Annotated in this window: 57 protein-coding genes (2 of these 57 only partly in view); 20 read left to right on the forward strand and 37 right to left on the reverse strand. The window is 53.4% G+C overall.

The annotated features are described in order from the left end of the window. From tssC to ACOTX4_RS12015, 3 genes are all read right to left on the reverse strand, one after another. Positions 1 to 123 carry the 5' portion of a type VI secretion system contractile sheath large subunit gene (gene tssC, locus ACOTX4_RS12005; protein WP_045333152.1) on the reverse strand. Its footprint begins 1413 nt before the window's first position, so only the first 123 of its 1536 coding nucleotides appear in the window; it begins with the start codon at positions 121 to 123; its stop codon lies off the left edge, out of view. Between the two features lie 40 nt (positions 124 to 163). Then, positions 164 to 655 carry a type VI secretion system contractile sheath small subunit gene (gene tssB, locus ACOTX4_RS12010; RefSeq protein WP_003856899.1) on the reverse strand — a complete coding sequence of 164 codons (492 nt, stop codon included), beginning with the start codon at positions 653 to 655 and terminating at the stop codon, positions 164 to 166. A 614-nt stretch (positions 656 to 1269) separates the two neighbouring features. Next, positions 1270 to 2886, reverse strand: a complete 1617-nt coding sequence (locus ACOTX4_RS12015) for a peptide ABC transporter substrate-binding protein (RefSeq protein WP_022651337.1) — start codon at positions 2884 to 2886, stop codon at positions 1270 to 1272. Between the two features lie 183 nt (positions 2887 to 3069). Between ACOTX4_RS12015 and mpaA the strand changes: the two genes are divergently transcribed. Next, complete coding sequence (gene mpaA / locus ACOTX4_RS12020; RefSeq protein ID WP_022651338.1) at positions 3070 to 3783, forward strand: murein tripeptide amidase MpaA; 714 nt, start codon at positions 3070 to 3072, stop codon at positions 3781 to 3783. Here the strand turns inward: mpaA and ycjG are convergent. Continuing rightward, positions 3774 to 4739 carry an L-Ala-D/L-Glu epimerase gene (ycjG, locus tag ACOTX4_RS12025; RefSeq protein WP_022651339.1) on the reverse strand — a complete coding sequence of 322 codons (966 nt, stop codon included), beginning with the start codon at positions 4737 to 4739 and terminating at the stop codon, positions 3774 to 3776. The two genes, mpaA and ycjG, sit on opposite strands and share 10 nt — an antisense overlap. A 106-nt stretch (positions 4740 to 4845) precedes the next feature. On the opposite strand from ycjG, the gene tpx reads away from it, so the two are divergent. Next, positions 4846 to 5352 carry a thiol peroxidase gene (gene tpx / locus ACOTX4_RS12030; protein WP_003856889.1) on the forward strand — a complete coding sequence of 169 codons (507 nt, stop codon included), beginning with the start codon at positions 4846 to 4848 and terminating at the stop codon, positions 5350 to 5352. Positions 5353 to 5386: 34 nt separating this feature from the next. Here tpx and tyrR read toward each other — a convergent pair whose 3' ends face one another. The 3 genes from tyrR to ACOTX4_RS12045 form a co-directional block, all read right to left on the reverse strand. After that, complete coding sequence (tyrR, locus tag ACOTX4_RS12035) at positions 5387 to 6928, reverse strand: transcriptional regulator TyrR (RefSeq protein ID WP_003856887.1); 1542 nt, start codon at positions 6926 to 6928, stop codon at positions 5387 to 5389. A gap of 111 nt (positions 6929 to 7039) precedes the next feature. Then, a complete protein-coding gene (locus ACOTX4_RS12040; protein ID WP_022651340.1) occupies positions 7040 to 8092 on the reverse strand; it encodes a YcjF family protein in 1053 nt (350 codons plus the stop codon). Then, positions 8089 to 9486, reverse strand: coding sequence for a YcjX family protein (locus ACOTX4_RS12045; RefSeq protein WP_003856882.1), 1398 nt, complete (start codon positions 9484 to 9486; stop codon positions 8089 to 8091). Before ACOTX4_RS12045 ends, ACOTX4_RS12040 begins: the two co-directional genes overlap by 4 nt. Positions 9487 to 9641: 155 nt before the next feature. Here ACOTX4_RS12045 and ACOTX4_RS12050 point away from each other — a divergent pair, with 155 nt between their 5' ends. Then, on the forward strand, positions 9642 to 10652 hold the full coding sequence (locus ACOTX4_RS12050; RefSeq protein ID WP_003856881.1) for a LacI family DNA-binding transcriptional regulator: 1011 nt from the start codon (positions 9642 to 9644) through the stop codon (positions 10650 to 10652). 33 nt (positions 10653 to 10685) lie between these two features. Here ACOTX4_RS12050 and ACOTX4_RS12055 read toward each other — a convergent pair whose 3' ends face one another. From ACOTX4_RS12055 to pspA, 15 genes are all read right to left on the reverse strand, one after another. Beyond that, on the reverse strand, positions 10686 to 11600 hold the full coding sequence (locus ACOTX4_RS12055; RefSeq protein ID WP_023314240.1) for an OmpG family monomeric porin: 915 nt from the start codon (positions 11598 to 11600) through the stop codon (positions 10686 to 10688). A gap of 63 nt (positions 11601 to 11663) precedes the next feature. After that, positions 11664 to 12746, reverse strand: a complete 1083-nt coding sequence (locus tag ACOTX4_RS12060) for an ABC transporter ATP-binding protein (RefSeq protein ID WP_003856876.1) — start codon at positions 12744 to 12746, stop codon at positions 11664 to 11666. Positions 12747 to 12759: 13 nt separating this feature from the next. Beyond that, positions 12760 to 13425 (reverse strand): beta-phosphoglucomutase, encoded by a 666-nt coding sequence (pgmB, locus tag ACOTX4_RS12065; RefSeq protein ID WP_023314241.1) that lies wholly within the window; start codon positions 13423 to 13425, stop codon positions 12760 to 12762. Further along, the gene (locus tag ACOTX4_RS12070) at positions 13415 to 15694 is read right to left on the reverse strand and encodes a glycoside hydrolase family 65 protein (protein ID WP_063937625.1); all 2280 of its coding nucleotides are present in this window, start codon (positions 15692 to 15694) and stop codon (positions 13415 to 13417) included. Before ACOTX4_RS12070 ends, pgmB begins: the two co-directional genes overlap by 11 nt. Beyond that, on the reverse strand, positions 15688 to 16746 hold the full coding sequence (locus ACOTX4_RS12075) for a Gfo/Idh/MocA family protein (protein ID WP_086581367.1): 1059 nt from the start codon (positions 16744 to 16746) through the stop codon (positions 15688 to 15690). The genes ACOTX4_RS12070 and ACOTX4_RS12075 overlap by 7 nt, the downstream gene beginning before the upstream one ends. An 11-nt stretch (positions 16747 to 16757) precedes the next feature. Then, positions 16758 to 17546, reverse strand: coding sequence for a sugar phosphate isomerase/epimerase family protein (locus ACOTX4_RS12080; RefSeq protein WP_003856868.1), 789 nt, complete (start codon positions 17544 to 17546; stop codon positions 16758 to 16760). Between the two features lie 16 nt (positions 17547 to 17562). After that, a complete protein-coding gene (locus tag ACOTX4_RS12085; RefSeq protein WP_045333117.1) occupies positions 17563 to 18615 on the reverse strand; it encodes a zinc-dependent alcohol dehydrogenase in 1053 nt (350 codons plus the stop codon). A 28-nt stretch (positions 18616 to 18643) separates the two neighbouring features. Next, on the reverse strand, positions 18644 to 19486 hold the full coding sequence (locus tag ACOTX4_RS12090; protein WP_003856865.1) for a carbohydrate ABC transporter permease: 843 nt from the start codon (positions 19484 to 19486) through the stop codon (positions 18644 to 18646). Then, positions 19473 to 20354: a carbohydrate ABC transporter permease gene (locus ACOTX4_RS12095; RefSeq protein ID WP_063937627.1), complete on the reverse strand. Its 882-nt coding sequence runs from the start codon at positions 20352 to 20354 to the stop codon at positions 19473 to 19475. The genes ACOTX4_RS12090 and ACOTX4_RS12095 overlap by 14 nt, the downstream gene beginning before the upstream one ends. A 21-nt stretch (positions 20355 to 20375) precedes the next feature. Next, positions 20376 to 21668, reverse strand: a complete 1293-nt coding sequence (locus tag ACOTX4_RS12100; protein ID WP_045333119.1) for an ABC transporter substrate-binding protein — start codon at positions 21666 to 21668, stop codon at positions 20376 to 20378. Between the two features lie 13 nt (positions 21669 to 21681). After that, positions 21682 to 23379, reverse strand: coding sequence for a sugar phosphorylase (locus tag ACOTX4_RS12105; RefSeq protein WP_045333120.1), 1698 nt, complete (start codon positions 23377 to 23379; stop codon positions 21682 to 21684). A gap of 195 nt (positions 23380 to 23574) precedes the next feature. Next, on the reverse strand, positions 23575 to 23799 hold the full coding sequence (gene pspD, locus ACOTX4_RS12110; RefSeq protein WP_003856857.1) for a phage shock protein PspD: 225 nt from the start codon (positions 23797 to 23799) through the stop codon (positions 23575 to 23577). 12 nt (positions 23800 to 23811) lie between these two features. Then, positions 23812 to 24171, reverse strand: a complete 360-nt coding sequence (pspC, locus tag ACOTX4_RS12115; protein WP_045333121.1) for an envelope stress response membrane protein PspC — start codon at positions 24169 to 24171, stop codon at positions 23812 to 23814. Next, positions 24171 to 24395, reverse strand: a complete 225-nt coding sequence (gene pspB, locus ACOTX4_RS12120; protein ID WP_003856853.1) for an envelope stress response membrane protein PspB — start codon at positions 24393 to 24395, stop codon at positions 24171 to 24173. The genes pspC and pspB overlap by 1 nt, the downstream gene beginning before the upstream one ends. A 49-nt stretch (positions 24396 to 24444) precedes the next feature. Further along, entirely contained in the window at positions 24445 to 25113 is a 669-nt protein-coding gene (gene pspA / locus ACOTX4_RS12125) for a phage shock protein PspA (RefSeq protein ID WP_421635387.1), read from the reverse strand. Positions 25114 to 25264: 151 nt separating this feature from the next. On the opposite strand from pspA, the gene pspF reads away from it, so the two are divergent. The 6 genes from pspF (at position 25265) to sapF (ending at position 31625) form a co-directional block, all read left to right on the forward strand. Further along, complete coding sequence (gene pspF / locus ACOTX4_RS12130; RefSeq protein ID WP_346399535.1) at positions 25265 to 26257, forward strand: phage shock protein operon transcriptional activator; 993 nt, start codon at positions 25265 to 25267, stop codon at positions 26255 to 26257. Positions 26258 to 26345: 88 nt separating this feature from the next. Next, positions 26346 to 27986: an ABC transporter substrate-binding protein SapA gene (sapA, locus tag ACOTX4_RS12135; RefSeq protein ID WP_003856847.1), complete on the forward strand. Its 1641-nt coding sequence runs from the start codon at positions 26346 to 26348 to the stop codon at positions 27984 to 27986. Continuing rightward, positions 27983 to 28948, forward strand: coding sequence for a putrescine export ABC transporter permease SapB (gene sapB, locus ACOTX4_RS12140; protein WP_003856845.1), 966 nt, complete (start codon positions 27983 to 27985; stop codon positions 28946 to 28948). Before sapA ends, sapB begins: the two co-directional genes overlap by 4 nt. Continuing rightward, positions 28935 to 29825 carry a putrescine export ABC transporter permease SapC gene (gene sapC / locus ACOTX4_RS12145; protein ID WP_003856843.1) on the forward strand — a complete coding sequence of 297 codons (891 nt, stop codon included), beginning with the start codon at positions 28935 to 28937 and terminating at the stop codon, positions 29823 to 29825. Before sapB ends, sapC begins: the two co-directional genes overlap by 14 nt. Beyond that, on the forward strand, positions 29825 to 30817 hold the full coding sequence (sapD, locus tag ACOTX4_RS12150) for a putrescine export ABC transporter ATP-binding protein SapD (protein ID WP_003856840.1): 993 nt from the start codon (positions 29825 to 29827) through the stop codon (positions 30815 to 30817). Before sapC ends, sapD begins: the two co-directional genes overlap by 1 nt. Position 30818: 1 nt before the next feature. Then, positions 30819 to 31625 (forward strand): putrescine export ABC transporter ATP-binding protein SapF, encoded by an 807-nt coding sequence (sapF, locus tag ACOTX4_RS12155; protein WP_003856838.1) that lies wholly within the window; start codon positions 30819 to 30821, stop codon positions 31623 to 31625. On the opposite strand, the gene ACOTX4_RS12160 is transcribed toward sapF, so the two are convergent. After that, positions 31622 to 32212: a TetR/AcrR family transcriptional regulator gene (locus ACOTX4_RS12160; RefSeq protein WP_003856836.1), complete on the reverse strand. Its 591-nt coding sequence runs from the start codon at positions 32210 to 32212 to the stop codon at positions 31622 to 31624. The two genes, sapF and ACOTX4_RS12160, sit on opposite strands and share 4 nt — an antisense overlap. Before the next feature lie 132 nt (positions 32213 to 32344). Between ACOTX4_RS12160 and ACOTX4_RS12165 the strand changes: the two genes are divergently transcribed. Together ACOTX4_RS12165 and ACOTX4_RS12170 are read left to right on the forward strand one after the other, a co-directional pair. After that, positions 32345 to 32746, forward strand: coding sequence for a RidA family protein (locus tag ACOTX4_RS12165; protein ID WP_032609346.1), 402 nt, complete (start codon positions 32345 to 32347; stop codon positions 32744 to 32746). Positions 32747 to 32793: 47 nt separating this feature from the next. Continuing rightward, entirely contained in the window at positions 32794 to 33615 is an 822-nt protein-coding gene (locus ACOTX4_RS12170) for a helix-turn-helix transcriptional regulator (RefSeq protein WP_032609347.1), read from the forward strand. Between the two features lie 8 nt (positions 33616 to 33623). On the opposite strand, the gene ACOTX4_RS12175 is transcribed toward ACOTX4_RS12170, so the two are convergent. Further along, positions 33624 to 34964 carry a sensor domain-containing diguanylate cyclase gene (locus ACOTX4_RS12175; protein WP_032609348.1) on the reverse strand — a complete coding sequence of 447 codons (1341 nt, stop codon included), beginning with the start codon at positions 34962 to 34964 and terminating at the stop codon, positions 33624 to 33626. Positions 34965 to 35357: 393 nt separating this feature from the next. On the opposite strand from ACOTX4_RS12175, the gene fabI reads away from it, so the two are divergent. From fabI to pdeR, 4 genes are all read left to right on the forward strand, one after another. Then, positions 35358 to 36146 carry an enoyl-ACP reductase FabI gene (gene fabI / locus ACOTX4_RS12180; protein ID WP_003856831.1) on the forward strand — a complete coding sequence of 263 codons (789 nt, stop codon included), beginning with the start codon at positions 35358 to 35360 and terminating at the stop codon, positions 36144 to 36146. A gap of 152 nt (positions 36147 to 36298) precedes the next feature. After that, positions 36299 to 37285: a CMD domain-containing protein gene (locus ACOTX4_RS12185; protein WP_045333123.1), complete on the forward strand. Its 987-nt coding sequence runs from the start codon at positions 36299 to 36301 to the stop codon at positions 37283 to 37285. A gap of 88 nt (positions 37286 to 37373) precedes the next feature. Beyond that, positions 37374 to 39308, forward strand: coding sequence for an exoribonuclease II (locus ACOTX4_RS12190; RefSeq protein ID WP_045333124.1), 1935 nt, complete (start codon positions 37374 to 37376; stop codon positions 39306 to 39308). A 204-nt stretch (positions 39309 to 39512) separates the two neighbouring features. Continuing rightward, entirely contained in the window at positions 39513 to 41504 is a 1992-nt protein-coding gene (gene pdeR / locus ACOTX4_RS12195; RefSeq protein WP_003856827.1) for a cyclic di-GMP phosphodiesterase, read from the forward strand. Here pdeR and ACOTX4_RS12200 read toward each other — a convergent pair. Beyond that, positions 41501 to 42370 (reverse strand): crotonase/enoyl-CoA hydratase family protein, encoded by an 870-nt coding sequence (locus tag ACOTX4_RS12200; RefSeq protein WP_045333125.1) that lies wholly within the window; start codon positions 42368 to 42370, stop codon positions 41501 to 41503. The two genes, pdeR and ACOTX4_RS12200, sit on opposite strands and share 4 nt — an antisense overlap. A gap of 191 nt (positions 42371 to 42561) precedes the next feature. On the opposite strand from ACOTX4_RS12200, the gene ACOTX4_RS12205 reads away from it, so the two are divergent. From ACOTX4_RS12205 to osmB, 3 genes are all read left to right on the forward strand, one after another. Further along, a complete protein-coding gene (locus ACOTX4_RS12205; protein ID WP_003856825.1) occupies positions 42562 to 42744 on the forward strand; it encodes a hypothetical protein in 183 nt (60 codons plus the stop codon). A gap of 37 nt (positions 42745 to 42781) precedes the next feature. Then, entirely contained in the window at positions 42782 to 43534 is a 753-nt protein-coding gene (locus ACOTX4_RS12210; RefSeq protein ID WP_003856824.1) for a DNA-binding transcriptional regulator YciT, read from the forward strand. A gap of 262 nt (positions 43535 to 43796) precedes the next feature. Then, positions 43797 to 44015, forward strand: coding sequence for an osmotically-inducible lipoprotein OsmB (gene osmB, locus ACOTX4_RS12215; protein WP_003856823.1), 219 nt, complete (start codon positions 43797 to 43799; stop codon positions 44013 to 44015). 104 nt (positions 44016 to 44119) lie between these two features. On the opposite strand, the gene yciH is transcribed toward osmB, so the two are convergent. The 5 genes from yciH to pgpB all read right to left on the reverse strand — a co-directional run bounded on the left by yciH (position 44120) and on the right by pgpB (position 47768). Beyond that, positions 44120 to 44446, reverse strand: coding sequence for a stress response translation initiation inhibitor YciH (gene yciH / locus ACOTX4_RS12220; protein ID WP_003856822.1), 327 nt, complete (start codon positions 44444 to 44446; stop codon positions 44120 to 44122). Next, entirely contained in the window at positions 44446 to 45183 is a 738-nt protein-coding gene (gene pyrF / locus ACOTX4_RS12225) for an orotidine-5'-phosphate decarboxylase (RefSeq protein ID WP_003856820.1), read from the reverse strand. Before pyrF ends, yciH begins: the two co-directional genes overlap by 1 nt. A gap of 184 nt (positions 45184 to 45367) precedes the next feature. Then, positions 45368 to 46537, reverse strand: coding sequence for a lipopolysaccharide assembly protein LapB (gene lapB, locus ACOTX4_RS12230; protein ID WP_003856819.1), 1170 nt, complete (start codon positions 46535 to 46537; stop codon positions 45368 to 45370). A 6-nt stretch (positions 46538 to 46543) separates the two neighbouring features. Beyond that, the gene (locus tag ACOTX4_RS12235; protein WP_003856817.1) at positions 46544 to 46852 is read right to left on the reverse strand and encodes a LapA family protein; all 309 of its coding nucleotides are present in this window, start codon (positions 46850 to 46852) and stop codon (positions 46544 to 46546) included. Positions 46853 to 47000: 148 nt separating this feature from the next. Beyond that, positions 47001 to 47768, reverse strand: a complete 768-nt coding sequence (gene pgpB, locus ACOTX4_RS12240) for a phosphatidylglycerophosphatase B (RefSeq protein WP_003856815.1) — start codon at positions 47766 to 47768, stop codon at positions 47001 to 47003. Between the two features lie 197 nt (positions 47769 to 47965). Here pgpB and ribA point away from each other — a divergent pair, with 197 nt between their 5' ends. Further along, positions 47966 to 48556: a GTP cyclohydrolase II gene (ribA, locus tag ACOTX4_RS12245; RefSeq protein WP_003856813.1), complete on the forward strand. Its 591-nt coding sequence runs from the start codon at positions 47966 to 47968 to the stop codon at positions 48554 to 48556. Positions 48557 to 48592: 36 nt separating this feature from the next. On the opposite strand, the gene acnA is transcribed toward ribA, so the two are convergent. The 6 genes from acnA to topA all read right to left on the reverse strand — a co-directional run bounded on the left by acnA (position 48593) and on the right by topA (position 56078). Beyond that, on the reverse strand, positions 48593 to 51268 hold the full coding sequence (acnA, locus tag ACOTX4_RS12250; RefSeq protein WP_045333126.1) for an aconitate hydratase AcnA: 2676 nt from the start codon (positions 51266 to 51268) through the stop codon (positions 48593 to 48595). Between the two features lie 165 nt (positions 51269 to 51433). Continuing rightward, positions 51434 to 51532 (reverse strand): small membrane protein YmiC, encoded by a 99-nt coding sequence (gene ymiC, locus ACOTX4_RS12255; RefSeq protein ID WP_032103392.1) that lies wholly within the window; start codon positions 51530 to 51532, stop codon positions 51434 to 51436. Between the two features lie 137 nt (positions 51533 to 51669). Beyond that, a complete protein-coding gene (locus ACOTX4_RS12260) occupies positions 51670 to 51834 on the reverse strand; it encodes a hypothetical protein (protein WP_162183706.1) in 165 nt (54 codons plus the stop codon). 8 nt (positions 51835 to 51842) lie between these two features. Beyond that, a complete protein-coding gene (locus ACOTX4_RS12265) occupies positions 51843 to 51983 on the reverse strand; it encodes a YmiA family putative membrane protein (protein ID WP_213083754.1) in 141 nt (46 codons plus the stop codon). A gap of 336 nt (positions 51984 to 52319) precedes the next feature. Then, the gene (gene cysB, locus ACOTX4_RS12270) at positions 52320 to 53294 is read right to left on the reverse strand and encodes an HTH-type transcriptional regulator CysB (RefSeq protein WP_006810844.1); all 975 of its coding nucleotides are present in this window, start codon (positions 53292 to 53294) and stop codon (positions 52320 to 52322) included. A gap of 186 nt (positions 53295 to 53480) precedes the next feature. Then, a complete protein-coding gene (gene topA, locus ACOTX4_RS12275; RefSeq protein WP_045333127.1) occupies positions 53481 to 56078 on the reverse strand; it encodes a type I DNA topoisomerase in 2598 nt (865 codons plus the stop codon). 398 nt (positions 56079 to 56476) lie between these two features. Here topA and ACOTX4_RS12280 point away from each other — a divergent pair, with 398 nt between their 5' ends. Further along, positions 56477 to 56728: a YciN family protein gene (locus ACOTX4_RS12280; protein ID WP_003856804.1), complete on the forward strand. Its 252-nt coding sequence runs from the start codon at positions 56477 to 56479 to the stop codon at positions 56726 to 56728. 35 nt (positions 56729 to 56763) lie between these two features. Here the strand turns inward: ACOTX4_RS12280 and sohB are convergent, their stop codons facing one another. Continuing rightward, positions 56764 to 56908, reverse strand: partial view of a protease SohB gene (sohB, locus tag ACOTX4_RS12285; RefSeq protein WP_421635388.1) — the final stretch only. Its footprint extends 902 nt past the window's final position; the window shows 145 of its 1047 coding nt (coding positions 903–1047); its start codon lies off the right edge, out of view; the stop codon is at positions 56764 to 56766.

The raw sequence follows: 56908 nt of genomic DNA on the forward strand, positions 1-56908 counted from the left end.
GATATCCCCCAGGCTGGAGGCCGGGGTCAGGTTGATTTTTTCAAACAGGGAGGCGTAAACGCCCTCTTTTTCCAGTACGGTGGTCTGCCCCTGCGCGGAGGCGGTTTCAGTATTTACAGACATCAGCATATTCCCGGTTAATCCATTAAATTACACATGCCGCTTATTTCGGGGCCAGTGCACTCATTTCGTCGCGTAATTCCTGAGACAGCGCCGGGTCTTTAAGAATTTTCTCGAGTTCTTTTCTGAAAGTGGCGTTATCAAGGAGATTGGATTTGAGGTCGCGTAATAAATTACGCATGGCCAGCATGGCGCGGAGCTGGGGGATCTGGCGGGCAACCTGTTCAGGTTCGAAATCCTTAATATCGGAGAAATTCAGTTTTATGCTTTCTTCCGAACCATCCCCGGCCATTGTGTTAGGAACCGTCAGATTCACTTCCGGGTTAAATTCCGAAAGTACGCTGTTGAAGTTATTTTTATTGACGTTAATTTTCTCCCTTTCCGATAATGGGCGATTCTCTTTTCCATTACTGAAATCACCGACGGTGAGGAGTTTAAGCGGCAGTTCGATTTTCTTCTGCGCGCCACCTGTATGCAGAGCCAGCTTTAAGTTTATGCGTGCCTTGGGCACCTCATTCTGGAATGAATCGGCCATAGCAGTCCCTTTCTTTAAAAGAAATAAATGTTAAGTGAGTGACGTTTCTTTACAAAACCATATTAGAGCAAAAGCCCATTTAAAATCAACTTCTCAGATCAAAGATCTACCATTGGACTTTTCTTAAGAATATTCCACTAAATTATTGTACTCATAAATGCCATAGATACATGACATACAGTAAAAATTAACTATTTATTCACATTAATTTGGCAGGAATGACTGCTTAGTTTGGAAATATTGAACTTATTATTCCATGAGGTTGAATAATTGATTTACATCAATGCATTTATTAACACAACTCGTAACAGCGCAGAGAAATAAGGTTTTAATTCAATAAATAGCCTGAATATGAAAAAATCCTGTATCGGACAAATTTAATCTTAAAAACAGTAATGACTATACTGCTACAGGAATGGCGAATAAATGACTACGCGTTTTTCGATAAACGGGAGAAAGAATCTCTCTGAAGATATTCATCATGACAATGAGTGATGGGCTGATATGAAGGGGATATTCGGTAATAACCAGGCTGTAAAATCATGCCCCCTGAGAGCGGGCGCTTATGCAGTTAATGGATGTTTACCATAATCACGTAGCGCCCTGACCTCTTTTTAATGCTTTTCAATATACATTGTACGGCTGTACGCAACATCCTCTGGGTTATTTATCGGATAACCTTTAACCCATGGCTTGATGAGACGTCCATTGGTGTACTGATAAATAGGGGCAATCGGTGCTTTCTCGGTAAGGATCTTCTCGGCCATGTTGTAGTCGGCATTACGCGCTTTTTCAGTGGTTTCGAGCGTCGCCTGATGAATAATCTTATCGTAAGCAGGATCGTTGAATCGTGAGATATTCCCGCTATGGGAGGAGGTCAGCAGCGACAGGAATGTCGACGGCTCGTTGTAGTCCCCTACCCACGATGCACGGATGACGTCAAAATTCCCGGTATTGCGGCTGTCGATGTAGGTTTTCCACTCCTGATTCTGCAACTTAACGTCAACACCCAGATTTTTCTTCCACATGGATGCGACGGCAATCGCGATTTTCTGGTGGTTTTCAGACGTGTTATACAGCAGCGTTAATTTTAGCGGACGCTGAGGGCCATAGCCTGCCGCCTGCAACAATGTTTTCGCCTGCGCATTCAGCTCTTGCTGCGACATCTGCTCAAATGGCGAGGTTTCCGGCGTAAAGCCCGCAGTGACATCGGGAGTAAAATGCCAGGCCGGTTTCTCACCGGTCCCCAGGACTTTTTCCGCCATAATACGTCTGTCTATAGTCATGCTGAGCGCGAGACGTACGCGGGCATCCGCGGTTGGGCCTTTTTGCGTGTTAAACGCGTAGTAATAGGTCCCAAGCTGTGGCGGTGTATAAACTTGTCCCGGAATATCTTTAAGCAGCTTCTGGTACATGTTTTTCGGAAACGATTCTGTGATATCGATATCGCCCGCCAGATAGCGTTTGGTCGCCGAGGACTCCTGGTTGATCGGCACAAAGGTGACTTTTTTAAGCACCGTCCTGGCGTTATCCCAGTAATATGAATTCGGCTCAACCACCAGTTTTTCATTCACCACGCGATCTTTCAGCACATAAGCACCGTTGCCAATGAGCGCGCCAGGGCGCGTCCATTCCTTACCGCTCTCCACATTGGCCTTTTGAACAGGATAAAACGCGAAGTTAGCCGTCAGATTACTGAACCAGGGTAGCGGTTTGTCCAGCTGCACGCGCAGCGTTTTAGCATCGACCGCCGTCACGCCGAGCGTATCCGGAGCAGCTTTGCCGTCGATGATGGACTGGGCATTGTTAATGCCCGCCAGCGCCGCAAACCAGGCGAAAGGTGACGTTGTTTTAGGATCAACCAGACGACGCCAGCTATAGACAAAATCTTGTGCCGTCACTGGGGTACCGTCAGACCACTTAGCGTTATCCCGCAGCGTGAACGTCCAGACGCGGTTGTCATTGCTCTGCCAGCGCGTCGCCACGCCGGGAACTAACTCCCCTTTTTCGTTCTGATTTACCAGCCCTTCATAGAGGTCGCGAATCACCTGTATCTCGGGCAATCCCACCGCTTTTGCCGGATCGAGCGAAGCGGGCTCATCTTTGATATGTCGAACCAGCTCCTGCTTTTGCGCCAGAACCGTTCCTTCGGGAACCTCCGCGGCATATGAAAGTGAAGAAAGCCCGCACAGCCACAGCGCAGTACAAAGAAGCGAAACAGGATGCTTCATACGATCCCCTTAATGATGTCAGGTAACAGGCAGATGCGTAATTATTTGTTTCGAAACGGAGAAATGCAAATGCTTCCTCTGGAAAGTTGATGTCAGGCAATTTTCCACACACACGGAAACTATTTGATTAAGCGCGGCTTTTGCACAACACTGCCAGAAGTGACTTTATCATCAGGGTTTACTATGGCAACTACCCGACCAAGAACGGAACGCGGTGCCTTCCCGCCAGGAACTGAACATTATGGACGCTCATTTTTAGGCGCGCCGCTGATCTGGTTTCCGGCCCCCAAGGCCGATCGCAATAGCGGCTTAATCATTGCAGGCACGCATGGCGATGAAAACTCGTCTGTCGTGACGCTCTCGTGCGCGCTACGTACGCTGGCCCCCGATTTACGACGTCATCATGTGATTTTGTCCGTCAACCCGGACGGTTGTCAGCTTGGATTACGGGCGAATGCACGCGGCGTTGACCTGAACAGGAACTTCCCGGCGGCAAACTGGCGCGCCGGTGAAACGGTGTATCGCTGGAACAGTTCGGCGCAGGAGCGAGATGTGGTCCTGCTCACAGGAGACAAACCCGGTTCCGAACCGGAGACTCAGGCGCTGTGCCAGCTTATTCATAAGATCCACCCGGCCTGGGTTGTCTCTTTCCACGATCCCCTCGCCTGTATTGAAGATCCTCGTCATACGGCGCTCGGGCAGTGGCTGGCGGATGCGTTTGCTCTACCTCTGGTGAGCAGCGTTGGCTATGAAACACCCGGGTCGTTTGGCAGCTGGTGCGCAGACCTCAGCCTTCACTGTATCACCGCAGAGTTTCCGCCCATCTCCTCGGATGAAGCGAGCGAAAAATACCTGCGGGCGATGACAGATCTCCTGCGCTGGCAGCCTCAAAGATGAAGTACGCCGGAGGTAAAATTCAGCGCGGGTGAGACGTCAACCGCCAGCCAGGTTGGGCCGTCCAGATCGGCAAAGCGCACGCTGTTCACCAGCGGGAGCGCAGCGCCGATCGCTCTGGACGTACACAACATACAGCCCAGCATCAGAGCAAAGCCTTGCGCCTGCGCATCTTGTGCCAGAGCCAGAGCCTCGGTTAATCCACCTGTTTTATCCAGCTTAATGTTCACCATTTCGTAACGTCCCTTGAGGGCTGACAGGCTCTCACGGGTATGACAGCTTTCGTCTGCACAGACGGGAAGCGGATGAATAAAATTCGCCAGCGCGGCATCGTCTTCTGCCGGGAGGGGTTGCTCCAGCATGGCAACGCCCAGATCGGCAAGCAGCTGACAACGGGCTGCCAGCCCTTCGCTGTGCCATGATTCGTTCGCATCGACGATAAGAGTGGCATCAGGCACCGCCGCACGAATGGCGACCATGCGTTCGCTAATCAGACGATCGTCGAGCTTCACCTTTAATAATGTTGCACCGGTGGCATACAACGCCTGAGCGCTGGCGGCCATTTGCTCTGGTTCACCGATGACCACCGTTTGCGCGGTGACGATCGATTGCGGCAGCGCAACGTCCAGCAGCGCAGGCAGCGGTTTTTGTTGTTTCGCCGCTTCCAGACTCCAGAGTGCGCAGTCAATCGCGTTGCGTGCCGCGCCGGCCGGCAACCGAAGCTGAAGAGCCTCACGCGTCAGGCCCGCCTGCAACTCGGGCACTACCGTCATAATTTGCGCCATGACTGACGCCAGGCTTTCTCCGTAGCGAGGATAAGGGGTACATTCCCCGACGCCTTTTACGCCGTCCTCTTCACATTCAACCACGACCACGCAGGCCTCATTACGGCTGCCGCGCGAGATCACAAACGGGGTGTGCAATGGCCAGGCTTCTTCATAGACCTTAACGCTTCTCATCACTGACTCCTTGCAGGCCGGAAAGGCAGAAAATTGGTTTGCCGTGCTAACTGCGGATGACATACACTAGCCACGACGTTAACTATTTGTAAACAGGAAGATATCTATGTCACAACTCGTTCATTTCCAGGGCAACCCGGTTGCTGTTGCAGGTTCCATCCCACAGTCTGGCAGCAAAGCGCAGCCTTTTACTCTGGTGGCTAAAGATCTGTCTGACGTCACGCTGAGCCAGTTTGCTGGCAAACGTAAAGTCCTGAACATTTTCCCAAGCATCGATACTGGCGTTTGCGCTGCATCAGTGCGTAAATTCAACCAGCTGGCGACCGAAATGGACAACACCGTAGTGCTGTGCATTTCTGCTGACCTGCCGTTTGCCCAGTCCCGCTTCTGCGGCGCTGAAGGCCTGAGCAACGTCATCACCCTTTCCACTCTGCGCAGCCCGGATTTCCTGGAGAAATACGGTGTTGCCATTTCCGAAGGCGCGCTGAAGGGTCTGGCTGCTCGAGCGGTGCTGGTGATCGACGAAAACGACAACGTTGTTTTCAGTGAGCTGGTCAACGAAATCACTACCGAACCGGATTACACCGCTGCACTTGAGGCGCTTAAAGCCTAAACGTAAAAAAGCCTCTGCAAAGAGGCTTTTTTATTTATTCGTCACCCTTCTTCTGATTTAACCCATACTCGCGCAACTTATTCGCAATCGCGGTATGTGACACCCCAAGACGTTTAGCCAGCTTGCGCGTGCTCGGATAGCTGCGATATAGCTGCGTTAACACCGAACGCTCGAAACGGCTGGTGATGTCATCCAGCGAGCCTTCCATTGCCTCTTCGCCTACCGAGACCGTCCCGGCATCGTAATCCGGCAACAGAATATCCTGAGGGCGCAGTTCGTACCCTTCAAGCTGAGTTAATGCGCGATAGACCGCATTTTTAAGCTGACGAATATTGCCCGGCCAGCCGTAACGCGTCAGCACGGTGCCCAGGTCGGCAGAGAGCTTCGGACGCGGCACGCCCTGCTCATCGGCAAAACGGGCCACGAACAGTTCTGTCAACGGCATGATGTCCTGTGGGCAATCGCGCAGCGGCGGAATATTGAGCGTCAGAACGTTGAGACGATAGTAGAGATCTTCGCGGAATACCCCTTTCTGCACCAGCTCCACCAGGTTTTTCTGGGTGGCGCAGATGACGCGCACGTCCACGTGAACTTCATGATCTTCCCCCACGCGGCGGAACGTGCCGTCATTGAGGAAACGCAGCAGTTTCGCCTGCATGCGTGGCGACATTTCGCCAATCTCGTCCAGCAGCACCGAGCCGCCATTCGCCTGTTCAAAGAAGCCTTTTTTACCTTCCGGCGCATGCCCGAACAGCTCACTTTCAACGGCATCTTCAGGAATAGAGGCGCAGTTCAGCGCCAGATACGGTTTTGCCGCACGCGGGCTGGCCATGTGCACAGCATGCGCCAGCAGATCTTTCCCCGTACCGGTATCCCCGGTAATCAGCAGCGGCGCCGTAAGATTTGCCAGCTTGCGCGCCTGGTCGATCACATGACGCATCTTCGGGCTCACCGCAATAATCTGGCTGAATGCGCCGACGTCCTGGCTGGAAAGGTTCTGTAACTGACGCCCCATTCGCACCGTGGAGCGCAGCATGATCACTGCGCCGGTCAGCACCCGCGCGGCATTTTCCCCTTTCAGGTAGACCGGCGTGATCTCCATCAGGAAATTCTGTCCGTTGATGACGACATGCTCGCTATGGGTATTTTGCGGGTTGCTGTCCAGCCAGCGCTGGAAATTAAAACCGGTGATCAGTTGCGTGGCGTGGTGCCCGATAAGTTTTTCCTGAGTCTGCGCAAACAGCTGGCAGCTGGCCTGGTTAACGCGCTCGACTTTATTTTTCAGATCGAGAGAGAGAAACGGCTCCGGCATTGCTTCCAGCAGCGCGCTCAGCGCAAGATGTTCCCGCTCGGACGGCATCCAGGGGATGGTACGTACATCCGTAACGCCAGCGATACGGCGGATTTCCGCCATCAGGCTACTGAAGGTATTAAATTCAATTTCGGCAAAATTGAGGTAAATTCGCCCGACAGGGTCGATCTCTATGCCACGTAAATCAATGCTACGTAAAACAAGAAGATCGAGTAACTCGCGGGTCAGACCGAGACGGTCCTCACAAAAGACTTCCAGACGCATGGGAAATTCACCGTTTAAGCCAATAACAGTAAAATGATATGTCAGATCACGGTGTTCGGGAAGGTGGCTGTCAACAAATATTGACAGCCCGCACGATTAGTAAACAAAACCTCACTGAGCAGGTTTTTTATTGAGCGTCTCTTTAAGCTGGCCAATCAATTCGCGACGGAAATCCCCCAGCCGCGGCTTATCGCCATCGATCCAGGGGAGTGGACGACAAACCTCCATCGCTTTGATACCCAGGCGTGCCGTCAGCAGACCGGCACCAATCCCCTGCGCCGCCCGGGCAGAGAGACGCGCCGCAAGATCCTGCGACATCCAGTCCATCCCGACCTCCCGTACCAGTTCGCTTGCCCCGGCGAAGGCGATATTCAGCAACACCAGTTTGAACAGGCGCAGTCGGCTGTAATAGCCAAGCTCAATGCCGTACAGCCTGGCGATGCGGTTGATCAGACGCAGGTTGCGCCAGGCGATAAAGGCCATGTCCACCATTGCCAGCGGACTGACGGCGATCATCAGGGTAGATTCCGCCGCCGAACGGCTGATCTCACCACGAGCCTGCGCATCCAGTACCGGCTGAACAATGTGCGCATAGAGCGTGACCACTTCCTGGTCATTCTGGGTTTCGTGGATCGCCGCATACCAGCGCTGAAGCGCCGGGTGAGAGTGATCTATCCCGGCCTGAGCCGCAAGCTTTTCACAAAAAGCACGCCCTTTTCCTGTGCCGTGACTGTGCAGCAGATCCCGCGCTTCATCGCGTTCGTGGGCACGCTGACGCAAACGCCAGAGGCGACGCCACTCGCTGACGACTGAGCCAACGCCCGCACCAACAATCAACGCCCCGGCGGCGCATCCCCCCAGCGCCACCCAGTCCTGCGTTTGCCAGGCATTGACGCCCCACTGCACGCCCTGGCCGATTACGCTCACACCAAAAAGGGCTAACCCGGCGGTCACCATCTTACGCCACAGGCTGCGTTTCGGGCGCAGTGCCGCATCAACCACCGCTTCCGCCTGCCCCTCTTCAACCATCGGCTCGTCTGCCAGCACGGGAGCAAAGTTGTCAGCCTGCGGGCCGCTGAAGGTTTGCGCCGTTTTAAACGCCTCATGGGGCGTCTGCTCAAGCTGGCCGGTAAAATCAATGCGAGGTTTTAACGGTTCCGTCATCGCAATTTATCTCCAATTAAAAACTCCAGCGCAGCATCCAGACGGATATGCGGCAATGGCTGATCAACGTTCATGCTCTGCGGACGGAAGGCTTCGAACTGAAAACCCTGGCTTTGCCAGAAAGCCTGGCCCGGCAGACGCGCCGGAACTTCCCCCGGATAGACCGTGAGCGGCTCACCGTCGCTGAGACGGTTGCCCCGCAGGGCCGGAATTTTCTCGCCATTCAGGTCAATCAACCCACTCTGCGTAGCCTGTACGGACGCCAGCCCCAGACAGTCCATGCTGATCCCTTCGAAGGCCGCATTCTGCCAGGCATCCTGCACCAGCTGTTGCAGCAGGGATACCATGTTGGCGTGCTGATCGACCGTCACATGGTCAGCTTTTGTGGCGACAAACAGCAGCTTGTCGATGACCGGCGAGAACAAACGGCGAAACAGCGTACGCTGGCCATAATGAAAGCTTTGCATCAGCTGCGTCAGCGCCAGCCGCATATCATTGAACGCCTGCGGCCCGCTGTTGAGCGGTTGCAGGCAGTCCACCAGCACGATCTGGCGGTCAAAGCGTAAAAAGTGATTTTTATAAAAGCCCTTAACCACCTTCTCACAGTAATAATTGTATCGCTCGCGGAGCATACCGGCGTTGGTGGTCTTGTCCGCCTGCGCCAGTTTCGATTCGCCGATGCTGTCAACGTCCGGCCACGGGAAAAACTGTAGCGCGGGAGCACCGGCTAAATCACCCGGCAGAACGAAGCGGCCCGGCTGAATGAAATGCAACCCCTCCTGCTTGCACTGATGCAGGTAATCCGTCCAGGCTTCGGCTATGACGGCCAGACGGTTTTCATCCGCCGGCGCCAGCGGGTCCAGCCCTTCGCAAAGCTGGCGCCATTTGGTCGACCACTCTGCCCGCTGCCCCTGCAACAAACCGGTCATCTGTCGGGACCAGTTCAGGTAATCCTGCGCCAGCATCGGTAAATCGAGCAGCCATTCTCCCGGATAATCCACAATTTCGAGATAGAGCGTGGACGTTTCTTTGAAGTGACGCATCAGGGATTCATTCGAGCGGAAACGCAGCGCAAGACGGATTTCGCTCACGCCACGCGTCGGGGTGGGCCAGGCGGGAGGTTCCCCGTATAACTGCGCCAGACCTTCATCATAGGTGAAACGGGGGATGCCAAAATCACGTTGCGGTACGCGTTTCACCCCCAGCAACCGCTCCTCGCGCACTGCGCTAAGCAGTGGCAGGCGCGCCCCTGCATGCAGGTTCAACAGCTGATTGACCATCGCCGTAATGAATGCTGTCTTACCGCTGCGGCTCAGCCCCGTCACGGCAAGACGCAAATGGCGATCAACGCCACGGTTCACCAGAGAATTGAATTCGTTTTTAAGTCGCTTCATCGCCGTCCTTCATTGCCTGGAACCCTGAAAAAAGTCACTTCAGAATACAGTAAATTGGGGCAGATCGTTGATTATCAATTCTTAATTATTGCTATTGCCGTTTTCTCTCCAGTAAGATGGGCGCAATTGCTGTCCGTCTGGAGTGAGTAAGGTGTATGTCACCCACCATCTATGATATTGCCCGCGTTGCTGGCGTTTCGAAATCAACCGTGTCGCGCGTTCTGAATAAACAAACGAATATTTCTCCTGAAGCGCGCGAAAAGGTGTTGAAGGCGATAGAAGAATTAAATTATCAACCGAATAAACTTGCCCGCGCACTCACCTCTTCTGGCTTCGACGCCATTATGGTTATTTCGACCCGTTCAACCAAAACCACCGCAGGGAATCCGTTTTTCTCTGATGTACTGCATGCCATAACGGCAAAAGCAGAAGAAGAAGGTTTTGATGTTATTTTACAAACGTCCAAAAGCAGCGAAGATGATCTGCAAAAATGCGTGGGTAAAATAAAGCAGAAGATGATCAAAGGGATCATCATGCTAAGCTCGCCGGCGAACGAGTCTTTTTTCGCGACGCTGGACGAATACGGTGTGCCCGTGGTCGTTATTGGTAAAGTGGAAGGCAATTACCAGAATATCTATTCTGTCGACACGGATAATTTCCACGACAGCGCCATATTAACCGACTCATTTATCAAACATGGTCGCACTAAAATTGCCTGCCTGCATGCCCCGCTCGATTATCACGTTTCTATCGATCGCCTGGCGGGCTATAAATCGAGCCTTGAGAAGCACGGTATTGCGATTAATCCGGACTGGGTTATTGATGGCGGATATACCCATGAAAGCGCGCTTCAGGCGGCCTGTCAGCTACTCTCATCAGACAACCCGCCTGATGCAGTTTTTGCGACGGACAGCATGAAATTGCTAAGTCTTTATCGTGCCGCGGATGAGCTAAATCTGACGATCCCGGAACAGGTCGCAATGGCAGGATACAGCGACCCGATGCTATCTCTCATTTTAACCCCTGCACCAGGCGGTTTTGATATCCCCACGAGAAAGCTGGGCGAAGAGAGCTGCGATTTGTTGTTCAGGTGCATTGCGGGTAAACCTGCCCCGCATAAGGTATTGGTTGAAACGCATTTTTCAGATGCGGCTTCATTACGCTAAAAACCAGGGGCAAACGCCCCTGGTGAAGTGTTATCAAAACGCGTAATTCACGCCGATACCGGCATAGTGGAAGCGGTCACTTTCCCCTTCGTCATGGTTTTCCCATTCGTAGGCATATTCCAGCGTCATGGATAAACCATTGTTAAAATCATAGGCGTACAGCATACCCAAACGGTTGAAATCATGTCCTTCACGCTCAGGATCGTCTTGCCAGTCCCAGTTTGACCAGCGATCGAGTCCCAGACGGGTATAAGGCGTTAGTGTCGTCTGACCCAATGAAATCGGCAGATAGGCGCGAATTTCCTGAGTGGAGAATTCACCGTTATTACGTGAACTGTCCATATTGAAACCCCGCTCTAAATAGTAATTAACTTTTGCAGAGACGGTTTCGTTAATTGTCCAGGTAAAACCGGTTTCCGTTTCAACACGGCTGTCAGAATAACCGGTTTTTGCCAGGTCATTCGCAAACTGGTACATGGCAAACCATCCGCCAAAACGCCAGTCATCGGTTAATTTTACATCCCAGTCCGGTTGAATTTTATAGCGCTGCATATTTGCGCTGCCCGCTTTCGCGCCATCCTCATCTTTGAAATGATAGCTGTAATTACGGAAACCACCCGTCAGTCCCAGCGTGAAATCATCGGTACCAATAATACGATAGCGTAATTCTACTTCGGGACGATCGAAATAGGTGCCGCGCGTCATGCTACTGTAATCAACCGGCCCTTCCTGATACATAGCCAGCGAAATGGTCCATGCATCCCAAGTGGCATTAAACCACACGGAGGGTTCATATAATCCATCTTTATCGTCGGCCTGACCTTCGACGTTTTCAATTTCATACATGGCGCCAATATTAAATTCCCACTGTTTGGCTGATTCAGTTGCTTGCGCGCAGCTCACCCCTGCGCACAGGACGAGCGCAGCACTTCTTAGTAGAGTACTCATTAAAATATTCCTTTATAATTAACATACAAAAACCGAAACTTTCATTTCCGGCGAACACCTTTCTTATCTAATAGCTGTTTCAGTATCAGCATCGAAGAAATGGCACTTATTCATGTCGAACTGGATGCCGATATTATCTCCGGCAACGTAATCATCCGCCGCTCCCGCACGGACAACCAGTTCATGCCCACCCACGGTGGCATAAAGCATAAATTCAGCCCCGGTCAGCTCAGCAACGCTGATCTTCGCCGTGATGTTTTCGCCGCTTCGCTGTACGGTGAGAATATCTTCCGGACGGATCCCAAAGACAACCGCTTTACGCTGGTAACCTTGCGCATTCAGTACGGCCAGCTTGTCCTCCGGGATCTCCAGACGCAGCGTTTCCGTCACAAAATAGCGGTCGTCGATTGCGCCACGAATGAAGTTCATCGCCGGTGAGCCAATAAATCCTGCAACGAACATATTCGCCGGCTCGTTGTAGACCTGCTTCGGCGCGCCCACCTGCTGAATGATGCCGTCCTTTAAAATCACGATGCGGGTCGCCATCGTCATGGCTTCCGTCTGATCGTGCGTCACGTAAATCATGGTGGTATTAAGCTTCTGATGCAGCTTGCTGATTTCAGCGCGCATCTGCACACGAAGTTTGGCATCGAGGTTGGATAAGGGCTCATCCATCAGGAACACCCCCGCTTCGCGCACTATCGCCCTGCCTAACGCCACGCGCTGACGCTGACCGCCGGACAACGCGCCAGGTTTACGCTGGAGATAATCGCGCAAGCCCAGGATCTGTGCCGCCCAGGTAACGCGTTCTTCAATGACGGAGGGCGCAATTTTTTGCATTTTCAGGCCAAACGCCATGTTGTCGTAGACCGTCATATGCGGATAGAGCGCATAGTTCTGGAAGACCATCGCGATATCACGGGACTTGGCGGGAACATCATTCATGCAAACCCCGTCAATAATCAGTTCACCCGCGCTGATCTCCTCGAGGCCGGCAATCATTCGCAGCGTCGTGGATTTCCCACAACCCGATGGACCGACGAAGACGATAAATTCTTTGTCTTCAATTTCGAGGTTGAAATCCTTCACCACGTGGACCTGGTTATCATAAATTTTCTGAATGTGTTTCAGAGACAGTTGAGCCATTATTAATTCCTTATCAATACGCCCGGGATGCCCAGAACGCCGTCAGGCGTTCCCAGGTCAGTTCCTGCGTTGAATGAAGTTGTAATCCCGCATGGTTCAGGCCAGGCCCAATCCCGACCGACAGCATTCCTGCGGCGTTGATCGCATCTACCCCTGCGGCGGCATCTTCGATACCAATGGCCTCTTCAGGACGCACGTTCAGTCCTTTACAGGCCGCAAGGAAGATTTCCGGGTCCGGCTTTGAGCGGCTAATACGCGAAGCATCGGCGCAAAAATCGAAAGCCTGATGAATACCCAACGCGTGCAAAATCCCAGGAGCATTAAGCGATACGGATGCCAGGCCAATTTTGACCTTCGCGGCGCGAATATCCGCCAGCACGTCGCGAATACCCGGCAGCAGCGAATCCTGCGTCAGTGATGCCAGCGACTGGACGTAAAGCGCGTTTTTTTTCGTCGCCAGCGCCAGGCGCTGCTCGTCACTGAACATCCCCTCTTTCCCGCCATGTATCAGAATGCGCTGGAGGGAGTCCATACGGCTTATTCCCTTCAGCTGTTCGTTAAATACTTCGTCGAAGGTGATACCAATCTCCTCCGCCACGGCGCGCCAGGCCAGAAAGTGAAGATGCGCGGTATCGGTGATCACCCCGTCCAGATCGAATACAACAGCGTTAAGCGTCATGGCGCCCCTCCGTGGTAGCGGTCCCATTAACAGGTACAAGAAAGTCCTTACGCTCACAGACCTTTCGCCCTGAAACATGCAGCGTTTTACCCCACAGCGTCAACGTGACAGGTGCGGTGGTTTCAATGGTTAACTGGTCATCTTCACAGGTAATGTGCATTGTTGCGCCCCGCCACCGCAGCGGGAAGGCGAGTTTCTGCCAGTGAGCAGGCAGCTTCGGCGCAAGATGCAGCTCCCCTTCGCTAATGTGCAGGCCAGCAAATCCCTGAATGGCGCCCAACCAGATCGCACCGGTGGCGGCGGCATGAATACCGTCATCACTGCTGTGCGGGTCGTCCCCCAGGTCGATGGCAATCCCATCGCGCCAGAAGGCATACGCCCCCTCGGTGTCACCGCAGCGTGCGAGCACAATGCCGTGAATGGCTTTACTCAGGGATGAATCATGGATCGTGCGTGGCTCGTAGAACGCCAGATTGGCGGCACATTGCTGCGGCGTAAACCGTTCCGGCAGCAGGTAGTTAAGCATCACCACGTCGGCCTGCTTCAGGATCTGCATCTCGTTCACTTCCGCGCGAGAGTAATCAAGCAGAATGGTTTGCTTACCCGCTTTGGCTTTATAGCGGCTCAGATCGATGGCAGGTTTTGCCATGAAGGTATCATCCTGCGGGATCACACCCTCTGCGTCGGCCTCTGGCAGCCACAGGCGCGCCAGGAACTTACCGGCATTCTCCGTAAAACGCGCATCTTCACGCCCAAACATCGCCATAAACTGACGCGCGCAGGCAACGTTGTGCCAGGCCAGATAGTTGGTGTAAGCGTTGTTGTTGACATGCTCGGTGTATTCATCCGGTCCGATCACGTCATGGATCTCAAGACGACCATTAATTTCCGTCGCGCGTCCCATCCAGAACGAAGCGGTTTCCATCAGCAGCGTCAGACCCTCATTGCGCATAAAGGCATCGTCGTGTGTTGCCTGCCAGTAAGCGACAACGGCCCAGGCAATATCAGCCACGATGTGGTGTTCAGCGAGTGCGGAGGCGACCTTCTGGCGAACCCCGGTGCGGATGTTAATGGCTGCGAATTCTGGCGTCTCTTCCTCTCCGCTGGCGGCGCTTTCCCACGGGAACAACGCGCCCGGCCAACCGTTACGGCGTGCTTTTTCACGCGCGCCAGAAAGATTCAGCCAGCGATAGCGCAGCAGGCTGCGGGCAATCTGTGGACGGGTAAACAGATGGAACGGCAACAGGAAAATTTCGGTATCCCAGAAGACGTGCCCTTTGTACCCTTCCCCCGTCAGCCCTTTCGCGGCAATGCTGCTTCTTTCGCTATGGGCTGGCGTCATTGTCGTCAGGTGCCAGACGGCATAATCCAGTGCAAGCTGATCCTGCTGTTCTGCACAAGTCACTTCCACCCGAGCGTCACGCCAGACCGCTTCCCAGGCGTACGCTGAGCTTTCAAGCAACGCATCGTAGCCTCTTGCCGCGCAGACTTTGAGATCGGCCAGCGCGTTGCGGGCGAAAGACTCCTGTGAGAGCGCTTTATCGCTGCGATGGGTCAGCCAGACGATCTTCTCAAGCGTGACGGTGTCACCTTGCGAGATAGTCAGAGAATGATGAACGCTGAGGCGACGATTTTTGGCGGTGAAACAGCTGTCGCTCTGAGCGGAGAGCTGACAAAACGCCGAAACAACAACTTCAGACGCCCGGTCCTGCGTTTCATACACACCCTGCATGTAGTGCTGGTCAAAAACCCTGACCGAGATTTCATCCAGATGCTGCCTGCCGCTGTTCGTCTGTGTCGCATCTATGCCGGTTTTCAGCACGGCCTGAGCGGCGCCATCAAGCGGTGTAATCGAGAGCCGCATTGCCACTAAGGGCAACTGGTCCAGCGAAACAAAACGACGGCTCTCGAGGCGATAGCGTTTTCCGTCCGGCGAACGCCAGACAACGTTACGATGCAGTTCGCCGTTAGCAAAGGCCAGCTCGCGTTGCCACTCAAGAATTTCGCCTGACAGGAGCGTGAAATTGACGCCGTCCAGCTCAACTTCAACCCCGGTGACATCCGGCAGATTGATCAGCTCTGTGGTTTCGTTGCGTCCCGCGCGATGATACAGCCCCGCGAGATACATGCCTCTGGTCTGCTGGGTGTAATCTTCTTCATGCGTGGCGCGAATGCCCATGTAGCCATTGCCGCAGGCCATAATGGACGCGTACTTATTCAGGCTATGCGGGCAAAAGCTCGGATCGGTTAATATAGACTGGTTCAGCATAACGTCACGCTTTCCCCTGTTTCCGCGGCTTCATATAACGCCGCGACTAATTGCTGGATCACCAGCCCCTGCTCCGCATCGGCAATCATGACCGGCTCGCCCAATACGTGGCGAACAAACGCGTCCATACTGCGCAGATGTCGGCGATCGTCAGCTTCTTCCCGCTGGGTCAGCGTCTGTAAAACACCGGCTTCGTCGTTATAAATGTGTGCCGGGAACAGCGTTGCACCCGCCTTCTCACCGCAGAAAGAGACGTTCATGATCGACTGCTCGCGGATATTAAGCGCAAAAGAGGTGTCCAGACGCAGAATGCCACCGTTGCAGAACTCAATCGTGCCAAACAGGGCATCTTCCACGGTAAACTGCGCAGGATCCCATTCGCCAAACTGGCCGGTGTGTTTCCGGTTCCCCAGTCTCTGGAAGCTGTGCGCGGTTACCCGCTTCACGGGCGGGAAACCCAGCACGTACATCGCGGCGTCCAGCATATGAATGCCGATATCGATCAGCGGCCCGCCGCCCTGGAGCGATTTATTGGTGAAAACGCCCCACCCCGGCACACCGCAACGACGCAGCGCCTGCGCGGAGGTGAAGTAAATTTCACCGAGCGTTCCGTTCATTACCGCATCGCGCAGGAGCTGGGTATCCAGCGCAAAGCGATGGTGAAAATCGTACGCGAGGACTTTTCCGGCCTTGCGCGCCGCGAGACGCATCTCATCCGCCTGGTGCGGCGTCATCGCCGGCGGCTTTTCACACATCACATGACAACCTGCTTCGAGAGCCGCCATCACATGTTCAAAATGGAACCGGTTAGGCGAACAGACGCTCACCACATCCGGTTTTACTTCCTGCAACATCTCGTGAGCGTCCTGCCATGCCGATGGAATAGCATAACGTTCCGCGAACGCCTGTGCCTGCTCAAGGCGGCTGTCCATGACAGCCACCATTTGAACATCACTGCGCGTGGCGTAATACGAGGCATGCACTTTGTCTGCAACCTGCCCGGCGCCAATGATGGCGACGCGCAGAGGCAAAGGTGTAGAAGCACTCATCACGCTCGTCATCCTTAGCATTCACGCAAGTAAGTGAGAGAGTCCTTATAGGCCTGAGCCGGATCGTCGGCACGCACCCGGCACTCGTACACGACGTAACCCTGATAATTATCGGCACGCAGCTGATCGAACAGGCTGGCGAAATCGAGGCTGCCGCTGCCCGGCTGATAGCGGTGGTTATCAGCAATGTGCACATGACCCAGCAGGTCGCGGTTCTGATGCAGCGCTTCCGTCAGGGAGTCTTCTTCAATATTCATGTGGTAGAAATCACCGATGATCTGCACGTGCTTCAGGCCGTTCTCTTCGATATAACGACGCGCGTCGGCCAGAGTGTTGATCATATGATCCTGATAGCGGTTCAGCGGCTCCAGGTAGACGGTAGTACCGGTGCGCGCTGCCACCTCATCCAGCCAGCGCAGGGAAGCGCTGACCGCTTTGCGATCGCCGTCCAGACTACGTGGCGAAGTCATTGGCGGCAGACGGAAGGTAAACATCCCCCAGGCAGCCGGAACGATAATCCCCTTTCCGCCCACTTCTGCCAGCGCTTCCAGAATGCGTTCAATCTGCTGTAGACCGTTCAGGCGGCGTTCTTCAATGAAATCCCCGATCCAGCCATCGTATCCGCCACAGGCCGTCGTGACCGGCAGGCCGGTGGCTTTGATAGCCGCTTTTACTTCGTCGAGGTTTTCCACCAGCAGTCGGCCATCAATTTCGTAGCCATCAAATCCCATCGCTTTGATGTATTCGAATTTTTCCATGATAGCGGTCGGGAAAAAGGCCTGGTTTTGTGTTGCGATTTTCATGATTGCTGTCCTTAGCTTAAAAAATGACGCCCATTTTGATACTGAGTTCCGGGTGCTGATCGACATACTTCATATAGCTTTCCGGGCTGGTGGTGAAGGTGACGACCGGGTCGATCAGATCTTCGCAATTGAGATAACCGTTCATCAGCAATTCCCAGCAGGTCTCTTCAATACGCTTGCGGCTCCAGCGCGGATAATCCGGGTTGGGTTCACTGCATGCGCGGGAGAAGACAATTTTGGCGTTATTGAAGTGTGCTTCGCGACCAAGGTTGAAGCCTGCCGCAAACGGCTTGGCGAAAGCCACGTAGGAGATCGTTCCACCGTAGGCGAGACCGCGCAGCGCAGATTGCAGCGCATCTGCAAATCCGCTGGTTTCGATGATCACATCGGCGCCCTGCTTGCCGGTCAGTTTCTTAATTTCCAGACCGACATCGGTACCGATTGGGTTCAGGCAGTGGTCTGCACCGTGACGGCAGGCGATCTCACAGCGATGTTCGATAGGATCGACACCAATAACCACTGACGCACCGGCTTTTTTCGCCAACTGAATCGCAATCTGGCCAATCGCGCCCAGCCCCACAACCACGACGAAATCCCCTACGCGGACGTTAGCATCACGCACGCCGCTCATGGCGAACTGCGCCGGATCGTAGCAAACGGCGTTTTTCCAGGATGCGCCCTGCGGCATTTTGCGCAGCTTATAGTTGTTCACCGCGTTTACGATGACCGTTTCCTGCAACGGGCCGTAGCAGCAGACGCTGTCGCCGATCTGGTATTCCGTCACGTCCGCACCACATTCGATAATGTCGCCGACGATCATGTTCCCCAGCTGGAATTTACCAAATTCGATGCCGCGCGCTGCACCTTTTTCACGCGGGGTAAACATCTGCCACTCAGCGTTGAACTCTTCATCGATGAACGGGCTTGCCGCGCGGAAATCCACGACTTCGGTGCCGTGTTTCGGGGCACCATAACGGGCACGAATCTTCACCTCATGTGCTGCAACAGGACGATCTTCGTATTCCACCAGCGCCGCTACACGAGGCGCTGTCGCAACTAATTTTTTCATGACTGACTCCTTGTTAATATCGGCCGCCTCAGCCCTTCACGCCGCCGGCGGTCAAACCACTTTTAATAAAACGTTCAGACAGGGCATACATAATGACGACCGGAAGTGCCGTTACCAGCGATGCCGCCATCATGCGACCCCAGATGTAATCTGGCGTACTGAAGAGCGTGTTCAGCCCCACCGGCAACGTGAAGTTGCTGGCGCTGGACAGGAAAATGGAGGCGAACAGATAGTCATTCCACGCCACCATGAAGCAGTAGACAAAGACCGACACCAGACCCGAGATCGCCAGCGGCACGGTGATGCGGAAGATGATTTGCAGGCGGTTCAGGCCGTCCATCATCGCGGCTTCTTCGATTTCGTCCGGGATGGTGTCGAAATAGCTGCGCAGCATAAAGACCGCGGTAGGCAACGTCTGCGTCACCATGGTGATGATCAGCGCCAGTTCGGTGTCATAAATGCCGAGCGCGGTGATGATTTTGAACAGCGGCACCACCAGCAGGATCCCGGAGAACATATAGACGGTGTAGAAGCTCGCATTGATCGTCGTGCGCCCTTTAAAGCGCAGTTTGGATAACGCATACGCGCCCAGCGTACCGAGAAACACCGCAATGACCGAGGAGGTCAGCGACACCACCATGCTGTTACGGAAGTAATCCACAAACGGGAAAATCAGCGGGTTAAAGATGTCGATGTAGTGCTGTAGCGTCCACTCCTGCGGCAGAATGGTCGGGTGCAGCGAGATCGCCTCTTTCGCGCTTTTGAATGACGTCATCAACATTACAAAAAACGGAAACAGCGTGATAATCAGGAATACCGCCAGTCCCAGATAAAAACCGATACGGCCCAGAACGCGTTTATTTGTTGCCATTGAGGTTTACCCTTTTTCTGGTCAGCAGAATGACCGCGAAGATGATCACAAACAGCACAACGGAAATGGCGGCTGCTTTACCCAGGTCATTGAACGCAAAGGCGGTTTTGTAGAGATATACGCCCAGAATGTCGACCTTGGTGGTGAGCAGATACACATCCGCAAACATGTAGAACATCCAGATGGTTCGCAGCGTGACCACCGTGGCCAGCACCGGCATGATGGCGGGCAACGTCACGATACGAAAACGCTGCCAGGCATTCGCCCCGTCCATCTCTGCCGCTTCGTACAATGATTTATCAATGGTCTGCAAAATTGCGAGGAACGAGATAAAGGCGTACGGGAAGTAACGCCAGATGGCGAACAGCACAACCAGGACAAAACTGCTGCCAGGATTATCGAACCACAGCGGCGCCTGATCGTAGAGATGCAGCAGATCAACGCCCAGGTAGTTCACAATCCCGTAGCCGTTGTTGAACATGTATTTCCAGGCAAATACCAGTGAAATAGACGGCGTCACGTAGGACAGAATCACCAGTGAACGTGCCGTTTTCCGCATGCGGAATTCACGGTTAAAGAAGATCGCTACGGCCAGTCCCAACCCGGTGCTGCCGAGCACGACCAGGGCCGTATACCAGAACGTCATCCACAGGGAGTGCCAGAACGCAGCATCGCCCAGAATGCGAATGTAGTTATCCAGGCCGACGAACACCGCATCAATACGCGGGTTCATCGGTAAACGTAAAAAACTGATTTCAATGTTGGAAATCATTGGCCAGGCCACCAGGCCCCCCAGCAAAATCAGGCTGGGGGCCAACAGCAGCATGGCGAAAGGCATATCTGAACGACCAGAAAACAACGTCTTCATAATTCCCTTCGCAAAGCGCTCCTATCGTTGTGAGATCAGGTCAGTCAGTTTCTTCTGGCTGTTGCTTAACGTCGCATTGAGATCTTTTTGTCCCACCGTTACGTTATGCACCATGGAACTGATAATGCCGGACCCGGTAACATCTCCCATGCGGGTAAAGTTTTTGTCGCCTACGGCGCCAAATACCTGGACGTTCGGGAACTGCGCAATCAGCTCGTAAGGCAGTTGACCAAAGGCTTTGATCACGTCGTTGTTTTTCCAGCTCTCAGTGCCCACCACGAGTTTGTTCACCGGCAGCGCCGCACCAGGGGACATCATCACCCAGTCAGACGCGTTTTGAGCCTGCTCCATCCAGGTCACAAATTTTTCTGCCGCCTGCGTTTCCTCTTCGGTCTGGCCGGTCGTGATCGTCAACGAGGTGATCATGCCGTACACGGCTGATGATTTTTCCGTCGGGACCACGAACCCCAGGTTGGCCGGATTGCCATATTTGTAGACCGCGGGCAGGATATAGGTGGAGTAAACGGCCATCGGCGCAGAGCCGTTCATGAAGGCGTCTTTGATCTCCATGACATCATTCGAGCCCGGCATGGTGTTCGCGGCCAGTGCCCGATAAAACGCCAGCGCTTTCGACATTTCAGGGGTATCGATTTTCACGTTGCCGTTTGCATCAAAGACGTTGGCTCCGCCTGACAACGCAAACTGCGAGAAAGCCTGCTCGGTCATGACGCTTTCTGCGGTTGGCAGCGCGATACCGTAATGTTTTTTCGCCGGATCGTTGAGCGCCTGACTGGCCTTCAGCAGTTGCTCCCAGTTGTGCGGCTCTTCGATTCCTGCTGCCGCGAGCGCATCTTTGTGATACCAGACGCCGGACAGCCAGGCGCTAACCGGCACCCCCGTCCATGACTTGCCGTCTTCAGTGCGAACAACGCGTAAAATGCCGTCATAAAAGGTATCTTCACCGACGGCTTTAATCGCGTTGCCGATCGCGTCACGGTCCAGCAGTTGCTCTTTATCCATGACTTTGGCGTAGTCATGGCTGACTTCAATTACTTCCGGCAGCGCGCCGGTACGGGCCAACGTAATGACCTTGGTGTTATAGGCATCTTCCTCAACGGGTACCTGTTTCACCGTAATAGTCGGGTTCTCTTTCTCGAATTTTTCGATCAGTTTCGTAATAACTGCCTGACGCTCCTGTTCTACCGACGAGTGCATAAACTCAATAGTGACCTGAGATGCTTTATCGTCCTTACAGCCTGATAACAGGGCGCACGAAACCAGTGCTGATAACAGCACAATTTTGGGCATTTTCATTTTAGGGTCCTTTTTAGTTTTCTTTAATCCACATTACCTGCCATGGATTGAGGTTCAGTTCCGTACCGCTAATATCGTGTCCTGATAGTAATTCCCTACCAAAGAGCGTTTGTCCATAAATGGTCTGCATTTTATTGCTAAAATTAAATAATGCTGTCATTCGCTCGCCATTTTCAGCAACACGAACAATTTTAAGGATATGTTCGCCGATTGCGTCAAAAATAGCCTGGCTATCCGGATGGAACGCACTCTCGCCGCGACGAATAGCAATAAACTCACTCAAACGAGAATAAATTTGATAACGTATACTCTTCTTATTATTGAGTTCCAGATCAACCTGACCTGCGGTGTATTTCTTCCTGTTTATTGCGCGGTTATATCCAAGACGTTCGACACCTTCATAATCGTTACGCGAACCGAGAATGCTTTGAATATATACAGCCGGTACGCCAGGAAAACTTAACAACACAGCATGCGCCAGGATGAACCGCGCAATGCGCTCATCATCTGAGCTGTCTCGCAAACTCAACGCATCAAGATAGGTGACATTAATTTCATAGGGGCTTCGCGTACCGTCAGGATTATTTTTCCAGTTGACCAGCGCGCCTTCCTGCTGAAGCTTTTCAACCAGCGAGAGGATCTCTGATTCCGGAAGGATGCCGCGTAACGGGTTCAAACCGATACCATCATGCGAGGCCAGGAAATTAAACCAGGTGGTATGAGTTGAAGGCAGCGCCAGTGACCCCGCCCACTGGCATAGGGCTTTAACATCCTGACGATGAACAGCATGCAGCACCAGCGGAGGTAAGGAAAACTGATAGACCATCTGGGCTTCATTTTCACCATCACCGAAGTAAGAGACATTGTCTTTGTGGGGAACATTTGTCTCAGTGATGATCACCGTTCCAGGCGCCACAGCGTCCGTAATGGCGCGGAACAGCTGGATAAGGCAATGGGTTTGTTCCAGATGGATACAGGTGGTTCCCGGGATCTTCCACATAAACCCGACCGCATCCAGACGGATATAACGCGCCCCTTCCATGAGGTAATGGAGCAGAACGTCAACCATGGCAATCAGCACCTGCGGCGAGGCGAAATTGAGATCGATCTGGTCATCGCTGAATGTGGTCCACAGATGACGAACGCTGCCATCATGAAGCGTGAACGGCGTCAGCAGCGGTAATGCGCGTGGACGCGTCACCGCGGATAAATCGGTTTCGGGGTCGACAGAAATAAAGAAATCTTCGTAGCCCGGCTTCTGCGCAAGATAATTAGCAAACCATTCGCTTTTCGCTGACATATGATTGCAAACGAAGTCAAACATTAAGCTGGCTGAATGTTTTAATTCCGCGACATCTCGCCAGGTTCCTGTTTCAGGAGCAACCTCGTGATAATCAATAACGGAAAATCCATCATCCGAAGACCACGGATAAAAAGGTAACAGATGGACATGGGAAAACGTACGAGAAAGCCATGCATTATAGAACCGGGTAAATACCGGCAACGCTTGCTCCCCTTTTGTGGAGAACTGATCGGCATAGGTAATCAGCACAACGTCTTTTTCATCCCAGCCTGACTTACGCTTTTCCGTAATATTAGTCGCCGCTTTTTCAAGCTTAGTTAATAACACGTTAAGGTGTGCATCTGAAAATGATTCACCGTAGATATGATTGATGAGTTTTTTAATTTTTGCGTTCACATTATTTTCCATGGTAGCGGTCCCACTGAGTGGCAATCTACTCCCATGAAAAATAACTGTCAACGGACCCGGGGGCAGAAAGCAGCATTCTCAGCGCAGCGCAACGCATTATTGTGAGCTGCCGCAAAGAAAGCAGAAAAGCAGAAGAAACGCAGAAAGGAAAGTCATGCCCCTTCTCTGGGGGAGAAAGGGCTTATGCGGGAGGATCTAGCGTGACAAGTAGCGCCGGGAAACGCGTTTTGCCAGTTTCTGTAACAGCGGCTCCAGAGCGACCGCCAGCATCATTCTGACCGGCTTGCGGGCAACAGACTTGATCGCCCAACCCGCCACACCGGCCGGGCCATAACGTAACGCCGTCATCAGAACCAGTTTACCTGCGATTTTCAGGCCGGGTTTTACCTTCTGACCGGCCTGTTGCCAGTTTTGTTTCATGTAAGTTCTCTCTTAAAGCTGACGAAAACGACTTCTCAGCGTAAAGGTATCGGAGGTGACATAACGTTCCATCTCGCGCAATCGCTTCTCCCCTGCGCTCAGCTGTTCATCCACCGCGTTCAGGAGATCGCTGCTGGTTGGCGTGTTCTCAGCATTCAGCTCACCTTCCGGCATAGGATCGAGTACAAACGACAGAATGATGTATGCCACCAGTGTAATAAAGGCCAGACCGAAGAAAATCGACAATACGGTGACCACACGCACCAGTTTTACCGGGACATCCAGATAGTGCGCCAGCCCGGCGCAAACGCCCCGAACCATGCCCTGCTGTGGGAGCCGCCACAGTTTTTTATTCAGATTCAGTCCAGCCATTACCGTTCCCTCCAGTTTGGGTGTTCCGCGTCCAGGATGGCTTCCAGCGCCTGAATACGTTCGCGCATTTTATTTGCCTCGGCAGAGAGCTGCGCCAGCCGCTGTTGTTCACTCTGCGACAGCTCACCGCGTGAAGAGCGGTTGCTGTAGTGCAGCCATAACCAGATGGGCAGAACAAACAGCACGAAAATGGTCAGGGGTATAGCCAGAAAAAGCGCGCTCATGTGTACTCCTTGTCTAACGATGCGGCACGCTCAGGTGCCGCAGGAATTATTATTGGTTGTCTTGTTTCATTTTGGCTTTCAGCGCAGCCAGTTGCTCGCTAATTTCATCATCGGCCTTCAGGTCAGCAAACTGCTGATCCAGGGTTTTCTGCTTACCGATGCTGTGGCTTTCGGCTTCCGCTTCCATGTGGTCGATACGACGTTCAAACGATTCGAAACGCGCCATTGCTTCATCCAGTTTGCCGCTGTCCAGCTGGCGACGCACGTCGCGGGACGAGCTTGCAGCCTGGTGGCGCAGCGCCAGCGCCTGTTGACGTGCACGGGTTTCGCTGAGTTTGTTTTCAAGCTCACCAATCTCTTTCTTCATACGCGTCAGAGTATCATCCACCAGCGTCACTTCATGTTCCAGCGTGGCAACCATGTCGGTCAGCTTCTGCTTCTCAATCAGCGCAGCGCGGGCCAGATCTTCTTTATCTTTACGCAGCGCCAGTTCCGCTTTTTCCTGCCACTCGTTAAGCTGGGCAGTCGCCTGCTCGATACGACGTGTTAACTGCTTTTTCTCTGCCAGCGCGCGGGCGGAGGTGGAGCGTACTTCAACCAGCGTGTCTTCCATCTCCTGAATCATCAGGCGCACCAGCTTCAGCGGATCTTCCGCTTTCTCCAGCAGCGAGTTGATGTTGGCGTTCACGATGTCGGCAAAACGAGAAAAAATACCCATAATTCAATCCTCAAAGTTCTGTTATCGGGCGATGCCCTGCTGAACAGATAATACAAATCCCATGCCAACTTTTTATCTTATTGATTTTACTCAATGTGATTGATGTTTATCCATCCAGCGGCTATTCTCACCTGGTGAATATCACTAAGGAGTGGTTAATTTCATCATGGCTGAATATAAAGATAATTTGCTTGGCGAAGCCAACAGCTTCCTGGAAGTGCTTGAACAGGTTTCGCGCCTCGCGCCGCTGAATAAACCGGTGCTGATTATCGGTGAGCGCGGAACGGGTAAAGAACTTATCGCTAACCGCCTGCACTTTCTGTCTGGCCGCTGGGACGGCCCTTTTATTTCCCTTAACTGCGCGGCGTTGAATGAAAATCTGCTCGACACCGAGCTGTTTGGTCATGAAGCTGGCGCCTTTACCGGCGCACAAAAACGCCATCCCGGACGCTTTGAGCGCGCCGATGGCGGAACGCTCTTTCTCGACGAGCTGGCGACCGCGCCGATGCTGGTGCAGGAAAAGCTGCTGCGCGTCATTGAGTATGGCGAACTGGAACGCGTTGGCGGCAGTCAGCCGCTCCAGGTTAACGTTCGCCTGGTGTGCGCTACTAACGCCGACCTGCCCGCGATGGTGGCAGAAGACAAATTCCGCGCCGACCTGCTGGACAGGCTGGCTTTCGATGTCGTTCAGCTGCCGCCGCTGCGGGAGCGGCGCAGCGATATCATGCTGCTGGCCGATCAATTTGCCATTCAGATGTGCCGGGAACTGGGTCTGCCGCTCTTTCCGGGCTTCAGCGAACGGGCCACCGGGACCCTGCTCGGTTACCACTGGCCGGGCAATATTCGTGAACTGAAAAACGTGGTGGAACGGTCCGTTTACCGGCATGGCAGCAGCGAGACCGAACTGGACAACATTATTCTCGATCCGTTTCGTCGCGAGGATAAACAGCCCCCGGCTCCGGCGACGCGCCAGCAGGATCCGGCGTTGCCGCTCGATTTACGCCAGTTCCAGCATCAGCAGGAAAAAAACTTGCTCGAGCAGAGCCTGAAAGTGGCGAAATATAATCAGAAACAGGCGGCTGAACTGCTGGGCCTGACCTACCATCAGTTAAGGGCATTGCTCAAAAAACATCAAATGCGCTGACATTATCAGCACTTACCCCCAGACATTTTTACGAAGCAGGCGTAAGTGCGATACACTTTGCAGATCGAATCTAAAAACCTTAAAAACTATGCGCCTGGTTTTATCGTCCCTGTTTGCACTCGGTCTGTTCAGCAATCTGGCCTTTGCTGCGCCCGATCGCGCTGTGCCCCCTGATATCCGGGAGAGTGGTTTCGTCTATTGCGTCAGCGGGCAAGTTGATACCTTTAACCCACAAAAAGCGGGGAGCGGCCTGATTGTTGATACGCTGGCCGCACAGCTCTACGATCGCCTGCTCGACGTCGATCCTTATACCTATCGGCTGGTTCCGGAGCTTGCTGAAAGTTGGGAAGTGCTTGATAACGGCGCCACATACCGCTTTCGTCTACGCGATGATGTCGCCTTTCAGCACACTCCGTGGTTTACGCCAACCCGTAAACTCAACGCGGATGACGTGGTTTTCACCTTCCAGCGCATATTCAACCGCAATCATCCGTGGCATAACGTTAATGGCGGGAACTTCCCCTATTTCGACAGTCTGCAATTCGCGGACTCGGTCAAAAGCGTTCGCAAACTGGATAACCGTACGGTTGAGTTTCGCCTGACGCGCCCGGACGCCTCCTTCCTCTGGCATCTGGCGACGCACTACGCCTCGGTCATGTCAGCCGAATACGCAGATCAGCTGACGAAAAAGGATCGTCAGGAACGTCTCGATCGTGAGCCTGTGGGCACAGGTCCGTTCCAGTTAGCAGAGTACCGCGCCGGACAATACATTCGCCTGCAACGCCACGATCGTTTCTGGCGCGGCAAACCGCTGATGCCGCAGGTCATTGTCGATCTGGGTTCAGGTGGAACAGGCCGACTCTCCAAACTGCTGACCGGCGAGTGCGACGTGCTTGCCTGGCCTGCGGCCAGCCAGTTGACCATTTTGCGCGACGACCCACGCCTGCGCCTGACACTGCGCCCGGGAATGAACATCGCTTATCTGGCGTTTAACACCGATAAGCCGCCGCTGAATAATCCGGCCGTGCGCCATGCGCTGGCGTTAGCAATCAACAATCAGCGTCTGATGCAGTCGATTTACTACGGGACCGCGGAAACCGCCGCCTCTATTCTTCCGCGCGCCTCCTGGGCCTATGACGGCGAGGCGAAGATTACCGAATATAATCCGGCGAAAGCGCGCGAACAGCTTAAAGCGCTGGGGGCAGAAAACCTGACGCTACAGCTGTGGGTGCCCACCAGCTCTCAGGCGTGGAACCCCAGTCCGCTTAAAACGGCTGAGCTGTTGCAGGCTGATATGGCGCAGGTGGGCGTTAAGGTGATCATCGTGCCTGTCGAAGGCCGTTTCCAGGAGGCGCGTCTGATGGACATGAATCACGACTTAACGCTGGCTGGCTGGTCCACCGACAGTAACGACCCGGACAGCTTCTTCCGTCCTCTGCTGAGCTGTGCGGCAATCAACTCCCAGACCAACTACGCCCACTGGTGTAACCGGGAATTTGATGCCGTGCTGCAAAAAGCGTTGGCGTCTCAACAGCTTGCCTCACGCATTGAGGCCTATGATGAAGCGCAAAATATTCTGGCCAGAGAACTTCCCGTGTTGCCGCTTGCCTCTTCCCTGCGCCTCCAGGCCTACCGTTACGATATTAAAGGGCTGGTACTCAGCCCGTTTGGTAACGCCTCCTTCGCGGGCGTCACCCGTGAGAAAGAACAAGAGGTGAAGAAACCATGATTATATTTACCTTGCGTCGGCTGCTGTTACTGCTGGTCACCCTGTTCTTCCTGACCTTTGTCGGCTTTAGCCTGAGCTACTTTACGCCGCACGCCCCGCTTCAGGGCTCATCCCTCTGGGACGCCTGGCTGTTCTGGTTTAATGGCCTGCTACACTGGGATTTTGGCGTGTCCAGCATTAACGGACAGCTCATCTCCGAGCAGCTGAAAGTGGTTTTCCCGGCCACCATGGAGCTGTGTGTACTCGCCTTTGGCTTTGCCCTCATGGTGGGGATCCCGGTGGGGATGCTGGCGGGCATTTATCGTAATAAGTGGCAGGATAAATTCATCAGCGCGCTTGCCTTAATTGGCTTTTCCATCCCTGTTTTCTGGCTGGCGCTACTGCTTACCCTCTTCTTCTCACTGACGTTAGGCTGGCTGCCGGTATCTGGCCGTTTTGATCTGCTGTATAACGTGCAAACGGTGAGCGGCTTCGCCATCGTTGACGCCTGGCTTTCTGATTCAGTCTGGCGCGACGAAATGATCGTGAGCGCGCTGCGCCACATGGTGCTGCCGGTGCTCACGCTGGCCGTCGCGCCGACGACCGAAGTAATTCGCCTGATGCGTATCAGCACTATCGACGTCTTCGATCAAAACTATGTGAAGGCCGCCGCCACGCGCGGACTGTCTCGCCTGACGATTCTCCGTCGCCATGTGCTGCACAATGCGTTGCCACCCGTAATCCCACGTCTTGGGCTGCAATTTTCAACCATGCTGACGCTGGCGATGATCACCGAGATGGTTTTCAGCTGGCCGGGCCTTGGACGCTGGATGATCAACGCCATTCGCCAGCAGGATTACGCGGCGATCTCTGCCGGCGTGATGGTGATTGGCTCCCTGGTCATTATTGTTAACGTTGTTTCCGATATTTTGGGTGCCATGGCCAACCCATTGAAGCATAAGGAATGGTATGCCTTACGATAACGTCTACAGCGAAAAGCGCACGCCCGGTGCGCTACGTACCGTGTGGCGTAATTTTTACGGCGACACCACGGCGATGATCGGCTTTTACGGCTGCATTGGCCTCGTGTTGCTGTGCGTTTTGGGTTCGTGGTTTGCACCGTATGGCATCGATCAGCAGTTCCTTGGTTATCAGCTTTTACCGCCGTCGTGGTCGCGTTACGGGGAGGTTTCGTTCTTCCTGGGGACTGACGATCTCGGACGTGACGTGCTAAGTCGTTTACTGAGCGGCGCCGCACCTACAGTAGGCGGCGCGTTCGTGGTCACCCTGGCTGCCGCGATCTGCGGCCTGGCGCTGGGCATTTTTGCCGGCTCAACCCACGGGCTGCGGTCGGCCGTGCTTAACCATATTCTTGATACCCTGCTCTCTATTCCTTCACTGCTGCTGGCGATTATCGTCGTGGCCTTCGCGGGGCCGCACCTCACCCATGCGATGTTCGCCGTCTGGCTGGCCATTCTGCCGCGCATGGTGCGTTCGGTTTACAGCCTGGTTCACGACGAGCTGGAAAAAGAGTATGTCGTCGCCGCCCGTCTGGATGGCGCCACCACGTTTAATATTTTGTGGTTTGCCGTGCTGCCTAACATTGCCGCCGGGCTGGTGACGGAGATCACCCGCGCCCTGTCGATGGCGATTCTGGATATCGCAGCGCTGGGCTTCCTGGACCTTGGCGCGCAGCTTCCCTCCCCGGAATGGGGCGCCATGCTCGGCGATGCGCTGGAGCTGATTTACGTTGCGCCGTGGACGGTCATGCTGCCGGGCGCGGCCATCATGGTGAGCGTGCTGCTCGTTAACCTGCTGGGCGACGGGATTCGCCGCGCAATCAATGCGGGGGTGCAATAATGCCGTTACTCGATATCCGCAACCTCACGATAGAAATTAAAACGGGCGAAGGCTGGGTCAAGGCCGTGGATCGCATCAGCATTACGCTCGCAGAGGGCGAAATCCGCGGGCTGGTGGGCGAATCGGGTTCGGGGAAAAGTCTGATCGCCAAGGCCATTTGCGGCGTGGCGAAAGACAACTGGCGGGTGACCGCCGATCGTATGCGCTTCGACGACATCGATCTGTTGCGTCTCTCCCCGCGCGAACGCCGCAAACTGGTGGGCCATAACGTCTCGATGATTTTCCAGGAGCCGCAATCCTGTCTCGATCCGTCCGAGCGCGTCGGGAAACAGCTGATGCAGAACATCCCCGGCTGGACCTATAAAGGCCGCTGGTGGCAGCGTTTCGGCTGGCGTAAACGCCGTGCCATTGAGCTGTTGCACCGTGTCGGGATCAAAGACCATAAAGACGCGATGCGCAGTTTCCCCTACGAACTGACCGACGGTGAATGCCAGAAAGTGATGATTGCCATCGCCCTGGCGAATCAGCCGCGTCTGCTGATTGCGGACGAACCAACGAACGCGATGGAGCCAACCACCCAGGCCCAGATTTTCCGCCTGCTCACGCGTCTGAACCAGAATAACAACACCACCATTTTGCTGATCAGTCACGACCTGCAAATGCTGAGCAAGTGGGCGGATAAAATTGATGTAATGTATTGCGGCCAGACGGTAGAAACCGCGCCAAGTGAAGACCTGGTGACGACGCCACATCATCCCTACACGCAGGCGCTGATCAGGGCGATCCCGGACTTTGGCAGCGCGATGCCGCACAAAAGCCGTCTGAATACGCTGCCTGGCGCGATACCGCTGCTGGAATCGCTGCCCATTGGCTGCCGTCTGGGACCACGTTGCCCGTATGCTCAGCGTAAATGCATTGAAACACCGCGCCTGACAGGGCCGAAAAACCATCTGTTTGCCTGTCATTTCCCGCTGAACATGGAGAGAGAGTGAAATGGTCGAAACCTTACTGGAAGTACGTAACCTGAGTAAGACCTTTCGCTATCGCACCGGCCTGTTTCACCGTCAGACCGTCGAGGCGGTTAAACCGCTGAGCTTTACGCTGCGCGAAAAGCAGACGCTGGCGATTATCGGTGAAAACGGCTCGGGCAAATCGACCCTGGCAAAAATGCTCGCGGGCATGGTCGAGCCAAGCGGCGGTGAAATACTGATTGACGATCATCCTCTGGAATTTGGGGACTACTCTTTTCGCAGTCAGCGCATCCGGATGATTTTTCAGGATCCGTCGACGTCCCTGAACCCGCGCCAGCGTATTTCCCAGATCCTGGATTTCCCGCTGCGGTTGAATACCGACCTGGAGCCGGAAGCGCGTCGCAAACGGATTGTCGAAACCCTGCGTCTGGTAGGCCTCCTGCCCGACCATGTCAGCTATTACCCGCACATGCTGGCCCCGGGCCAAAAACAGCGTCTCGGTCTGGCCCGCGCGCTGATCCTGCGCCCGAAAGTTATTATCGCCGACGAAGCGCTGGCGTCGCTGGATATGTCGATGCGTTCGCAGCTCATTAACCTGATGCTGGAGTTACAGGAAAAGCAGGGGATCTCTTATATTTACGTGACTCAGCACCTGGGCATGATGAAACACATCAGCGACCAGGTGCTGGTGATGCACCAGGGAGAAGTGGTCGAGCGCGGCAGTACCGCTGACGTACTGGCCTCCCCGCTCCATGACCTGACAAAACGCCTGATTGCCGGACACTTTGGTGAAGCATTGACGGCGGACGCGTGGCGTAAAGATCGTTAGCCGTTGCGTAACCCGCTTGCCAGCAGAGTAAACACCTCTATGGCATGCGGAAGGGTCTTCTGCGGTTCATCACTCGCGGCAATAAGCAGAGCCGCATTCAGCGCAGCGCCGTTCAGCAGATGGGCTGCGACTCTGGCATCCATCTTTTTGATTACGTTGCACTCCATCATTTTTTCGATGGTCTGACGGGTCGACTCAAGGCAGTTGTTCTGGCTGGGCCATTGCGCCGGGTCGCCCAGAACAGCCGGGCCGTCAAGAAGGACGATACGCTGAACTTCCGGAACGAGCGCCATTTTGATATAGGCGATGCCCTCCGCCAGCAGTCGCTCCCAGTCATCATCGGCGGCGGCGGCAATCGCTTTCGCGTTTGCTGCCATTTCGCTGTCTATCTGCGCGACCACCGCCGCCAGTAATCCCTTCTTGTCGTTGAAATTATGATATAGCGCGCCGCGTGTTAACCCCACGCTTGCCGTGAGTTCATCCATTGACGCTGCGGCATAGCCTTTTTCAGCAAATGCCTTCCGCGCCGCCTGAATCATTTTCTCGCGATTTTCCTGGGCCGTTTCAGCACGACGTTTTGTAGCCATGGGACTTCCTTCATTAAGCGGTAATTATAATTTGACATACGCGGCGTATGTGGATTACATTTTTGACATACATCGCGTATGTTACTTCTACTGCGTAACCACAACAATACCTCTGACAGAAAAGGAAAAGCCATGCATCCACGTGACCCCGTCTTTCCGGCTAATCGACATGCCCTCTATGAAGAGCATGGCTATTCAGCAGCAATCCGCTCTGGCGATCTGTTATTTGTTTCCGGTCAGGTTGGCAGCCGCAGCGATGGCACACCTGAACCCCACTTCCCAGCTCAGGTGCAGCTGGCGTTCGATAATTTACGGGCGACTCTGGCAGCCGCAGGGTGTACTTTTGACGATCTGATTGATGTCACGACATTTCATACCGATCCTGAAAACCAGTTCCCCGCCATCATGGAGGCAAAAAAACTGGCGTTTCCGCACCCCCCCTACCCAAACTGGACAGCAATAGGCGTTAACTGGCTTGCGGGTTTTGATTTCGAAATTAAGGTTATCGCCAGGATCCCTACGCCCGCGAATTAACATCTGGCAGCAAACTGATTTACCGTTAAGCTATCACTGACGCACAAATGAAAGACAGCATCAGCAACTATATTCTCTCCTGGGTAGAAGAAAATAACTTTACTATTTTACACATCGGTGATTTGGTTGCAGATATTGGATACAGCAGAAGAACCATCGAAACATGGTTTAAAGAGAAGTATCGGCTCTCTTTAGGTGAATATATTCTCCGACGGAGGTTAAGCCGTGCCGCCATTATGCTGAGAATGACGTCGATTCCGGTGACGGATATTGCGTATTTATTCCATTACCAGAGCAGTCAGGGATTTTCCAGAGCCTTTAAAAAAATGATGGGGCTGACACCCTCTGAGTACAGATGTGCCAGAGGGTGGAATTTTGACATCTTACAGCCCTCTTTTTTATTAAGCGAACATGAAACGCCTGAGCTCGAGGTCTGCTATCTGGATGAAACGTTTATCTATACGCATGAATTTATCGAACACGATCATCTTTTTGATACCTCAGTGCATGATATTACTAAAAAAATCAAAAAGCTCCTGACAGAAAACCGCCATGATATCGATAAAATTATTCTGATGCCCCGCCGCCCCGAGTTAGGCAAAAGCCGATCGTATCTGGTCGAGGTATTAATATCGTACGCGTTACAAAGCGACACGGTGACAAATAAAAAATCCTGCATTGTGCGTGGGAGATACGCAAGAATGCCCTTTAGCGGTAGCTGGGAAATCTACAGCGCGTTTAACAAGATTGCCTTCGTTAAGGCGATGGTAAATCAACGCCTGACGTTGCGCGACGGTATTTACCTGATGAAAATTAATGGGTACAGCGATGAGTGTGTCGATTTTGATGTTTTCATCCCCATCCTGTAACCTCAGCTTCATTCAGCCTGTCTGGTAACAATTCTGTTTTTACCGTTGTGCTTAGCCTCATACAACGCCTCGTCCACGTCACGCATAATATCATTGCCGTTGACGTTATTCTGAATGGCTGAGCACACGCCGATACTTAATGTGACCTTTACAGGGAGAGCATAATGATAGCCCGGCCCGGTGCGCTGTTGAACGTTCTGGCGAATACGCTCTGCGACGGCAATAGCCTGCTTACCGTCGGTATCCGGCAGCAGCAGACCAAATTCCTCGCCTCCCAGTCGGGCAAAGATGTCGTTATCGCGAATGCTGTCTTTGATAATATCCACGACCGCCAGAATCACGCGATCCCCCACAAGATGGCCCCAGTTATCGTTAATCGACTTAAAGTTGTCGATGTCCAGCATCATAATGCTGGTCCCCTTTTCTGTCCTGAGGGAGCGGACCCGCGGAAGTGCCTCATAAAAATATTTACGGTTGTAGATCTGAGTAAGCGGATCGCGATCAACCCGATCGCCGAAAATTTTCAACAGGTTAAAGACATGGAACATTAAGGTACAAATCACAAATAATTTGCTGAGGACCTCTACTGCCCGGCTGATATACCAGAGCGACAGATTGTAGGTATCAAGCAGTAAGAGGAAAAAATTGTAAACGATGGCGGAAAGGCAAACCACAATAATACTGTTCCAGATCCCGGACGCCAGGCGTGTCACAGAGATCATATAACAAAGTAAAGCCGACCAGAGCAGGATCAGAACGTTTAAGTACCTGATATCCCAGACAGGATAATGATGTTCATCTTCGTATGCTGCAATCGTTAATGTCCAGGCCGGATGGTAGCTGCTGAGATAATGGGCCAGCATCGGAAACATAACCAGTGTCATCATTAATGCTAACGTCATGCTGATCTTATTTCGGAATCTGAGCGTGGATCGTCTCGTGATTTTTTCCACACGGACCGCCAGCGCCAGTAATACGATAAAGCTCAGCTGCCGAAAAAAATAGAATACCGCCGTATCGTTGGTTTTTGCCGCCTGGGTAAAACCAGCATGCTCCGGAAGCTGAATGACAATGATCGTCTCAATGAAATAAACCAGCCCACTAAGAAATGCCAGGCTCAGAATGAATAAGGAAAAACGCGATCGGTCGGAGGCATACAGCATCTGGATAAAAATAAAGATAATGGTATCCAGAAAGAACAGCGCAATCATGACGATCAAATAGGTGGTCATAGGCACCCTGAAACCAGGATTATCATTCACGCAAAAGGAGTTCACCGCGATTATAAGCGCAAAAAGCGCCGCACCTGACAGCATGATCAGTTTTTCGGCCAACGTTATATTTTTCATCTTCCTTCTTACCGCACACAGATAAAGACGCAAAATGGCATAGCCGTTATCGACCCTCGCGCAATTTTAAAGCGTTTAAAGGGCTAAACGGATCATTTTGCGCAAAAGGCGCTGGACACATCAGCATGAGGGCGGCGTCACGGTGCCCGCTGGTTGGATGAGGCGAACCCCGCGTGCGGTGATATACTGCTGGGATACACACGAAACGGCCTGATGAAGAGTCAGTTCAACCTCTTCCGTGAGCCCATTCACGGCGCAGGAGCGAGAAATATCGTGACACATGGGGCTGTGAGTGGGCTATAATTTCGAGCTAATTTCGAATGATTTTGAAATACTGCCTGTAACGCTATGAATTACAAGGCAAAATAAGCAATGAATATAAGGATTAAAGCTATGGGTTTTCTTTCCGGTAAGCGCATTCTGGTGACTGGCGTTGCCAGCAAACTGTCCATCGCATACGGCATCGCACAGGCAATGCATCGCGAAGGCGCTGAGCTGGCGTTCACCTACCAGAACGACAAGCTGAAAGGCCGTGTTGAAGAATTTGCCGCGCAGCTGGGTTCCAGCATTGTTCTGGAATGTGACGTTGCACAAGACGAAAGCATTGATGGCATGTTTGCTGAACTGGCAAAAGCATGGCCGAAATTCGACGGTTTTGTTCACTCCATCGGCTTCGCTCCTGGCGACCAGCTGGACGGCGACTATGTGAACGCGGTTACCCGTGATGGCTTCAAAATCGCCCACGACATCAGCTCCTACAGCTTCGTTGCAATGGCAAAATCCTGCCGCGCGATGCTGAACCCGGGCGCAGCCCTGCTGACCCTGTCCTACCTCGGCGCAGAACGTGCTATCCCTAACTACAACGTTATGGGTCTGGCGAAAGCGTCTCTGGAAGCCAACGTGCGCTACATGGCGAACGCAATGGGTCCTGAAGGCGTGCGTGTTAACGCTATTTCTGCGGGTCCAATCCGTACCCTGGCCGCTTCCGGTATCAAAGATTTCCGTAAAATGCTGGCACACTGCGAAGCGGTTACCCCGATTCGTCGTACCGTTACCATCGAAGATGTGGGTAACTCTGCGGCATTCCTGTGCTCTGACCTTTCCGCAGGTATCTCCGGCGAAGTGGTTCACGTTGACGGCGGCTTCAACATCGCTGCAATGAACGAGCTGGAAATCAAATAAGCTTGTCACTCTCTTCCCGCCAGGGAAGAGAGTTTCTCACCGCCCCGCTCATCGTTATTCCGTTCTGCTATTTGTTATCACCTAACAATATTTTTCCCCTCATCCGCCTTACGCCAGGATATTGATCGCCATTTTGAGATCAAGGAACGCCCATGGAACAACGCCGTTTTTCCGGCAAAGGCCACTGGTATCATGAAACCCAGTCGAATCATTCGCAGACGGACGTTCTGCCGCTGGTGCCCGAAGCCGCTAACGTCGACGACCGTTTTTTGCTCGATTTAGCCCTGCCCGATGACATTCTCGCAAGCTGTGCTGGTTGGCTTGCGCCTGCCCGAACCCTGTGTCATCTTTTGTTCCCGCTTGATACTCCCGTGAGCCGTCTGCATACGCTCAGCGCCTACGACAGGCTGAGCACGGCATTAACGGTTGCCCAGGCGTGTGGTGTTCAGCGGCTCTGTAACCACTACGCTGCCCTGCTCGCCCCTCTTCCGGGGCCGGACTCCTCCCGGGAAAGCAATCGACGCCTTGCAGAAATTACCCAGTATGCCCGCCAGTTAGCAAGCTCACCCGATGTGATCGATGACAAAGCCCAAAACCAGCTTGATGAGGTTGGACTCACAACGTATGACATTGTGCTTATCAACCAGATCATCGGCTTTGTCGGTTTTCAGGCGCGAGTGGTCGCGGTATTTCAGGCATTGCTTGGCCATCCGGTACGCTGGTTGCCCGGGCACCACATTCAGCCCCATACGCTGCCGGTTAGCTTCAGCAGATGGACCGCCACGCTACCTGCGGTAGAGCTAAAATATGCCAGTGCGCTTCAGCTTGAGGCGCTCTCACGCTGGCAGGCGGAACCGGCGCTTGAAGCGCTCACCCCTGTGCTGTGTCATGAGCCGATGCTGCTTAATCTGACGGGCGAAATTCTGCTTAACCATCCGCTAAGTGAAGGTCCCGCGTCTTCGATGATCTCAGCCGCTCGTGCGCTGCTCGTCGCCTCTCCGGATCGCTTTAGCGCCGCTCAGTTAACGCCCCTGACCGGGTCAGGTCTCTCGCCAGAGAAGGCCATCAATCTGCTAACCCGAGATGCATTTTATGGCTGGCTGGACCGTCTGCGCGTGGCGCTCGGCAAAGAGGAATAACCATACTCTTTACCTAAAGAGCGCTTGCTGTAGCAGTGAGATTCGCGTAAAACTGTCAGCCGCTCAATGGCTACGAAAATAGAACATTATGTTTCAGGACAACCCGCTGCTAGCGCAGCTTAAACAGCAACTGCATTCCCAGACGCCGCGTGCAGAAGGGGTCGTAAAAGCCACGGAAAAGGGCTTTGGCTTTCTTGAAGTTGACGGGCAGAAGAGCTACTTCATTCCGCCTCCTCAGATGAAGAAAGTGATGCATGGCGACCGCATTTCGGCCGTTATTCATACCGAAAAGGAACGAGAGTCTGCCGAGCCGGAAGCACTGATCGAACCTTTCCTGACCCGCTTTGTCGGTAAAGTGCATAAAAAAGACGATCGTCTTTCCGTCGTGCCGGACCATCCTCTCCTGAAAGATGCTATTCCGTGCCGCGCCGCGCGTGGCGTTGAGCATGATTTTGTTGAGGGTGACTGGGCGGTTGCTGAGATGCGCCGTCATCCTTTAAAAGGCGATCGCGGTTTCTACGCCGAGCTTACCCAATACATTACCTTCGGCGACGACCATTTCGTCCCATGGTGGGTGACGCTGGCGCGCCACAACCTCGAAAAAGAAGCGCCTGATGGCGTGGCGACTGAAATGCAGGACGAAGGTCTGGAACGTCGCGATCTGACGGCGCTGGACTTTGTCACCATTGACAGCGCCAGCACCGAGGATATGGACGATGCGCTGTATGCCGAAGAGACAGCCGATGGCAAACTGCATCTGACCGTCGCCATCGCCGACCCTACCGCATGGATTGTCGAAGGCAGCAAGCTGGACGAAATGGCCAAAGTGCGCTCGTTCACCAACTACCTGCCGGGCTTTAACATTCCGATGTTGCCGCGTGAACTCTCCGACGATCTTTGTTCGCTGCGTGCGCATGAAGTACGTCCGGTGCTGGCATGTCGGATGACCATTGCGGCTGACGGTACCATTGAAGAAGATATTGAATTCTTCGCCGCCACCATCGAATCCAAAGCCAAGCTGGCCTATGACGACGTGTCCGACTGGCTGGAGAACACGGGCAACTGGAAACCCGAGTCGGACAACATTGCCGCACAAATTCGTCTGTTGCACCGCGTCTGCCTGAGCCGCAGCGAATGGCGTCAAACTCACGCGCTGGTCTTCAAAGATCGTCCGGACTACCGTTTTGTGCTGGGTGAAAAAGGTGAAGTGCTGAATATCGTCGCTGACCCGCGCCGTATTGCCAACCGCATCGTTGAAGAAGCGATGATTTCCGCCAACATTTGTGCTGCACGCGTGCTGCGCGACAAATTAGGCTTTGGCATTTACAACGTGCACACCGGGTTTGATCCGGCGAACACCGAAGCGCTGGCTGCCCTGCTGAAAACCCATGACGTACACGTCGATCCTGAGGAAGTGCTGACCCTGCAAGGTTTCTGCAAACTGCGCCGCGAGCTGGACGCACAGCCGTCAGGGTTCCTCGACAGCCGTATTCGCCGCTTCCAGTCCTTTGCGGAAATCAGCACCGAGCCTGGCCCACACTTCGGCCTTGGCCTTGAGGCTTACGCGACCTGGACCTCCCCGATCCGTAAGTACGGCGACATGGTTAACCATCGTCTGCTGAAAGCGATCATCAAAGGGGAATCTGTTGCCCGCCCACAGGATGATACGACATTGCAGATGGCAGAACGTCGCCGTCTCAACCGTATGGCGGAGCGTGATGTCGGCGACTGGTTGTACGCGCGCTTCCTGAATGATAAGGCAGGGACTGATACCCGTTTCCCGGCTGAAATCATTGACATCAGCCGCGGCGGTATGCGCGTTCGCCTGGTGGATAATGGCGCCGTTGCCTTTATTCCTGCCCCGTTCCTGCATGCCGTCCGCGACGAACTGGTTTGTAGCCAGGAAAACGGGACCGTGCAAATTAAAGGCGAAACGGTTTACAAGGTCACTGACGTGATTGATGTCACCATCGCTGAAGTGCGCATGGAAACCCGCAGTATTATCGCGCGCCCTGTCGCCTGATAACCGCGTAAACTTCCGGCCGTTCCGTTAAGGGATGGCCGGGAGTTCTCTCCTGAATTATCTCCCGCAAAATCATCGTTTTTTCTCACACTTTTCTGTTTCCCATCGCCACATTTCTCCAGAATTATCTACAGTAAAAGAGAGCCGTCATTGTCGACTGCAAATGAATAATTTGTGCGCTACTCAGCAGCCGCGGGAGAAAACGTGATGGACGATCTGGAGCAGAATTTGCTGTTTCGTTACATGGGTACGCATAGCCCCTGGTGGCGACTGACAGCAGACAGCAATGCTCTGCATCTTGCTGCCAGTGAAAGCGCTGACATCATTCAGGTGGTTGCGCTGGATGATGAACAGGCCGCGCTGATCCGCCAGCTCACCGTAATCACCTCCAGCATTGCCATGACCCTGCCTTTGTACGGTGTGGACGTTCCCGTTCATCTTGTCGGCCGTAAAATTAACAAAAATGAGTGGGCAGGAACGGCATCAGCCTGGAACGATACCCCTTCCGTTGCGCGCGACCTGGCGCAGGGGCTCTCCTTCGCCGAACAGGTAGTTTCCGAGGCTAACTCCGTGATTGTGATCCTCGACCAGAACGGGAATATTCAGCGCTTCAACCGTTTAAGTGAAGAATATACGGGCCTGAAGGAACAGGAAGTTATCGGGCAAAACGTGTTCAAACTGTTTATGAGCCGCAGCGAAGCCGCGGCCTCCAAACGCAACATCACCGGTTTTTTTCGTAACGGCAGCTCGTACGAAGTTGAACGCTGGATCAAGACCCGCAAGGGGCAGCGCCTGTTTCTCTTCAGAAATAAATTTGTTCACAGCGGCAGCGGAAAAAATGAAATTTTCCTCATCTGTTCAGGTACCGACATAACCGAGGAGCGTCGGGCCCAGGAGCGCCTGCGCGTTCTCGCCAATACGGATACGATTACCGGTTTGCCTAACCGAAATGCCATCCATGAGCTGATCTCTGATGCCATCACCGCTCGGGGTGACACGCAGGTTGGCGTAGTTTATCTCGATCTGGATAATTTTAAAAAAGTGAACGATGCCTATGGGCATATGTTTGGCGACCAGCTGCTACAGGCCGTTGCGCTGGCGATCCTGAGCTGCCTGGACGAAGGACAAACCCTGGCGCGCCTGGGTGGGGATGAGTTTATCGTGATGGCCACCGATACCTCGCAGGGCGCGCTGGAAGCGATGGCGTCGCGAATACTGACCCGACTGCGTCAACCTTTCCGCATCGGGCTGATTGAGGTTTACACCGGCTGCTCGCTGGGCATCGCGCTTGCGCCCCAGCACGGTAACGATCGCGAAAGCGTCATTCGCAATGCCGACACCGCCATGTACACCGCCAAAGAAAATGGCCGGGGCAAATTCTGCGTCTTCTCGCCAGAGATGAACCAGCGCGTATTTGAATACCTGTGGCTGGATACCAACCTGCGTAAAGCGCTGGATAACGATCAGCTGTTAATCCACTACCAGCCCAAAATGACCTGGCGCGGCGAAGTCAGAAGTCTGGAGGCGCTGGTGCGCTGGCAGTCGCCAGAGCGTGGCCTGATCCCGCCGATGGAGTTTATCTCCTATGCCGAGGAATCAGGGCTGATTGTGCCTCTGGGCCGCTGGGTTATGCTTGATGTGGTGCGCCAGGTAGCAAAATGGCGCGACAAGGGGATCAACATGCGCGTCGCGGTCAACGTCTCCGCCCGTCAGCTGGCGGACCAGACCATCTTCAGTGACCTGAAGCAGGCGCTGAAAGACCTGAATTTTGAATACTGCCCGATTGACGTGGAATTAACCGAAAGCTGTCTCATTGAAAATGAAGAACTGGCCCTGTCAGTGATCCAGCAATTTAGCCGCCTGGGAGCGCAAATTCATCTGGATGACTTTGGTACGGGGTACTCTTCCCTGTCGCAACTGGCGCGCTTCCCTATCGATGCCATTAAGCTTGACCAGTCTTTCGTGCGGGATATCCATAAGCAGTCCATTTCACAGTCGCTGGTGCGTGCGATAGTCGCCGTGGCCCAGGCGTTAAATTTGCAGGTCATTGCTGAAGGGGTGGAAAGTGCAAAAGAAGACGCCTTTCTGACGAAGAATGGCGTCAACGAACGGCAGGGTTATCTTTTTGCTAAGCCCATGCCCGCTGCCGCATTCGAGCGATGGCTAAAACGTTATCAGGCCAGGAATGTCCGTTAGCTGGCTTTGCGTAAGCCCGTCGCCTGATGGCGATTTTGCAGCATAACCAGCCGCTCCATGTAGGCGATATCCTTCGGTTCAAGGCAGAAGGCGGCATCAACCCAATCCTCAGTAATGTCCATCAACTCGCTTCGCGGAAGTGGCAGCACGCGCGTACGTGCACGCAGCATGGCCCTTACGCCGTTCAGCTTCGGCTGTAGCGTGTCGATAAACGTCCGCACCGAAACATAGCTCTGTAACGGCTCAAATAAGAGATCCACAAGACCATGCTGCTCATACCATTCCGCCGTATACGTCTCACCTTTGTAGATCAGCGCCTCCGCCATTTTCATGCCGGCACGACGCGCCACCAGTGAATAGCCGCCCATGCCCGGGAACAGATTGAACGCGATTTCCGGAAAGCCTAATCGGGCATCGCGCTGGGCCAGAATGAAATGATGCGCCAGCGCGGCTTCAAACCCGCCCCCTAAAGCGCTTCCTTCCACCATAGCCAGCGTGACAGCGCCGGTATCAAACCCTCGCGAGGCGGCATGAACGCAGTCCACACAGGCCCGGGCATAGGCGCGTAACGCTTCGCGTCGGTTGTTTTTGATGCACTCAACGAAGAACTGTAAATCACCGCCGGTATTGTAGATGTCGGGGACCAGCGATCCGGTGACCCAAAAATCAACGACAAATCCGGACTGTCGAACCAGCCAGGAGAGATTCATGATCTCCTCGATCAGCGCATGGTTGAAGCAAGGCCGTGGCGTGGCGCGTAACATCATCCACACCGTACGCCGTTCGGCCTCATAATAAGCCGCCAGTTGAGTGAATCGTTCAGCATCAGTAAACAATGTGCAGGTTGTCTGGTTGATAACTGTCATAGTCGAATTCCTCTTATAAAAAAGCGCGTTGCGCGCAGTTTTAGACTAATCCACCCCTACAACCCGCAGCAGACGGGGGTTAAATTTATCACTTTCATTTATGGGCTTTGGTTATTGCATTTTTTACCTTCTCTTTTGAATCAATTTTCTGCATCATTGATAATATTAACTTTTCGCTTCAGGGTGAGCTTATGTCTAACATTGATGCAACAGCCGTGGCGCAGCGTATTGATACTGTGCTGGATATTCTTGTCGCAGGCGATTATCACTCTGCTATCCGTAATCTTGAGATCCTCAAGTCTGAACTGCTGGCTGAGAACGGCGCTGATAACGCTCCAGAATCCACTCAACCTAAAGCCCCGTGGGAAGTGTAACCACGTCGTTTCCGACCTTGCCTTTTAAATGGATGCTATGAACTCCCGACAACAAATCATTTTGCAGATGGTGATCGATCAGGGGCGCGTAAGCGTGGTCGATCTCGCTAAAGCCACCGGCGTTTCTGAAGTCACCATTCGTCAGGATCTGAATCTTCTGGAAAAACAGAGCTACCTGCGGCGTGCGCACGGATATGCCGTTCCACTGGACAGCGACGACGTTGAAACCCGCATGATGAACAATTATGCGCTCAAGCGGGAGCTGGCGGAGTTTGCTGCATCCCTGGTGAATAACGGTGAGACCGTCTTTATTGAAAATGGCAGCAGTAACGCCCTTCTGGCGCGCACGCTTGCCGATCAAAAAGACGTTACCATCATCACCGTAAGCAGCTATATTGCCCATCTGTTGAAGGAAACTCGCTGCGAGGTGATTCTGCTGGGCGGCATTTACCAGAAGAAAAGCGAAAGCATGGTGGGGCCATTAACGCGCCAATATGTTCAGCAAGTTCACTTCAGTAAGGCATTCATAGGTATTGATGGCTGGCAGCCCGACACCGGCTTTACCGGCCGCGACATGATGCGTTCAGACGTGGTTAACGCCGTACTCGCCAAAGAGTGTGAAGCGATTGTGCTGACCGACAGCTCTAAGTTTGGCGCCGTACACCCTTATACGATGGGGCCGGCCTCGCGCTTCAGCCGTGTAATCACGGATGAGCGTTTGCGTGATGAATATCGCCAGCAATTAGAACAAGACGGTCTGACTGTCGATATTGTAAAAAAAACGGCCTGATTATCCTGCTGCGCCCGAATAATGGGCGCACTTAAACCTTTCTCTGAGAGTATTCCGACCCTTCCTTTAAGAGTTTTTACCTGTTGAAACCGTTCTAAACACGTAAAATTAGTATTAGCGATATAACAGGAAGTGACTATCACCTGCGTGATGATGAAACGCCTGCGCGACCAGCTTTCACGGGAACAGAATTTAAGTATGGATATTGTCTATACTTAAAGTGCATTCCTTTCCGTGAATCGATAATTCAGGAGAAAGTATTATGACCTTTACCAGCAAAAAATTAGCCGCCGCTGTTCTGGCAATCACTGTAGCAATGTCCCTGAGCGCTTGCTCTAACTGGTCTAAACGTGACCGTAACACCGCGATTGGTGCCGGTGCTGGTGCGCTTGGTGGTGCAGTATTAACGGATGGTAGTACGCTGGGTACATTAGGTGGTGCTGCCGTAGGTGGTATTATCGGTCACCAGGTGGGCAAATAATCACCATAACGGCTCTCACCGGCATAATAATATATTAAGTATTTTCAGGTCTGACTTACGCACGTAAAAAAAAGAGCCACGGCAATGTCCGTGGCTCATTTATTTTAGCCGCCCGCCAGTTTGACTTTCATTCCTTTGGCTTCCAGCAGCGTTTTAATTAAATCTCGTTTATCGCCCTGAATCTCAATAATGCCGTCTTTTACTGCCCCACCGCATCCGCACTTCTTTTTAAGCTCAGCGGCGAGCTTTACCAGGTCTGCATCATCCAGGTCAATGCCGGTGACAAGGCAAACGCCTTTCCCTTTTCTGCCGCTGGTCTGGCGCTGAATTCGCACGATACCATCGCCTTTTGGACGTTCAGCTTTCTCTTTTGGCTCTTCAATGCGCCCGGTATCCGTTGAATAGACCAGACGACTGTTGGCGTCACGCATTATGCCCCCTTTTTCAGTGATGCATTAATCGCTTTCAGGGTCTCTGCCGGATGAGCGGATTGCGTCACCGGGCGACCAATCACCATATAGTCTACACCCGCGCTCAGCGCCTGCTCTGGCGTCATGATACGTCGCTGATCCCCTGACTCGCTGCCTGCTGGACGAATACCTGGCGTCACCAGTTTAAAATCGCGGCCTAACTCAGATTTGAAGCGAACCGCCTCCTGAGCCGAACAGACCACGCCATCGAGACCACACTGTTGCGTGAGGCGCGCCAGACGCTCTGCATGTTCGGCAGGTGACAACGTCACACCCAGGTCGCGCAGGTCGGATTCATCCATACTGGTCAGCACGGTGACGGCGATCAGAAGCGGAGCGTCATTACCAAACGGCACCAGCGCTTCGCGCGCAGCCGTCATCATGCGTGCCCCGCCCGATGCATGTACGTTAACCATCCACACGCCGAGTTCAGCTGCCGCAGCAACGGCGTGCGCAGTGGTATTTGGAATGTCGTGGAATTTCAGGTCGAGGAAAACGTCGAAACCACGTTGATGCAGATCGCGGACGATTTGTGGGCCGAACAGCGTAAACATCTCTTTGCCTACTTTCAGACGGCAATCGCGGGGATCAATGCCATCAACAAAGGCCAGTGCGGCGTCACGGTTATTGTAATCCAGAGCAACAACTACGGGAGAATCGGTAACTACGCGGGAAGTGGAGGATGTAACAGACGTCATGACCAGCCCTTTTCGTCTATGGGCGCGCAGCGGCGCGGAACAGATAAACGGCGTGCATTCTACCTGCCCACGGGGTAAATGAACAGAATCGAATGCTTTTCCTGCTGAACCCCAGACCGCACGGTGCTGATGGAATTACTGTAACCACTAGTATGTTGTAACTAAAGTGCAGCGTTTTAAAAAATTACTGCCCGTCCAGACCTCGGATTGGCTTAATGGTGGACCACGCCCGGCAGGAAGGGCAATGCCAGTAGAGCGAATAGGCGGTGAAGCCGCATTTCTGGCAGCGATAGCGCGGTTTGCTGCGCACCTGTTCACCCACCATGTCTCGCAGCACCATCAGGCTCTCTTTAGCGCGCCCTTCTTCTGCGTCATTAAGGTGGTAATCCATCAGCTTATGGAAGACACGCATGGTAGGATGACGCTGCAACTGACGGGTAATGTATACCTGGGCGGTATCGCTCCCTTCATGCTCTTCGACGACATCTGACAGCATCAGCTCGGCTGTGGCACCTGTATTCTCTTCAACACAGCGACGCAGAAACGCAACCCACTCGTCCTGCTTACCGAGCTGCTGATAGCAGGTTTGCAGCATTTCCAACGTTTCGCTGACCAGCTCTTTGTCCTGATCGATAACGCGAAGCAGGCTCTCCACGGCTTTGGCGTAATCACCGTTAGCCATAAAGACCCGCCCCATCATGATCGAGATGCGCGCGCTGTTGCGATCGGCCGCTGCGCCTTTCTTTAACAGTGCCATGGCTTTATCCATGTCATCGCTACCCATCTGCTGGAGAGCCAGCTCGCAATAGAAGTGGGCAATTTCGACGCGCTGTTTGTCTTTGCCGAGTTTGACCAGCCGTTCAGCGGTATCAATCGCTTTTTGCCAGTCGCTGGTGGCCTGATAGATTTGCAGAAGCTGCTGAAGCGCACCGATACGGAAGTCCGTCTCATCCACCAGCTGAGAGAACATATCCTCGGCGCGATCGTAAAGCCCCGCGGCCATGTAATCCCGCCCAAGCTGCTGCACGGCCAGCAACCGTTGCTCATAGGTCAACGAAGCGCTTTCCATCAAGGTCTGGTGGATACGAATGGCACGGTCAACCTCTCCGCGCGAGCGGAACAGGTTTCCCAGGGTGAGATGCGCCTCAACGGTGCCGGTATCCTCTTTAAGCATATCGAGGAACAGATCCACCGCTTTATCCTGCTGATTGCTCAGCAGGAAGTTCACCCCCGCTACGTAGTCACGGGAGAGTCGGTTTGCTTCATCCTGTTTTGTTTGTTGCGCGCTTCTGCGGCCCATATACCAGCCATAGGCTGCGGCGACAGGCAAAAGCAGAAACAACAACTCCAGCATATTCGATTATTCCTTGACTACCGGCACACCAGAGCTCGCCGGAATGTCAGACGCAGGCGTAAGTTGATGTTCAAGTCGTTTAATTTTACGTTCAGCGCGAACAAGAGAAACACGAACCTTAAGCCAGAACAGGCCGCATACAAGCCAGCCGATGACAAACCCCGCCGCGAATAACACAGCCAGCAGGCTCGACACCCGGTACTCGCCCTGCGCCAGCAGATAGTTGAAACTTACCTGTTGATCGTTTTGCGCGCCCAATGTGACTGAAATGACAAAAATCGCCAACACCAGTAAGAAAATGAGTAAATATTTCACATGACTTCCCGTTATGTGGTTCGAGCGTATAAAGCGTGTTCAACTCACTGCAATCAGCCTTATAAGCTACCATTTTAGTGGCGGGCGCGAAATGGAAAAAGTAATGCGCCCTACATGGATTTATGGTCAAAATGCGGAATATCAACCTTCAGGTTCCGCCAGACTCCCTTTCGGCTATTTCTTCCTTCTCTTCCGGCGGCGGCGTCAGGGGTCCACAAAAACGTTGTGCAAGCCAGGTCGCCAGCGTCACCAGTACCCACGAGATCAGCGTTGCCACCACCAAATCACGCGGCCAGTGCATCCCCAGAAGCATCCGGCTGCCCATTACGCCTGTCGCCCAGACCAGCAAAATCGCAATCGTGAGGGTACGCCGACGCGGCCACAGCAGTCCTACGCCAAGTAGCGCCCAGCTGGCAGCAAACATCGTATGCCCGGAAGGAAACGCAAAGCCGGTCTCTTTTTGCCAGTGTTTGCGTAAAAAGGTCGGGATATCCTGCTGTTCCGCAAGCTGCTCCTTTACCAGCGCACCGCGATCTTTACGCTTTAAATTGTAGAACTCATCCACCGGAACATGGTGCGTTTTTTCCAGCCAGACGACGAAAGGACGGGGTTCCTGCACGCGATCTTTCACCCACGACTTCACCCCCTGCCCGATGAGTATGGCCCCGCCGAGAATGGCAAACAGTACCAGCGCCGCACGAAGGCGAAAGCGCAGGCACCACAGGAACCAGCCACAGAGCAGCACGTGCGTAATAATACCCCACGGCTGGGTGACCGTCTCGGTTATCCAGTATAGGGCTTTCAGCCACGTCTCGTTTTGTCCGGGCTGCCACATCCAGCCGGAGAACCAAACGACCAGGGGTATAACGAGCAATACGGCGGCACCTGCGGCCGTTCGTCTGGCAATCGAAAGCATGTCCTCTCCTTTTTCACTAAGCACCACAATCATAACTGAATTTCTTCATTCAGGTGGATATGTCGGATTGTGCGTTTAACGTTTGTAAAGCGTGGTGGTGATTAGGTGAAGTTGCCGAGCTTGTGGCAAAATAGTCCAATACAGAAAGCATAATGGGGCAAAGGCACGAAACGTGTCAGCCTGGTCTGGAGAATCACATGCAGCTTAAACGTGTGGCAGAAGCCAAACTGCCAACCCCATGGGGCGATTTCCTGATGGTGGGTTTTGAAGAACTGGCAACCGGGCAAGATCACGTCGCCCTGGTATTCGGCGACATTTCGGGGCAAACGCCGGTGCTGTCCCGCGTTCATTCAGAGTGTCTGACCGGTGACGCGCTGTTCAGCCTGCGGTGCGACTGCGGTTTCCAGCTTGAAGCCGCCCTTTCTCATATCGCAGAGGAAGGACGTGGCGTTCTGCTGTATCACCGTCAGGAAGGACGCAATATTGGCCTGCTGAATAAAATCCGCGCCTACGCGTTGCAGGATCAGGGCTACGATACCGTCGAAGCGAACCATCAGCTCGGCTTTGCTGCTGACGAGCGCGATTTCACCCTGTGCGCAGATATGTTCAAGCTGCTGGGCGTGGACGAAGTGCGTCTGTTGACCAATAACCCGAAGAAAGTGGAAATCCTCACTGAAGCGGGCATCAATATCGTGGAACGCGTGCCGCTGATTGTCGGCCGCAACCCGAAAAACGCGCACTACCTCGATACTAAAGCCGCCAAAATGGGGCATCTGCTGAGCGAGTAAACGCAAAACGCCCGGCACATGTGCCGGGCGTTTTTATCAGTCCAGCATCTTACGAATTACATAATGTAAAATGCCGTCGTTCTGGTAATAGGTCAGCTCTGTTGCCGTATCAATACGACACCGGCAATCCAGCACTTCTGTCGTACCATCTGCGCGCGTTAATTTCACCGGAACGGTTTTACCCGGTTGCAGATTTTGCAGACCGCTGATATCAATCTGCTCTTCCCCGGTCAGACCCAGCGTTTTACGCGTCACGCCCTGCGGGAACTCCAGCGGCAAAATCCCCATGCCGATCAGGTTTGAGCGGTGGATACGTTCAAAGGATTCGGCAATCACCACGCGAACCCCGAGCAGACGCGGACCTTTTGCCGCCCAGTCGCGACTGGAACCGGAGCCGTACTCTTTACCGGCAATAACGGCCAGCGGCGTCCCCTCCTGCTGATACTTCATGGCTGCGTCATAAATTGAAATGACCTCTGTATCCGGCAGGTGGCGCGTCATGCCCCCTTCCACGCCCGGAACCATTTCATTGCGAATGCGGATGTTGGCAAAGGTCCCGCGCATCATCACTTCGTGGTTACCACGGCGCGAACCATAGGAGTTGAAATCGAGACGTTCCACGCCACGGCTTTGCAGATACCGACCTGCCGGACTATCCGCCTTGATGCTCCCCGCCGGAGAGATATGGTCGGTGGTGACGGAATCGCCCAGCATCGCCAGGATCCGCGCGCCGTGAATATCTTTCAGCGGTGCAGGCTCCGCCAGCATTTCGTCGAAGAATGGCGACAGGCGAATATAGGTGGAATCATCCTGCCAGTCATAGGTATCGGAACCCACCACGTCGATCGCTTTCCATTCCGCTGTGCCTTCGAACACTTCCGCATACTCTTTGCGGAACATCTCGGTGGAAACTTTCTCTACCGCGCGCGCAATTTCACGCGATGATGGCCAGATGTCTTTCAGATAGACCGGTTCATTTTTGCGATCGTGACCAATCGGATCGGTCGCCAGGTTAATGTTCATGTTTCCGGCCAGCGCATAGGCTACAACCAGCGGCGGCGAGGCCAGCCAGTTGGTTTTCACCAGCGGATGAATACGCCCTTCAAAGTTTCGGTTACCAGAAAGTACCGCGCCAACGGTCAAATCACCCTGCCTGATCGCCACTTCAATAGGCTCAGGCAGTGGACCAGAGTTACCGATACAGGTAGTACAGCCGTAGCCCACCAGGTTGAAGCCCAGCTCGTCGAGGTAAGGCGTGAGTCTGGCCTGCGCCAGATAATCGGAAACCACTTTCGAACCAGGCGCCAGAGAGGCTTTAACCCATGGCTGTGGCTTGAGCCCCAGTTCTACCGCTTTTTTTGCCAGCAGCCCGGCAGCCATTAACACACTCGGGTTGGACGTGTTGGTACAGGAAGTGATAGCGGCGATCACCACGGCGCCGTCAGGAAGCTGATACTGATGCCCGTTCAGAACATAGTCCACCGGACGGTGATCTTTTTGCGCGGCGTTAACCTCCAGCTCATTGCTGGCGGCAAAGGCTTTGGGAACGTTGCTCAGGGCGACGCGGTCCTGCGGACGTTTTGGCCCTGCGAGGCTTGCCTCAACGGTGCCCATATCCAGTTCCAGCGTACTGGTAAATACCGGCTCGTCACCCGGGTTACGCCACATGCCCTGCGCTTTGGTGTAGGCCTCAACGAGAGCCACCTGCTCCTCGCTGCGACCACTGAGGCGCATATACTCCAGCGTAACGCTATCAATCGGGAAAAAGCCGCAGGTCGCGCCATATTCCGGCGCCATGTTGGCGATGGTGGCCCGGTCCGCCAGCGGCAAGGAATCCAGACCATCGCCATAAAATTCAACGAATTTACCCACCACACCATGCTTACGCAGCATCTGGGTGACCGTCAGAACCAGATCCGTGGCGGTGATGCCTTCGGACAATTTACCGGTCAGCTTAAAGCCCACCACATCGGGAATGAGCATTGATACCGGCTGGCCGAGCATGGCCGCTTCCGCTTCAATACCACCGACGCCCCAACCCAGAACGCCAAGGCCGTTAATCATGGTTGTGTGTGAATCGGTGCCCACCAGCGTATCCGGGTAAGCCACCCACTCTTTATCCTGCAATTCACTCCAGACGGCTTTGCCGAGATATTCCAGGTTGACCTGGTGACAAATGCCGGTGCCCGGTGGAACAACGCTGAAGCGGCTGAACGCCTGCTGACCCCATTTCAGAAATACGTAGCGTTCATGGTTACGTTCCATCTCCAGACGGACGTTTTCGCCGAAAGCATCGTCGTCACCAAAGTGATCGACGGTGACGGAGTGGTCAATGACGAGGTCTACCGGGGACAGGGGGTTAACCTTAGCAGTATCGCCCCCGAGACGCTTAACGGCTTCACGCATGGCAGCCAAATCCACAACCGCTGGTACGCCGGTGAAATCCTGCATCAGCACCCTGGCCGGGCGATAGGCAATTTCTCTGTCTGCATGTGCATTCTTCAGCCACCCTGCCAGAGCCTGGATATCCTCCTCGGTAACCGAGTCGCCATCCTGCCAGCGCAAGAGGTTTTCCAGTAAGACTTTCAACGACTTGGGTAACCGCGAAATGTCCCCAAGCGTTCTGGCAGCCAGCGGTAAGCTATAGTAGCGCCAGGTTTTATTTTCCGCCTGTAATGTGTCCTTACTGGCTTCGCGTAGGGTTAACGACATAAGCTCCTCCTTAAAAACAGGGATGTCCTGACAATCATCAGGGCTGTAATTAAAGATAACACAAAGATGTCGTAACGTTTTGATAACAACCCAAATTGATAAATTTAGGAATGGTCCAACACGAGGGATAAAACAAAAAACCCCGCCGTGGCGAGGTTTTACGATTTAGTGCAAGGCCAGCCAGAGGAGCTGACACCAGAAGAGGATCGACGCTGAGAATACGCCGAGCCATGACCAGTATTTTACGGTTGTCATGTTATTCATCATAGGGACACCAGACTTTAATTATTTAAGGTTGCGAGGTCTGCCCTCGTTCTATATTGCTGATGTGTATTTATTAAGGAGTACAAAAGCGCACAGTCTTTATTCAGACTATTTGCATCATTACGCAAAATTCAAAATTATTGTTTTTTGGGTTCGTCTTCCGCGAACACATCAATAAAGGCCTGCTGCTGTGGCGTCAGTTTCCAGGAAGCTGGCACGCTGGTTGCTGGCGCCTTACGGGCTTTGTGAGCATTGTCACGAAGCTGACACATCTCTTTTCTCGCTTCTGTACGCACCGTCATGACCATAATCAACCCCAGTAATTCCAGACAAGAAGAGCAACCACCACCCAGAACAGGGCAGAGCCAAGAAAGACCGCCAGCCAGGCTTTACGCTTAAGCGCGGGATCCCTTTGCGGTTCTTCACTTCCTGACGGCATTGCTAACCTCATACAATCGACATCGCTTATCATTTAGAGACCAAACAATTGGCACAAGTAATCATCTGATGAGATAAATCCTAAAGAAACTTTAGCCGAAAAGCCAGTGAATTTACGTATCTGGGCCTGGGAAAATTCAATCTTTTGACCCGAAATAAATAATTGAAAAGAATAATTTGCACACCTGTAAATTAGTTTCTACTTTTGTCGCAAATTTGCGACAGTAAAACCATAGTCATTTAATGGGTTATGACGATATATGACAGTGGACGTAGATGATGATAATTCTAATTCAGGTTTAAAGGGGAATGACGGTATCTTTCCGTACCAGAAAGATACCGGGTGTGATTATTTGGCGGGAAGTTTAATGTCTTTAAACATCTCTTCGATGTCTTCATTGGAGCGTAACGCTACAGCTGTATCCACCACGTCGCGCGTTAAATGTGGCGCGAAGCGTTGAATAAAATCATACATATAGCTGCGCAGGAACGTGCTGCGACGAAAACCTATCTTGGTGGTGCTGTGGCTGAAAATATCATGCGCATCCAGACGCACCAGATCCGGGTCTGAGACAGGATCTACCGCCATGCTGGCAATAACCCCAACGCCCAGGCCCAGACGCACATATGTTTTTATGACGTCCGCATCCGTCGCCGTAAAGACAATCCGTGGCGTTAATCCGGCGCGGTTAAACGCGGTGTCCAGTTCAGAACGGCCCGTAAAGCCGAACGTATAGGTCACCAGCGGGTATTGCGCCAGTTCTTCGATTGTCACTTCGCCCTTCCCCGCCAGCGGGTGATCCGGGGTCACGACAATAGAGCGGTTCCAGTGGTAGCACGGGAGCATGACCAGATCATCGTACAGATGGAGGGCTTCCGTCGCGATAGCGAAGTCTGCATTGCCTTTAGACACGGCCTCTGCGATTTGCGTCGGTGAGCCCTGATGCATATGCAGGGAAACGCGGGGATAGCGTTCGATAAAACCTTTGATCACCCCGGGAAGCGCATAACGCGCCTGTGTATGCGTGGTGGCAATATACAGAGAACCTTTATCGGGCCAGGTATGTTCCCCGGCGACGGATTTAATGGCGTCGACTTTGGAGAGCACTTCCCGTGCGATGCGTATGATTTCCTGTCCAGCCGGCGTGACCTGCGTCAGGTGCTTACCGCTGCGGGCAAATATCTGAATACCTAACTCATCCTCCAGCATACGCACCTGCTTGCTGATGCCGGGCTGAGAGGTATAAAGACCTTCTGCGGTGGAAGAGACATTGAGGTTATGATTGACGACCTCAACGATATAGCGAAGCTGCTGTAATTTCATGCCAGACCATCCGATTTAGCGCATGCGTCAATCGCTTAAGACGATTTGATAATAAGAAACGGGTTAACTATAACCACTATATCATTTATAGCCAGGCTGTATAGTACGGAACAAAAAATAATAACTACGTAATAAAAAAGGGCCGGAAGTCCGGCCCTTTCACAGGTAAGTTACGGTAAGGAAAGATTATTTCTTGCCTTCAACCCATTTCCCGTCGACAAAGAAGGCTGACCATCCGGTCGCTTTGCCCTCTTTCTCTGCCGCCACATACTGCTGCTTCGTTTTACGGCTGAAGCGCACCACGGTTTTGTTGCCTTCCGGATCCTGCTGTGGCGCATCGGCAAGATAACGCAGTTTCTCCGGCAGACGGTCGCGGAAGCGATACAGCTCTTCTACCAGCGGCGCACGGGTTTCGCGCGATTTCGGGAAGGTGTTGGCCGCCAGGAATACCCCGGCAGCGCCGTCACGTAGCACGAAATACGCGTCTGACTTCTCACACGGCAGCTCAGGAAGCGGAACCGGATCTTCCTTCGGCGGCGCAACTTCACCGTTACGCAGGATCTTACGCGTGTTTTTACAGTCGTCGTTGGTGCATGCCATGTACTTACCGAAGCGTCCCATTTTCAGGTGCATTTCGGAACCACATTTCTCACACTCAACGATCGGACCGTCATAGCCCTTAATGCGGAACTCACCTTCTTCGATCTCATAACCATCGCAGGTCGGGTTATTGCCACAAACGTGCAGTTTGCGTTTTGGATCGATCAGGTAGCTGTCCATCGCCGTGCCGCATTTCTTACAGCGGCGTTTGGCGCGCAGTGCGTTAGTCTCCGCATCGTCCCCTTCCAGCACGTTGAGAACTTCGTTCTCCGGCACGAGGTTGATGGTGGTTTTGCAACGCTCTTTCGGTGACAGCGCATAACCAGAGCAACCGAGGAACACGCCCGTGGTCGCGGTACGGATCCCCATTTTACGGCCACAGGTTGGGCAGTCGATGCTCGTCAGTACCATCTGGTTAGGCAGCATGCCGCCCTCTTCAGGATCTTTCTCGGCTTTCTCAAGCTGATTGGTAAAATCGCTGAAGAAGCTGTCGAGAACTTTCTTCCACTCTGCCTTATGGCTGGCAACCTCATCGAGGCTGTCTTCCATCTGCGCGGTGAAGTCATAGTTCATCAACTCGCGGAAGTTCGCTTCCAGACGGTCGGTGACAATCTCCCCCATTTTTTCAGCATAGAAACGACGGTTCTCAACGCGAACGTATCCACGATCCTGAATGGTCGAAATGATTGACGCATAGGTGGATGGGCGACCGATGCCGCGTTTTTCCAGCTCTTTCACCAGCGATGCTTCGCTGAAGCGCGCAGGTGGCTTGGTGAAGTGCTGAGCCGGGACCAGATCAACCAGCGACAGCTCGTCACCTTTGTTGACTGAAGGCAGCGTTCTGTCTTCATCACCTTTACGCAGCGCAGGCATCACTTTTGTCCAGCCGTCGAAGCGCAGAATACGGCCGCGCGCTTTCAGGCGGAAATCACCCGCGCCGACGGTCAGCGTGGTGGAGTCGTATTTCGCTGGCGTCATCTGGCAGGCTACGAACTGGCGCCAGATCAGCTGATACAGCTTCTGGGCGTCCGCTTCCATATCTTTCAGCGATTCTGCCAGAACGGAAACGTCAGAAGGTCGAATCGCTTCGTGCGCTTCCTGAGAATTCTCTTTGCTGGCGTACTGATTAGGACTGTCCGGCAGATATTTCTTACCGAAGTTGTCCTCGATATAGCCGCGCACCATGTTGACAGCGTCCTGGCTCAGGTTGGTGGAGTCAGTACGCATGTAGGTGATGTAACCCGCTTCATACAAACGCTGGGCCATCATCATGGTTTTCTTCACGCCGTAACCCAGACGCGTACTCGCCGCCTGCTGAAGCGTTGACGTGATAAACGGTGCGCCAGGCTTGCTGCTGGTCGGTTTGTCTTCACGATCCAGAACCTGATAACGCGCTTTTTCCAGCAGCGCCACGGCGGCCATGGTCTGATCGCGATTTTCAGGACGGAACGGTTTGTCGTTGTGGTGGCTCACCTGCAACGGCAGCGCATCGCCGCCCGGCGTGGTGACATTCGCATCCACTTCCCAGAACTCTTCCGGGACGAACGCTTTGATCTCGCGTTCACGCTCAACAACAAGACGAACAGCAACAGACTGCACACGCCCCGCAGACAGGCCGCGAGCGACCTTTTTCCACAGCAACGGCGAGACCATGTAGCCTACAACGCGGTCCATAAAGCGACGCGCCTGCTGAGCGTTAACACGGTCGATATTCAGTTCACCCGGCTTATCAAACGCCTGACGAATCGCATTCTTTGTAATTTCGTTGAACACTACACGGCTGTAGCGTTTGTCATCACCCCCGATCACTTCCCGCAGGTGCCATGCGATGGCCTCCCCTTCGCGGTCAAGGTCGGTTGCGAGATAAATGTGGTCTGCTTTTTCAGCAAGCTGTTTCAGCTCGTTAACGACTTTTTCTTTGCCTGGCAGCACTTCGTAATGTGCATCCCAGTTGTGCCATGGGTTAACACCCATGCGGTTGACAAGCGCGCTACGTTCATCCTTTTTAGGCTTTTTAGCCCCTTTGGTGGAGGTAGAGTCTGCGCTCTTTTTGCTGGCTGAGCCACTGGTCGGCAAGTCGCGAATGTGACCAACGCTGGACTTAACCACGTAGTCATTGCCCAGATATTTATTGATCGTTTTGGCTTTTGCCGGGGACTCAACGATGACGAGAGCTTTACCCATATTCACCTTTACCTAATTTAATTCTTCCAGGAATACGCCGCACGTTGATTTCCCTTCCGCTGACGACGAGCCATTGATATTGCGACGTCGTCAGGGGATATCAACCCCTATGTGTTACCGAACGTCAGAATGGCGACATCCAGGTCATTGAGTTTTCGGGTATTTTTCTCACATCAAAGTTCATTCGTGACGAATTCCCGGTCGAATGTCAAGCAATTCTGTTGCCAGAATGACGAAAGCGCACACTGTACCTGATAAAATTCGTTACGCAACTTTATTAGCATGCAAAAGCAAATCCCGCCAGCCAGCCCCTGTTCCTTATCCCCTCGGATAACAGGGAAAATTTGCCCCCGAAGCGACCCAGGCGTAGACTATTGTCACTGTTTAAGGAGTGGAATATGCAGAATACGACCCAACCCATTGACCGAGCTTCACTGCTTATCGAAGCAAACAAACTCATTCGCGACCATGAAGACACCCTGGCGGGGATTGAAGCGACTGGCGTGGAACAACGTAATGGCGTGCTGGTGTTCAGCGGTGAATACTTCCTTGATGAACAAGGATTACCCACCCCAAAAAGCACCGCCGTATTTAACATGTTTAAATACCTGGCGCATACCCTCTCAGAGAAGTACCACCTGGTCGATTAAAACGAAAACGCGAGGCATCTGCCTCGCGTTTTTCTTTACAACAGCGGCTTTTGTCCGCGCTGCAACCAGCGTAGCAGCAGGCGATCCGCGCTTTCTGCCGCGCTATTGGTAAAACGGTCGAGCAGGCGCTTACGTCGGGTGAAGCGCACCCCCACCAGCTCACGGCCGTCCATCAGGTTG

The organism is Enterobacter cloacae complex sp. IR5459, assembly GCF_049238005.1.
Classification (GTDB): domain Bacteria; phylum Pseudomonadota; class Gammaproteobacteria; order Enterobacterales; family Enterobacteriaceae; genus Enterobacter; species Enterobacter hormaechei_C.

Excerpts from the sequence above, each read along its gene's own strand:
- lapB (WP_003856819.1), bottom strand. The coding sequence starts at position 46,537 with ATGCTGGAGTTGTTGTTTCTGCTTTTGCCTGTCGCCGCAGCCTATGGC.
- ACOTX4_RS12090 (WP_003856865.1), bottom strand. The coding sequence starts at position 19,486 with ATGGCAACAAATAAACGCGTTCTGGGCCGTATCGGTTTTTATCTGGGA.
- sapD (WP_003856840.1), top strand. The coding sequence starts at position 29,825 with ATGCCGTTACTCGATATCCGCAACCTCACGATAGAAATTAAAACGGGC.
- ACOTX4_RS12165 (WP_032609346.1), top strand. The coding sequence starts at position 32,345 with ATGCATCCACGTGACCCCGTCTTTCCGGCTAATCGACATGCCCTCTAT.
- ACOTX4_RS12170 (WP_032609347.1), top strand. The coding sequence starts at position 32,794 with ATGAAAGACAGCATCAGCAACTATATTCTCTCCTGGGTAGAAGAAAAT.
- ACOTX4_RS12045 (WP_003856882.1), bottom strand. The coding sequence starts at position 9,486 with ATGAAGCGACTTAAAAACGAATTCAATTCTCTGGTGAACCGTGGCGTT.
- pgpB (WP_003856815.1), bottom strand. The coding sequence starts at position 47,768 with ATGCTTTCGATTGCCAGACGAACGGCCGCAGGTGCCGCCGTATTGCTC.
- yciH (WP_003856822.1), bottom strand. The coding sequence starts at position 44,446 with ATGCGTGACGCCAACAGTCGTCTGGTCTATTCAACGGATACCGGGCGC.
- sapA (WP_003856847.1), top strand. The coding sequence starts at position 26,346 with ATGCGCCTGGTTTTATCGTCCCTGTTTGCACTCGGTCTGTTCAGCAAT.
- ACOTX4_RS12185 (WP_045333123.1), top strand. The coding sequence starts at position 36,299 with ATGGAACAACGCCGTTTTTCCGGCAAAGGCCACTGGTATCATGAAACC.
- ACOTX4_RS12160 (WP_003856836.1), bottom strand. The coding sequence starts at position 32,212 with ATGGCTACAAAACGTCGTGCTGAAACGGCCCAGGAAAATCGCGAGAAA.
- ACOTX4_RS12205 (WP_003856825.1), top strand. The coding sequence starts at position 42,562 with ATGTCTAACATTGATGCAACAGCCGTGGCGCAGCGTATTGATACTGTG.
- mpaA (WP_022651338.1), top strand. The coding sequence starts at position 3,070 with ATGGCAACTACCCGACCAAGAACGGAACGCGGTGCCTTCCCGCCAGGA.
- pspB (WP_003856853.1), bottom strand. The coding sequence starts at position 24,395 with ATGAGCGCGCTTTTTCTGGCTATACCCCTGACCATTTTCGTGCTGTTT.
- pspC (WP_045333121.1), bottom strand. The coding sequence starts at position 24,171 with ATGGCTGGACTGAATCTGAATAAAAAACTGTGGCGGCTCCCACAGCAG.
- ACOTX4_RS12085 (WP_045333117.1), bottom strand. The coding sequence starts at position 18,615 with ATGAAAAAATTAGTTGCGACAGCGCCTCGTGTAGCGGCGCTGGTGGAA.
- ACOTX4_RS12070 (WP_063937625.1), bottom strand. The coding sequence starts at position 15,694 with ATGCTGAACCAGTCTATATTAACCGATCCGAGCTTTTGCCCGCATAGC.
- ribA (WP_003856813.1), top strand. The coding sequence starts at position 47,966 with ATGCAGCTTAAACGTGTGGCAGAAGCCAAACTGCCAACCCCATGGGGC.
- pspD (WP_003856857.1), bottom strand. The coding sequence starts at position 23,799 with ATGAAACAAAACTGGCAACAGGCCGGTCAGAAGGTAAAACCCGGCCTG.
- sapC (WP_003856843.1), top strand. The coding sequence starts at position 28,935 with ATGCCTTACGATAACGTCTACAGCGAAAAGCGCACGCCCGGTGCGCTA.
- ACOTX4_RS12265 (WP_213083754.1), bottom strand. The coding sequence starts at position 51,983 with ATGAGGTTAGCAATGCCGTCAGGAAGTGAAGAACCGCAAAGGGATCCC.
- tyrR (WP_003856887.1), bottom strand. The coding sequence starts at position 6,928 with ATGCGTCTGGAAGTCTTTTGTGAGGACCGTCTCGGTCTGACCCGCGAG.
- sapF (WP_003856838.1), top strand. The coding sequence starts at position 30,819 with ATGGTCGAAACCTTACTGGAAGTACGTAACCTGAGTAAGACCTTTCGC.
- ACOTX4_RS12260 (WP_162183706.1), bottom strand. The coding sequence starts at position 51,834 with ATGACGGTGCGTACAGAAGCGAGAAAAGAGATGTGTCAGCTTCGTGAC.
- acnA (WP_045333126.1), bottom strand. The coding sequence starts at position 51,268 with ATGTCGTTAACCCTACGCGAAGCCAGTAAGGACACATTACAGGCGGAA.
- ACOTX4_RS12040 (WP_022651340.1), bottom strand. The coding sequence starts at position 8,092 with ATGACGGAACCGTTAAAACCTCGCATTGATTTTACCGGCCAGCTTGAG.
- ACOTX4_RS12175 (WP_032609348.1), bottom strand. The coding sequence starts at position 34,964 with ATGAAAAATATAACGTTGGCCGAAAAACTGATCATGCTGTCAGGTGCG.
- ACOTX4_RS12105 (WP_045333120.1), bottom strand. The coding sequence starts at position 23,379 with ATGGAAAATAATGTGAACGCAAAAATTAAAAAACTCATCAATCATATC.
- cysB (WP_006810844.1), bottom strand. The coding sequence starts at position 53,294 with ATGAAATTACAGCAGCTTCGCTATATCGTTGAGGTCGTCAATCATAAC.
- pgmB (WP_023314241.1), bottom strand. The coding sequence starts at position 13,425 with ATGACGCTTAACGCTGTTGTATTCGATCTGGACGGGGTGATCACCGAT.
- ycjG (WP_022651339.1), bottom strand. The coding sequence starts at position 4,739 with ATGAGAAGCGTTAAGGTCTATGAAGAAGCCTGGCCATTGCACACCCCG.
- ACOTX4_RS12080 (WP_003856868.1), bottom strand. The coding sequence starts at position 17,546 with ATGAAAATCGCAACACAAAACCAGGCCTTTTTCCCGACCGCTATCATG.
- pspA (WP_421635387.1), bottom strand. The coding sequence starts at position 25,113 with ATGGGTATTTTTTCTCGTTTTGCCGACATCGTGAACGCCAACATCAAC.
- ACOTX4_RS12100 (WP_045333119.1), bottom strand. The coding sequence starts at position 21,668 with ATGAAAATGCCCAAAATTGTGCTGTTATCAGCACTGGTTTCGTGCGCC.
- ACOTX4_RS12050 (WP_003856881.1), top strand. The coding sequence starts at position 9,642 with ATGTCACCCACCATCTATGATATTGCCCGCGTTGCTGGCGTTTCGAAA.
- ACOTX4_RS12280 (WP_003856804.1), top strand. The coding sequence starts at position 56,477 with ATGCAGAATACGACCCAACCCATTGACCGAGCTTCACTGCTTATCGAA.
- osmB (WP_003856823.1), top strand. The coding sequence starts at position 43,797 with ATGACCTTTACCAGCAAAAAATTAGCCGCCGCTGTTCTGGCAATCACT.
- fabI (WP_003856831.1), top strand. The coding sequence starts at position 35,358 with ATGGGTTTTCTTTCCGGTAAGCGCATTCTGGTGACTGGCGTTGCCAGC.
- ACOTX4_RS12095 (WP_063937627.1), bottom strand. The coding sequence starts at position 20,354 with ATGAAGACGTTGTTTTCTGGTCGTTCAGATATGCCTTTCGCCATGCTG.
- tpx (WP_003856889.1), top strand. The coding sequence starts at position 4,846 with ATGTCACAACTCGTTCATTTCCAGGGCAACCCGGTTGCTGTTGCAGGT.
- topA (WP_045333127.1), bottom strand. The coding sequence starts at position 56,078 with ATGGGTAAAGCTCTCGTCATCGTTGAGTCCCCGGCAAAAGCCAAAACG.
- ymiC (WP_032103392.1), bottom strand. The coding sequence starts at position 51,532 with ATGAATAACATGACAACCGTAAAATACTGGTCATGGCTCGGCGTATTC.
- ACOTX4_RS12055 (WP_023314240.1), bottom strand. The coding sequence starts at position 11,600 with ATGAGTACTCTACTAAGAAGTGCTGCGCTCGTCCTGTGCGCAGGGGTG.
- ACOTX4_RS12210 (WP_003856824.1), top strand. The coding sequence starts at position 42,782 with ATGAACTCCCGACAACAAATCATTTTGCAGATGGTGATCGATCAGGGG.
- ACOTX4_RS12060 (WP_003856876.1), bottom strand. The coding sequence starts at position 12,746 with ATGGCTCAACTGTCTCTGAAACACATTCAGAAAATTTATGATAACCAG.
- tssB (WP_003856899.1), bottom strand. The coding sequence starts at position 655 with ATGGCCGATTCATTCCAGAATGAGGTGCCCAAGGCACGCATAAACTTA.
- pyrF (WP_003856820.1), bottom strand. The coding sequence starts at position 45,183 with ATGACGTCTGTTACATCCTCCACTTCCCGCGTAGTTACCGATTCTCCC.
- ACOTX4_RS12200 (WP_045333125.1), bottom strand. The coding sequence starts at position 42,370 with ATGACAGTTATCAACCAGACAACCTGCACATTGTTTACTGATGCTGAA.
- ACOTX4_RS12015 (WP_022651337.1), bottom strand. The coding sequence starts at position 2,886 with ATGAAGCATCCTGTTTCGCTTCTTTGTACTGCGCTGTGGCTGTGCGGG.
- sapB (WP_003856845.1), top strand. The coding sequence starts at position 27,983 with ATGATTATATTTACCTTGCGTCGGCTGCTGTTACTGCTGGTCACCCTG.
- ACOTX4_RS12190 (WP_045333124.1), top strand. The coding sequence starts at position 37,374 with ATGTTTCAGGACAACCCGCTGCTAGCGCAGCTTAAACAGCAACTGCAT.